Here is a 57,671-nt window from a genome sequence, read left to right as displayed (position 1 = left end):
CGCGACCGTCGCGAAAAGCGGGCTGGATGTCTGGACTGCGTCAGAGGCGGCGATCGTCATGCGACGAGCCTGCCGGATGCCCCGCGGCGGCTGCCGTTCGGATCGCGCCGTCGTTGCGCGACATCCGGCCAAACCCGCTGGGGGTCTCAGCGCCCCGCCAGGAACCCCGCCGCCGCGCGGCCGAGCGCCGCGAGGTCGTCGACGTGCGCGAGCTCGCGAGCCGAGTGCATCGAAAGCAGCGGCACGCCGACGTCGACCGTGCGGATGCCGAGCCGCGTCGCCGAAATGGGCCCGATCGTCGTGCCGCACGGCACCGTGTTGTTCGACACGAACTCCTGCGTGTCGACGCCGGCCCGCTTGCAGACGGCCTGCCACGCGGCCTGCCCGACGGCGTCGGTCGCGTACCGCTGGTTCGCGTTGAGCTTCAACAGCACGCCGCCGCCGAGCACGGGCCGGTTCACCGGGTCGTGCTTCTCGATGAAGTTCGGGTGCACGGCGTGGCCGGCGTCCGACGACACGAGGAGCGAGTCGGCGAACGCCCGCCGACGGTCGTCGGCCGTCGCACCGAGCCCCGACGACACGCGTGCGAGGACGTCCTCGAGGAACGGGCCGGCCGCGCCCGAGCGCGACTCGGAGCCGAGTTCCTCGTGATCGAACGCCGCGAGCACGGAGATGTGCGCGGAAGCGGGCGCGGGCGCCGCAGCCGCATCGAGCAGCCCCACGAGACCCGCGAACACCGAGGAGAGGTTGTCGAGGCGCCCGGCCGCGAACAAGACGTCGTCGCGGCCGAACCGCTCGGGCGGCTGCACGGTGGCCGTGAGCACGTCGAAGCCCGCGATGTCGTCGCGGCCGACGCCCGCGTCGTCGGCGAGCACGCGCAGGATGTCTCCCGCCGCGCCCGCGCCCCAGATCGGCTGCACGTGGCGCTGCTTGTCGAGCGCGAGACCCGAGTTCGCGTCGCGGTCGAGGTGGATGGCCAATTGCGGAATGCGCAGGAGCGCTCCCGTCCGGACGAGGTGCTCGGTACCGTCGAAGGTCGCGATACGGCCCGCGAGCTCGAGTTCGCGGTCGAGCCACGAGTTCAGGAGCGGCCCGCCGTAGACCTCGACGTTCGCCTGCACGAGACCGGCCGCACTCGTCGACGGGTTGGGCTTGAGCTTGAACGCGGGCGAGTCGGTGTGCGCGCCGAGGATGTTGAACGGCGTCGTCGGCGTCGCACCCTCGGGCTGTATCCACGCGATGACGGCGCCGTCGCGCACCACGACACGACGGCCAGGCGTCTCGGGCCACGCGTCGCGCTCGTCGAGCCGCTCGAACCCGGCCGTCTCCAGTCGCCGCGCGACCTCCGCCGCCGCGTGGTACGAGGTGGGCGAAGCCCGCAGGAAGTCGGCGAAGTCGGAAACGTAGTCGTCGGTCGAGGCGTGCGGCATGCAAGCAAGCCTACGGGCGCGCGCCCGAGGCATCCGCCACTCCGCCACTCCGCCGACGAGCCCTACGCGAACCGCACGACCGCCTGCAACCGCGAGCGCACCTCCATGACCTCGGTCCCGCCGAGGTGAGCCGACCCAGGCAGTCCGTCGCGGATGGCGCTCGCGAGCCGCGACCGGCGCACGAGCGCGACGACCGCACCGCGCACGCTCCCGCCGAGCTGCAACGGCTCCGCTGCGTGCTCGTCGGGCACGACGATCAGGAGCGCCGTCGGCTTGACCTTCGCGGCCCGCCCGATCGCCTTCGCACGTGCCGCGAGGGCCTTGATCGGCCGCTCCCCGTCGAGCACCTCGCCCACGAGTTCGCCGCGCTTGAGCGCGACGGGGCCGCCCCAGTCCTCCGACGAGATCGCGAACAGCCCCGTCGGGCCGAGCACGAGGTGGTCGAGCTTCGGCACCGAGCCGGGCCCCGCGGCATCCGTCGCAAGGTCGTGCCAGATCGTGTACGCGATGCCGAGCGTCGAGAGGGACCGCGCGGTCGCCTCTTCGGCGAGGGCATCGGCGAGGATGTGCTTGAGGTCGCGCGGGGCGCTCCGCACGAGGGCGGGATCGTAGGGGTCGTCGAGCGGGACGCCGCGCCCCACCCACTCGCGGATGAGTCCGAGGTACTGCTCGCGCGAGTACCCGCCGGGATGTCCGTGGGAGCGCGCCAGCGGACGTGAGTCGCGCCGAGGCCGCGGCGCCGAGGGCGCCCATGCCTCGCGCGTCTCGGGAGCGCCGCCCAGTCCGCGACCGCGATCGAACGCGGCGCGCGCGTCGGGCGTGCCGACGAGCTGCCACGCGCGCTGCACGGCATCGAACGCCGCGGCGTCGCCGCCCGTGTCGGGGTGCGCCTGCCGAAGTGCCCGCCGATACGCCGCCTTCAAGGCCTGTTCGTCGGCATCGGAAGCGACACCGAGCACCTCGTAGGGTGACGCGGAGAGCGGAGATTCGGGCATGGGCTCGCTTTCAGGCCTGCCGCCGGCGGCACCGGCGCTGCTGAACGAGAATACTCGCGCTCACCTGGACATCGGCCGCCGACGACACCGACATCGCTGAACGCGAACCCTTGCGCTCACCCGGACATCGGCCGCAGCAGGCCGCCGTGCACGAGACCGCGGATCTGCGGCGCGAGTTCGGCCCACAACGCCGCGGCGTCGACCTCGAGGAGGTCGGCGATCGCGTCGGACAGCACGCCGACGGCGATGGTGCCGTCCGAGGCACCCACGAGCGCCGTGAGTGCCGTGCCCGCGTCGATCGCGCGCCCGAACCCGCCGCCCTGTCGGATGAGGATCGCGGTCGGCTGTTCGGCCCCGGGCAGGTGGTGGCGCTCCTCCGTGACATCCGGTGCGGTTTCGAGCTCCAGCGCCCGCAGGTCGTCGTCGCTCAACGCGTCGACGAGGTCGGATGCCTCGAGCACGGCCTCGAAGTGCGCTCCGAGCCCGCCGGGGTTCTCTCCGGCTGCGCCGTGCACGCGTTCCGCGATCCGCAAGCGCGGCGCCCCGCCTCCGTCCGCGGGCTTCCGCAGCAGCACGTACCCGAACCCGACGCCCGCGACGCCGCGCGCCCTGAAGTCGTCGAGCCACGCCGCGTGGAGCGCCTCGAACGCGGGCGTCCCGGGGCGCGTGCCGCCGTCGCGGATCCACGTCTCCGCGTACTCGCTCGGGTCGAGCGTCTCGCGCTCGACGACCCAGTACTCGAGCCCGGCGTCGTCGAGCCACCCCGCGACGCGTTCCAGGCCGGTCTGATCCCCGGCGTCGACACCCGGGCCTCCAGCCGGCACATCCCGCAGTTCCCAGTTGCCGAGGAACTGCGCGATGCCGCCCGGCTCGAGGTGCTCGGCCGCGCCCCGCAGCACGGCCTCGACGAGCGCGTCGCCGACCTGCCCGCCGTCGCGGTACTCGTAGCTCGGCACTCCGTCGGCGCGCGGCGTGATGACGAAGGGCGGGTTCGACACGATCCGGTCGAACCGCTCCCCTGCGACCGGCTCGTACAGGCTCCCGAGCCGGAACTCGATCGTGTCGATGCCGTTGAGCCGCGCCGTGAACCGCGCGAACGCGAGCGCTCGCGCCGAGACGTCCGTCGCGACGACCCGCTCGCTCCACCGCGACGCGTGCAGCGCCTGGATACCGCTGCCCGTCCCGAGGTCGAGCGTGCGCCGCGACGGCCGCTGGAGCAGCAGCCCGCTGAGCGTCGTGGACGCCCCGCCGACGCCGAGCACGTGGTCCTCGGGGAGCGGCCCGCCCATCGCGAGTTCGCCCGGGTCGGACGCGATCCACCAGTGCCCCTCGCCCGCGGCGTCGGCGAAGGCGTACGGTCGCAGGTCGACGATCGGTGCGAGCGCCACTGACATCGATGCGGGGTCGGATGCCACGAGCCCGAGCTCTTCGGCCCCGCCCGCCCGGAGCGCGGGAAGCGCGGCGTCGAGCGCGGCGCGTGTCTGCGGCACCCCGAGGAGGAACGCCCGCACGAGCGTCGCGAGCGCAGAGTCTTCGCCCGCAGCTGCGTCGAGCGCGCGAAGCGCGGGCACCCGATGCCCGCGGCGGAGCGCCGCACCGGGGTGCGAGCCGGCTTCGCCCGCCAGCCGATTCCACAGTGCTTCGACACCCTCGACCGTGTAGTCGGCCGCGGCGAGATCGGTGCGCAGTCGCTCGACGAGCGTCGCCGTCGAGGCATCCGGTTCGTCCTCGCGCCACCTCGCCGGCAGCAGCTCGCGCGGATCCCGGGTCTCGGTCATGCGACCACCTCCGGGCTCCCATTCAACCAGGCGCGCACATTCAACCCGGCACGCACAGTCGCGCCCCACCGACGTTTGGTCATCTCAGCGTCACCGGGGGCCGCGGCGCGTAACCCGCTGGACACACGAGGCGCTTACCTTGGGTAGCATCGACTGACGCGAGAGGGGGGCTCGATGCGAGACGCGACGACGCTCGAACGGCTGCGGCAAGACGCCCGCGACGAGCTTTCGGCGCTCATCGAGCTGCGCTGCCGGCTCGGCGAAGACCCGTGGGAGTTCCTGCCCGACTTGCCGTCGGTCGACGAGCAGGTCGTCGCGACCCTCCGCGAAGAGCGCCTTCACGAAGACCGGTGGCGCGTCGCGCGAGCGCGGGCGCACCACCCGACGGCTCGCCCCGGCGAGCTCGAACGCTTCGAGTACGAGATCCTGCGCGACATCGCGCTCGCGCACCCCGAGCTCTCGAATTCGGTCTGGTCGATGCTCGACCGCGTCGTCTCGCCCTGGTGAGCGCTACCCGCCCGGTGAGGTCCCTGCGCTGAGCTCCGCTTCGCGTGCTCTGCGTTGCACGCGCATCCAGGTCAAGAAGCCGACGAAGGTGAAGACGCCGTAGAACGCGTAGAGCAGCGCCGACGCGTAGTATCCGGCGCTCACGAGGAGCGGCACTCCGACGAGGTCGACGGCGATCCAGATGAGCCAGAACTCGGTCCAGCCCTTCGCCATGCCCCAGGTCGCGAGCAGCGACCCCATGAAGATCCAGGCGTCTGCCCACACGGGTTCGAACGATCCGAGCGCGCGGAAGATCGGAGTGAGGATGAGCGTGCCGCCGATCATGCCGAGCCCGAGGCCGACGCGCGCCTTCCAGCTCGCCCACTTGGGCTGCACGGCGACGTGCTCCTCGTTCTTCGTGCGCGACCACTGCACCCAGCCGTAGATCGAGACGGCGATGAACACAAGTTGACGGCCCGCCTGGCCGAGCAGGTTGACCGGGTTCGGCGTCCCGAACACGGCGCCGAGGAACACCGTGAAGAGCAGTGCGTTGCCGATGATCCCGACGGGCCAGGCCCACACCTTGCGCCGCAGGCCACCGAGCGCGCTTGCGAGGCCGAAGAGGTTGCCGATGATCTCGCGCCACAGGATCTGCTGGTCGCCGATCACGAGCGTCGCGTTGAAGAGCCATTCGAGCGGGTTCATGCGCGGGCGAGTTCCTCGAGTTCGGCGCGGCGGGCGACGGGGAGTGCGCAGACGAACGCTTCGCACCGGTAGGCGAGCGGACCGCCGTCGCGCGAGGTGCGGCCTTCGAAGAGTTCGAAGCCGGCTTCGGCGAAGGCGCGCGCTTGCGCGTCGGTGACGACGACGGCGACGGATGCCTCGTGCCGCCGCGTCACGTCGACGAGCTCCCGCTCGGGGCTCGGCTCATCGTCGCCGTCGCCGTCGGGTACTACTGTCACGACCTGCACGAGTGGCGACGCGAGCTCCGACATGAGCCGGAGGGAGCCGCCGAACGCGATGGGCCGCTGCACCGCGAGCGGTGCGACTTCCTCGAGTGCGGTCGTCGCAGCTTCGAGGTACCGGTCGCCCGCACCGAGCGCGAAGAGCAGCCACGCCGCGCGTGCGGTCGCCGTGAGCCCCGAGGGGGTCGCGCCTTCGGCCGGGTCGGCTGGGAGCGACAGGCCGCGGGCCGCGAGCACGGGATCGGAACCGCCGGGCGCCGCGAAGACCGATGCCGGCGTTGCCTCTGCTCCCGCCGTGAGTGCGGCATCGACGAGATCCCGTGCGGAAGCCGCCCAGCGCACCTCGCCCGTCGCGACCGCAAGCGCGAGCAGTCCTTCCGCGAGCATGCCCGTGTCCTCGAGCGTTGCACGTGCCTCCGAGATGCGCCCGTCGAGCGAAGCCCGCACGAGCGAGCCGTCCGCCCTGACGTGGTGGTCGAGCACGAACGCCCCTGCGCTCCGCGCGGCCTTCAACGCGACCTCGCCGACCGCGCTGCCCGCGACGAGCGCGCCGTACCGCGCAAGCGCGCCGATCGCGAGCCCGTTCCACCCCGTGAGGATCTTCTCGTCGAGCGCGGGAGGAGCGAGCGCGACGCGCCCCGCGGCATCCCGCCGGTAGTAACCGCCCTCATCGCGCCGGCCTTCGATGACGCTCTCGGAGTCCTGCGCGCTCGCGAACCCGCCCGACGGCTGCCGCATCACCGTCGTCAGGAACCTGACGATCCCGTCGGCGATCGCGGTGAGGTCGAACTCACCCGTCGGACTCGACGCTCGTCCGTCGCGCAGCAGGTCGGCGGCGACGTCGAGCAGGAGCGCGTTGTCCGAGAGCATCCGTTCGTAGTGGGGCTCCGACCAGTTCGCCCGCGTCGCGTACCGGAAGAATCCGCCTTCGACGCTGTCCCGCAGCGGGGAGTTCCCCATCCGAAGCAGTGTGCGGCGCGCGAGCCCACGGCCCTCCGCACCGGATTCGGCGAGGAACGCGAGCACGGGCGCGACCGGGAACTTCGGGGCGCCGCCGAATCCGCCGTAGACCTGGTCCTCTTCCGCCGCCAATGCCGAGGCCGCGGTGTCGAGCTGTGCACGATCGGGCAGACGCCCTCCGCCCGCCCCCGCGGCTGCCGCCGCAAGTGCTTCACCGACAGCCGCTGCGGTCTGCTCGAGCTCGTGCCGCCGCTCGTGCCATGCCTCCGACACGGCGGCGAGCACCTCGCGGAAGGCCGGCACTCCCGGCACCGCCTCCGGCGGAAAGTACGTGCCTGCGTAGAACGCCCGACCGCTCGGGTCGGCGAACACGGTCAGCGGCCAGCCGAGCTGACGGGTGAATGCGCTCGCTGCCGCGAGGTAGGTCGCGTCGACGTCGGGATGCTCCTCACGATCGACCTTGATCGAGACGAATCCGTCGTTCATGAGCTGTGCGGTTGCGGGATCGCTGAAGCTCTCACGGGCCATGACGTGGCACCAGTGACACGTCGCGTATCCGATGGAGATGATGACAGGCACGTCGCGCTCGGATGCCTCGGCGAACGCGGCTTCGCCCCACGGATGCCACGCGACGGGGTTGTCCGCGTGTCCGCGGAGGTACGGGCTGATGGCATCTGCGAGCCGGTTCGGCATGCGCCCCAGCCTAGTGAACGCGTTAAACCAAGAAGAGCCGCCCAATGGTTGGGCGGCTCTTCTGGAATGTGTGTCCGGCGGTGTCCTACTCTCCCACAGGGTCGCCCCTGCAGTACCATCGGCGCTGCGAGTCTTAGCTTCCGGGTTCGGAATGTGTCCGGGCGTTTCCCTCGCGCTATGGCCGCCGAAACTCTAGAACCAACACGTCCCACAGGGTGGGGGTTGGTGGTCTCGGTGCACACACCCCCGGTTCTTGTGTTTTGGGGTGTGTGGTTTCTGCTGTGCAGTTGTATGTGTGTTTCCGTCTGAAGGGAACCACAGAGTGGACGCGAGAAATCTTGGCCACCTACACACGCCTTACGAAAACTGTGTGGGTGTAGTGATTGTCAAGTTATCGGCGTATTAGTACCAGTCAGCTGCACACCTTGCGGTGCTTCCACATCTGGCCTATCAACCCAGTCGTCTACTGGGAGCCTTCACCCCGAAGGGATGGAAATCTCATCTTGAGGCCGGCTTCCCGCTTAGATGCTTTCAGCGGTTATCCATTCCGAACGTAGCTAACCAGCGGTGCTCCTGGCGGAACAACTGGCACACCAGAGGTTCGTCCAACCCGGTCCTCTCGTACTAGGGTCAGATCCTCTCAAATTTCCTGCGCGCGCAGAGGATAGGGACCGAACTGTCTCACGACGTTCTAAACCCAGCTCGCGTACCGCTTTAATGGGCGAACAGCCCAACCCTTGGGACCTACTCCAGCCCCAGGATGCGACGAGCCGACATCGAGGTGCCAAACCATGCCGTCGATATGGACTCTTGGGCAAGATCAGCCTGTTATCCCCGAGGTACCTTTTATCCGTTGAGCGACAGCGCTTCCACAAGCCACTGCCGGATCACTAGTCCCGACTTTCGTCCCTGCTCGACCTGTCAGTCTCACAGTCAAGCTCCCTTGTGCACTTACACTCGACACCTGATTGCCAACCAGGTTGAGGGAACCTTTGGGCGCCTCCGTTACTTTTTGGGAGGCAACCGCCCCAGTTAAACTACCCACCAGGCACTGTCCCTGAACCGGATCACGGTTCGAAGTTAGATATCCAGAGTGACCAGAGTGGTATTTCAACAACGACTCCACGAACACTAGCGTGCCCGCTTCAAAGTCTCCCACCTATCCTACACAAGCCACACCGAACACCAATACCAAGCTGTAGTAAAGGTCACGGGGTCTTTCCGTCCTTCTGCGCGTAACGAGCATCTTTACTCGTACTGCAATTTCGCCGAGTTCGCGGTTGAGACAGCTGGGAAGTCGTTACGCCATTCGTGCAGGTCGGAACTTACCCGACAAGGAATTTCGCTACCTTAGGATGGTTATAGTTACCACCGCCGTTTACTGGGGCTTAACTTCTCAGCTTCGCAACCGAAGTCGCTAACCGTTCCGCTTAACCTTCCAGCACCGGGCAGGCGTCAGTCCGTATACATCGTCTTGCGACTTGGCACGGACCTGTGTTTTTAGTAAACAGTCGCTTCCCACTGGTCTCTGCGGCCACCACACCCTTTCCGGAGCACGTCCGTATAAGTGGATGGCCCCCCTTCTCCCGAAGTTACGGGGGCATTTTGCCGAGTTCCTTAACCACGATTCTCTCGATCTCCTCGGTATTCTCTACCTGACCACCTGAGTCGGTTTGGGGTACGGGCGGCTAGAACCTCGCGTCGATGCTTTTCTCGGCAGCATAGGATCACCCACTTTTCATCCGCGTCACGTCTCAGCCTGTATGAGCGACGGATTTGCCTATCGCTCGGCCTACACGCTTGCCCCGGGACAACCATCGCCCGGGCTGGGCTACCTTCCTGCGTCACACCTGTTAATACGCTCACCGCACCAGACCGGGTCCCACGCTCCACCACCCGGCGCCTCCCGAAGGAGACTATGAGTGGTATCGGATGGTTAGCATTACTGGATTGGTGTGGGCGGTTCTTCGCCGGTACGGGAATATCAACCCGTTGTCCATCGACTACGCCTGTCGGCCTCGCCTTAGGTCCCGACTTACCCAGGGCAGATTAGCTTGACCCTGGAACCCTTGGTCTTTCGGAGGACGGGTTTCTCACCCGTCTTTCGCTACTCATGCCTGCATTCTCACTCGTGTACCGTCCACGGCTGGTTTCCACCGCCGCTTCACCCGGCACACGACGCTCTCCTACCCATCCACACGACTGGACCACGAAGGCCTATCGAATTGTGCGAATGCCACGACTTCGGTGGCGTGCTTGAGCCCCGTTACATTGTCGGCGCGGAATCACTTGACCAGTGAGCTATTACGCACTCTTTCAAGGGTGGCTGCTTCTAAGCCAACCTCCTGGTTGTCTGTGCAACTCCACATCCTTTCCCACTTAGCACGCGCTTAGGGACCTTAGTCGGTGGTCTGGGTTGTTTCCCTCTCGACGATGAAGCTTATCCCCCACCGTCTCACTGCTGCGCTCTCACTTACCGGCATTCGGAGTTTGGCTGACGTCAGTAACCTGTTGGGGCCCATCGGCCATCCAGTAGCTCTACCTCCGGCAAGAAACACGCAACGCTGCACCTAAATGCATTTCGGAGAGAACCAGCTATCACGAAGTTTGATTGGCCTTTCACCCCTATCCACAGCTCATCCCCTCCATTTTCAACTGAAGTGGGTTCGGTCCTCCACGACGTCTTACCGTCGCTTCAACCTGGCCATGGATAGATCACTTCGCTTCGGGTCTAGGACCTGCGACTGAATCGCCCTATTCAGACTCGCTTTCGCTACGGCTCCCCCACACGGGTTAACCTCGCCACAGATCACTAACTCGCAGGCTCATTCTTCAAAAGGCACGCTGTCACCAGAATCACACTGGCTCCAACGGTTTGTAAGCAAACGGTTTCAGGTACTATTTCACTCCCCTCCCGGGGTACTTTTCACCTTTCCCTCACGGTACTTGTCCGCTATCGGTCATCTGGGAGTATTTAGGCTTACCAGGTGGTCCTGGCAGATTCACACGGGATTTCTCGGGCCCCGTGCTACTTGGGATCCCTCTCCGGGCCGCACACGATTTCGACTACGGGACTCACACCCACTCCGGTCCGGCTTTCAATCCGGTTCGTCTATCGCATACGCGTCACCGTGACTGCACGGCAGTACAGTCCGAAAGGTCCCACAACCCCGACCATGCAACCCCTGCCGGGTATCACACATGACCGGTTTGGCCTGATCCGCGTTCGCTCGCCACTACTTACGGAATCACGGTTGTTTTCTCTTCCTGTGGGTACTGAGATGTTTCACTTCCCCACGTTCCCTCTACCCGCCCTATACATTCAGGCGGGAGTCACCAGGTCACCCAAAGGGCCTGGCGGGGTTTCCCCATTCGGAAATCCTCGGATCACAGCTCGTTTATCAACTCCCCGAGGCTTATCGCAGATTACGACGTCCTTCTTCGGCTCCAGATGCCAAGGCATCCACCGTTTGCTCTTAGAAACTTGAAATCACATGAGTTCAGAAACCACCAACCCCGAAGGGCCGGCGGTGACCAATGATAAGTCGGACACAACCCCGAAGAGTCGCGTCCTACAAATCTTGTGATCGATGTCCCCGAAGGAACATCAATCTAAGATGCTCGCGTCCACTATGTAGTTCTCAACAGACGGCCAGAACCCCCACCCCCACCAGCATGAAGCCGGCTTTCGTGAAGGCCTGCGAAGTCCAAACCCACCACCCGCAGGAATCTTCATCCCCACCCGGTGGCGGCGCCCGGTCCCTCAGGACCCAACAGCGTGCACGCACCCAACCCGCCGGCCCCCACCGTTCCAACCGGCGAACCGGCGTACTAGACGAAAACCCTTGGCTTGGATGCCTATGTCAATGTTCCACCCATGAGCACCCAGCGAAACACGAACGGTTTCGATCTGGGACTCCTGGAACCAGCAAACCTGGTCCAGTGCTCCTTAGAAAGGAGGTGATCCAGCCGCACCTTCCGGTACGGCTACCTTGTTACGACTTAGTCCTAATCACCGATCCCACCTTCGACGGCTCCCTCCACAAGGGTTAGGCCACCGGCTTCGGGTGTTACCGACTTTCATGACTTGACGGGCGGTGTGTACAAGGCCCGGGAACGTATTCACCGCAGCGTTGCTGATCTGCGATTACTAGCGACTCCGACTTCATGAGGTCGAGTTGCAGACCTCAATCCGAACTGAGACCGGCTTTTTGGGATTCGCTCCGCCTTACGACATCGCAGCCCTTTGTACCGGCCATTGTAGCATGCGTGAAGCCCAAGACATAAGGGGCATGATGATTTGACGTCATCCCCACCTTCCTCCGAGTTGACCCCGGCAGTCTCACATGAGTCCCCACCATAACGTGCTGGCAACATGCGACGAGGGTTGCGCTCGTTGCGGGACTTAACCCAACATCTCACGACACGAGCTGACGACAACCATGCACCACCTGTAACCGAGTGTCCAAAGAGTTGACCATTTCTGGCCCGTTCTCGGTCATGTCAAGCCTTGGTAAGGTTCTTCGCGTTGCATCGAATTAATCCGCATGCTCCGCCGCTTGTGCGGGCCCCCGTCAATTCCTTTGAGTTTTAGCCTTGCGGCCGTACTCCCCAGGCGGGGCGCTTAATGCGTTAGCTACGACACGGAAACCGTGGAAAGGTCCCCACATCTAGCGCCCAACGTTTACGGCGTGGACTACCAGGGTATCTAATCCTGTTCGCTCCCCACGCTTTCGCTCCTCAGCGTCAGTAAGTGCCCAGAGACCTGCCTTCGCCATCGGTGTTCCTCCTGATATCTGCGCATTCCACCGCTACACCAGGAATTCCAGTCTCCCCTACACCACTCAAGTCTGCCCGTACCCACTGCAGGCTAGAGGTTGAGCCTCTAGATTTCACAGCAGACGCGACAAACCGCCTACGAGCTCTTTACGCCCAATAATTCCGGACAACGCTCGGACCCTACGTATTACCGCGGCTGCTGGCACGTAGTTAGCCGGTCCTTTTTCTGCAAGTACCGTCACCCCAAAGGGCTTCTTCCTTACTAAAAGCGGTTTACAACCCGAAGGCCGTCATCCCGCACGCGGCGTTGCTGCATCAGGCTTTCGCCCATTGTGCAATATTCCCCACTGCTGCCTCCCGTAGGAGTCTGGGCCGTGTCTCAGTCCCAGTGTGGCCGGTCACCCTCTCAGGCCGGCTACCCGTCGACGCCTTGGTGAGCCATTACCTCACCAACAAGCTGATAGGCCGCGAGTCCATCCCAAACCGAAAAACTTTCCACCAAGAATCATGCGATCCAAGGTCCTATCCGGTATTAGCTCCGATTTCTCGGGGTTATCCCAGAGTCCAGGGCAGGTTACTCACGTGTTACTCACCCGTTCGCCACTAATCCCCAGGAGCAAGCTCCCAGTTCATCGTTCGACTTGCATGTGTTAAGCACGCCGCCAGCGTTCGTCCTGAGCCAGGATCAAACTCTCCAAAAAAAAAGATTCCCAACCAACCCAAAAAAGCCGGCCGAGGAGTTTGATCTCTGACAGAAAAAACAACTGACTCCAAAGAATCAAAATTGTCCATCAATCAAAGGAATCCCACCCGGCAAAACCGGGTCGGGGTTCAAAAAATTGGCATTGAACATAGTGCACGCTGTTGAGTTCTCAAGAAACGGACGCACCGGGGTTTCAATCTCTCGACCTGCCCCAGGGCAACCTGTCTACCATACCACCTCAGGGCCGATGTCGGGAACCGAAGTTCCGACTTCAAAGCCGACTCGCAGTTATTCCGAGAAGCGAATCATCGACTCTCGACTGGAGGAGGTGGGGTATTCATCTTAGGCTTGAAATCACCGAGTCGCAAATGCGCCTTCGAGGTTATTTGGCTAAGACTTTCACCGTTCGGCCCGGTTCAGCTTCTCGCTTTCTTCCGGCCCGCCGCGGCTACATGGAATAACTTACGCAGCACTCCCCCGCTTCGCCAAATCGAGCGTGCAGCCTCGGCGTGTCGCGCGGCGCGCGCGGCCTCGGCCGGCACGCGGACGCCCAGGTCAGCGGCCGATTCGCACCTGACACGCCCGGGGGCGGCGTCGGTCGCTCGGCGCGCACCCCGAGGCATCCGACCACGGCAACGCCGGGTGACCGCAGTCGCTCAATCGAACGAATCGGGGTGGGTGCTCACGCGACCCTCGCGCTCGAGATCGGTGATCGCCTGCATCTCCGCCTCGTCGAGCGTGAAGTCGAAGACGTCGAAGTTCTCGGCCATGCGCTCGCGGCGGTTGGACTTCGGGAAGACGATGTGCCCGCGCTGGAGGTGCCAGCGGATGACGACCTGCGCCGGGGTCTTGTCGTGCGCGGCAGCCGGTGCCGCGATCTCGGGCAAGTCGAAGAGCGGGTACTTGCCCTGCCCGAGCGGCCCCCACGCCTCGATGCGGATGCCGTGCTCTGCAGCGAAGGCCGCGGTCGCAGGCTGCTGGTGGGCGGGGTGCAACTCGATCTGGTCGACGGCAGGCACGACATCGGTCTCGTCGATCACGCGCTGCAAGTGGTGGGCGAGGAAGTTCGAGACGCCGATCGAGCGCACGCGCCCGCTGTCGCGGAGCTGCTCGAACGCGCGCCATGTCTCGACGTACCGGTCTTGCGCGGGTGCCGGCCAGTGGATCAGGTAGAGGTCGAGGTAGTCGAGCCCGAGCCGATCGAGACTGCGTTCGAACGCGTCGAACACCGAGTCGGTGCCCTGATCGTCGTTCCAGAGCTTCGTCGTGACGAAGAGCTCTTCGCGCCGGACTCCCGAGTCGGCGAGCGCCTTCCCGACTCCAGCCTCGTTGCCGTAGATGCGCGCCGTGTCGATGTGGCGGTAGCCGACCTCGAGCGCGTCGGTCACGATCCGCTCGGTCTCCTTCGGGTCGACCTTGAAGACTCCGAACCCGAGCTGGGGGATCGAGTGTCCGTCGTTCAATTGGATGCGGGGCACCGGAGAATCCGTCATGCGTCCATCCCAGCACCACCCCGAGGCATCCGATAGCCCGTTCGCCGTGCGCGGACGCGCGCCGTCATACGATAGAGGGCTATGTCTCCGACGGTCCCCGTGATCACCTACCCGCCCGAACTGCCGGTCTCCGCGCAGCGGGACGAGATCGCGCGCGCCCTGCGCGACCACCAGGTCGTCATCGTCGCGGGCGCGACCGGATCGGGCAAGACGACGCAGTTGCCCAAGATCTGCCTCGAACTCGGGCGCACGTCGATCGCGCACACGCAGCCCCGGCGCATCGCGGCGCGCACGATCGCCGAGCGCATCTCGGAAGAGCTGCACGTCGAACTCGGCGATCTCGTCGGCTACCAGGTGCGCTTCACCGACCAGGTGAGCGACAAGACGCAGATCAAGGTCATGACCGACGGCATCCTGCTGAACGAGATCCACCGCGACCGCGAGTTGCGCAAGTACGACACGATCATCATCGACGAGGCACACGAGCGCAGCCTCAACATCGACTTCCTGCTCGGGTACCTGAAGCGCCTCCTCCCCCGACGCCCAGATCTCAAAGTCGTCGTCACGAGCGCGACGATCGACCCCGAGAGCTTCGCCAAGCATTTCGCGGATGCCTCCGGGGAGCCAGCTCCCGTCATCGAGGTCTCCGGTCGCACCTACCCCGTCGAGGTGCGGTACCGGCCCCTCGTCGCCGAGAACGGCGCAGGCTCGGGCGGCGCAGGCGAAGACAGCGACGACGACGACGCCGCGGCCGACGACAAGGACGTGCAGCGGGGCATCCTCGCCGCGCTCGACGAACTCGAGCGCGAGTCATCCGGCGACGTCCTCGTCTTCCTCTCGGGCGAGGGCGAGATCCGCGACGCCGAGCAGGCGGTGCGCGCGCATACGACGAAGCGCGGTGCGGCGGGCATCACCGAGGTGCTGCCGCTGTACGGCCGGCTTTCGGCAGCCGACCAGCACAAAGTGTTCGAGCCGTCGAAGGTCGCCGGCCTCAAGCGGCGCATCGTGCTCGCGACGAACGTCGCCGAGACGAGCCTCACGGTGCCCGGCATCCGGTACGTCGTCGACGCGGGCACAGCACGCATCAGCCGCTACTCGGTGCGTTCGAAGGTGCAGCGGCTGCCCATCGAGGCGATCTCGCAGGCGTCGGCGAACCAGCGCTCGGGGCGCTCTGGTCGCACGAGCGACGGCATCGCGATCCGCCTCTACTCCGAAGAGGACTTCGAGCGCCGGCCAGAGTTCACCGACCCCGAGATCCTGCGCACGAACCTCGCGGCCGTCATCCTGCAGATGGCGTCGCTCGGGCTCGGGCAGATCGAGGAGTTCCCCTTCTTGACACCGCCCGATTCGCGCGGCATCCGCGACGGACTCGACCTGCTGCGCGAACTCGGCGCGCTCGAGGCATCCGACGACGACGGCCGCGGGCCGCGACTCACGCAGGTGGGGCGACAGCTCTCGCGGCTGCCGATCGAGCCGCGCTTCGCGCGTATGGTGCTCGAGTCGAAGGCACAGGGCGTGAGCCGCGACGTGCTCGCGATCGTCGCGGGGCTCACGGTGCAAGACCCGCGTGAGCGTCCCCTCGAACGGCGCGAGCAGGCGGATGCCTCGCATGCGCGCTTCACCGACCCGACCAGCGACTTCCTGACCCTTCTGAACCTCTGGAACCACCTCGAGGCCCAGCAGCGCGAGCTGTCGGGGAGCGCGTTCCGACGGCTCTGCAAGAGCGAGTACCTCAACTACTTGCGCGTCCGGGAGTGGCAAGACCTCTACCGCCAGCTCGTGCGGCTCGCGAAGCCGCTCGGGCTCCACGTCGCCAAAGAGCCCGGCGCGCCGAACCCCGACGGCATCCACCGCGCGCTGCTCGCCGGGCTGTTGTCGCACATCGGCCTGCGCGACGACGCGAAGACCGGCTCGGGGCGCGGTGGGGCAGGCAACGCGCGCGAGGCCGAGCGCAAGGGCCGCCGCCAGGCCGCCGAGTTCCTCGGCGCGCGCGGCACGCGATTCGTCGTGTTCCCCGGATCGGCGCTCGCGAAGAAGCCGCCGCAGGCGATCATGAGCGCCGAACTCGTCGAGACGAGCCGGCTGTTCGCGCGCATGAATGCGGCGATCGACCCCGCGTGGGCCGAGCCGCTCGCCGGATCGCTCGCGAAGCGCACGTGGTCGGAGCCGCGGTGGGAGCGCCGGCAGGGCGCGGCCGTCGCCGACGAGAAGGTCACCCTGTTCGGCGTGCCGATCGTGCCGAAGCGGCGCATCCAGCTCGCGCGCATCGACCGCGCGCTCGCGCGTGAGTTCTTCGTGCGGCACGCGCTCGTCGAAGAGGACTGGGACTGGGGTCGCCTCGACAAGCGCGTCTACGGATTCGTGCGGAAGAACCGCGAACTCCGCCGGTCGCTCGGCGAGCTCGAGGAGCGCACGCGTCGGCGTGACATCCTGTCTGGCGACGAAGCCGTCTTCGCGTTCTACGACGCGCGCGTGGATGCCGCAGCGACCGATTCGCGCGCGTTCGAGCGCTGGTGGCGCGGGGCGTTCCGCGAGGCGCCCGACCTGCTCACTATGGTGCGCGCCGACCTCGTCGACGATGACGGCGACGGCCGCGGTGACGGCTTCCCCGACCGCTGGAAGCAGGGCGATCAGACGCTCAAGCTCGCCTACCGGTTCGAGCCCGGTACCGACGACGACGGCGTGACCGTCATCGTTCCACTCGTGCTGCTGCCCCGGCTCGACGCCACGGGCTTCGACTGGCAGGTGCCGGGACTCCGCGACGAACTCGTGACCGCGATGCTGCGGACGCTGCCGAAGGTGCTGCGCCGCCAGGTCGTGCCCGCCGCCGACTGGGCCGCGAAGATCTCCGACGAACTGCCCGCCGGGCCCGAGTCGGGCGCGACGCGCGACCCGTTCGCGGCCGTCGTCGGGCGGACCATCCGAAAGCTCACCTTCGCGCCCGTCGACCCGAGCGACTTCGACCTCGAGCGCGTGCCGCCGCACCTGCGCGTCACGTTCCGCGCGGTCGACGAGCGCGGGCGCGCGGTCGGCAGCGACAAGAGCCTCGCGGCGCTGCAGGCGCGGCTCGCCGAGCGCGCGGGGCAGGCGGTCGCGCGCACGTTCGGCGGGGCGGATGCCTCGAGTGCGCGCCGTGGGAGCGCCACTGCGACGACAGGCCCGACCGATGTCGCCGCGGCGAGCGCGAGCGTGCCGGCCGGTCCCGCACTCGCGGAGAAGACGGGGATCACAACGTGGGAGTGGGACCGGCTGCCTGCGCACGTCGACACTCGGCAGGCCGGCAACGTCATCCGCGCGTACCCGGCGCTCGTCGACGACGGCGGCACGCCAGGGTCGGTGTCGCTCAGGCTGCTCGCCACGGCGGAGGAGCGCGATCGGGCGTCGCGCCGAGGCATCCGTCGTCTGCTCGTGCTCGCGACGCCGTCGCCCGTCGCCTACGTGCAGGAGCACCTCTCGAACGACGAGAAGCTGCGGCTCGCGCAGAGTGCCTACTCGGGCCCGCGTGCGCTCCTCGACGACTGCCTCGCGGCGATCGTCGACGCAGAGCTGCGGGCGAGGCATCCCGACGGTCTCATCTGGACGCGCGCGGAGTTCGACGCCGTCCGCGACGCCGTCGGCGCGGCCGTCATGGACCGCATGTTCGACACCGTCGCGCTCGTCGCCCGCATCTTGAAAGCCGCCCGCGAAGCCGACCAGGCGATCTCGAAGGCCGCGAGCCTCACGCTCATGTCGCCGCTCGCCGATGCGCGCGCCCAACTCGAGGCACTTGTGCCCGCGGGATTCGTGTCGGCGACGGGCCTCGAACGCCTCCGGCACTTGCCGCGCTACCTCGAGGGCATCACGATGCGCGTGAAGAAGCTGCAGGCCGATCCCGGCCGCGACCGGCGGTTCATGACCGAGTACGAAGACGCGGCGAAGGTCTTCGAGGCCGAGGGCGGGCGCATCCCGCTGCCGGCGGGCACGGACCCGGTCGCCGACGAACGCCTCGTGCGCGTGCGGTGGATGCTCGAAGAGCTGCGCATCGCGCTCTTCGCGCAAGAGCTGCGCGCGGCCGAGTCGGTGTCGGTGCAGCGCATCCGCAAGGCACTCGCGGGCTGAGGAGCGACGCTGCGCGTCAGGCTTCGGATGTCTCGGGGCCTGCGCCGACCGCCGCGAAGCGCGCGGCGTAGCCGGGCTCGAGCTCGGCGAACCGGCGGCCGAACCGCTCGCGGTCCTTGGCTGCGCCCGGATCGGCGAGATGCCACGCGAGGCTTTCGAGGTAGGTGTGCCAGCCGGGACCGTAGTCGAGTCGCGTGACGTGCTCGTGCCGGAGGCTGAGGCGCGTGCCGGCGCCATAGGGTTCGAGCGTCACCGTCAGGAGTGTCGGCTGCTCGCCGACGACCTGCCACGTCGTCGTGAAGGTGCGCGGCGCATCGCACGCCGTGACCTCGCCGTCGCAGTAGAGCTCGCCGTCGACCGTGAGCGCCTGCCAGCGCCCGCCGAGGCGGAGGTCGCCGCGGTAGGTCGCCATGAATCGGGCGAGCCGCTCGGGCGTCGTGATCGCGTGCCACAGGTCGGCGGGGTCGGTCGCGTAGACCTCGTCGAGTTCGAGGAGGAAGCCGAGGCCGCCGTCGGCGCTCGGGGTGATGGTGCTCGAGACGGTCATGGGGTGCTCCTGTCGTTCTCGCCGCGACGCATGCGGCGGCCGCGGGCGACTTCGGTGTGCAAGGCGGCGAGCGCGCCCGTCCACCGGGCGCGGTAGCGGTCGAGCAGGTCGGATGCCTCGTCGACGCCCGTGGGATCGAGCGCGTACAGGCGCCTGGCGCCGTCGGGCCGGACGGTCGCGAACCCCGTCTCGCGGAGGATTCGGAGTTGCCGCGAGACGGCGGGCTGCGTGATGCCGAACTCGCCGCCGACGATGTCGACGACGTCGCCCGCCGAAGCCTCGCCGCTCGCGAGGATCTCGAGGATGCGGCGGCGGACGGGGTCTCCGAGGACGTCGAACGCGTGCACGGAGACATCCTATAACTTTGCGATTATATATGTCGAGAACTATGGGCCTGCAGGACCTTGCGTGCACGCTCGTTCACCGTGCAGAAAGGTCGCGCTCGATAGGCTTGCCGAGTGGGGAGCTACTCGGAACTGCTGAAGGTGCCCGGAGTCGCGCGCATCATCGTGGCCCAGCTCACCGCGCGATTCCCGTCGGGCATGCTCTCGCTCGCGTTCCTCCTGCACGTCGAACGGCAGACCGGGTCGTTCGGGATCGCGGGACTCGTGCTCGCCGCGACCTCGCTCGGCCAGGCGATCGCCGGGCCGCTCACGAGCCGGCTCATGGGCCGATTCGGCATGCGGCCCGTGCTCATCACGACCCTCGGCGTGTGCGCGAGCGCCGTCGTCGCGATCGCGCTCATCCCGCCAGTGCTCCCGCTCTACCTCGTGCTCGGCCTCGTCGCGGGCCTCGCGACCCCGCCCGTGCAGCCCGCCGTGCGCACGATCTACCCGAAGATGGTGAACTCGCGGCAGCTCACCCCGCTGTTCTCGCTCGACGCGTCGGCGCAGGAGATCATCTGGGTCGTCGGCCCCGTCGTCACGACCTTCATCTCGACGCAGATCGGCACCGTGTGGGGCATCCTCTTCGCCGCCGTCATGATGGTCGCGGGCGGGGCCTGGTTCATCTCCTCCCCCGAGCTCGGGCGCGTGCGCATCCCGCGCTCGAAGCGCAAGTTCGGCGTCGTGCTCACGCGACCCGCCGTGCTGCTCGCGACCGTCGTGGGATTCCTCCTCATCGGCGCGTGCGCCGCGATCGAGGCCGGCGTCGTCGCCGTCTTCGGGCACGGCGGCCCGCAGGCCGGCATCGTGCTCGCGATCTTCTCGGTCGGGAGCCTCGCGGGCGGCCTCTTCCTCGGGCACACGCCCATCGGGCCGTGGTCGACCGCGCGGCGCATGTTCATCGTGTTCTTCGGCACGGCGCTCGCCGCGTTCGCGATGGACTTCTGGTGGCTCGCCGTCACGCTCTTCATCGCGGGCATCGGCATCGCGCCCGCGCTCGCAGTGCTGTTCGCGATCGTGTCGGCGAGCGTCAAGTTCTCGGACACGGCCGAGGCGTACGGGTGGGTCGGCACCGGGCAGCTCATCGGAGCAGCCCTCGGATCGGCCCTCGCCGGATTCCTCATCGACGGCAACGGCGCGGTCGGGGCGTTCTGGGCTGCGGGCGTGCTCGCGGCGCTCGGCGTCGCCGCCGCCGCGATCGGCAAGCCGTGGCATCCCGACCTCCGCGGGCGTGACGCGAGCCCCATCCCCGACACCGAACCCGTCGCCGTCACGCCGAGCTGACTTCAGGAGTCCCCATGCACCCCGCGCCCCTCCTCTCCCTCTCCGACGGCAACGCCATCCCGCAACTCGGCTACGGCCTCTACAAGGTGCCCGCCGAAGACGCTCGCCGACTCTCGCTCGACGCCATCGACGCGGGCTACCGCCACCTCGACACGGCCGCGTTCTACGAGAACGAGCGCGAGGTCGGCGAGGCCGTGCGCGACGCGCCCGTGCCGCGCGACGAGCTCTTCATCACGAGCAAGGTGTGGAAGGACGACAACGGGTACGACTCGGCGCTCCGCGCGTTCGACCGGTCGATGTCGAAGCTCGGGCTCGACGTCGTCGACCTCTACCTCATCCACTGGCCGGTGCCCTCGACCGACCTCTACGTCGACACGTGGCGGGCCCTCATCCGGGCGCAACAAGAAGGGCGGGCACGGTCGATCGGCGTCTCGAACTTCCACCCGCACCACATCGACCGGCTCATCGCCGAGACGGGCGTCGCGCCAGTCGTCGACCAGGTCGAGCTCCACCCGTGGCTGCCGCAGCGCGAGCTGCGCGAGTACGGTGCGGCACGGGACATCCGGATCGAAGCCTGGTCGCCGCTCGCGCGCGGCCGTGTGCTCGGCGACGCGACGCTCGACCGCCTCGCCGCGAAGCACGAGCGGACGCCCGCGCAGATCGTGCTGCGCTGGCACATCCAGCTCGGCAACGTCGTGATCCCGAAGGCGTCGTCGCGGGCACGCATCGAGGAGAACCTCGACGTGTTCGGGTTCGCGCTCGACGCCGACGACCTCGCCGCGATCGCGGCCCTCGAGACGGGCGAGCGCACGGGGCGCGACCCCGACTTCGACTGAGGCGGTCGGCGCCCACACGCGAGTCCGAACGCGTGGCTCGCGCGGTTCGTTGGGGCCGTTCGGCGACTCTCAGCGAGCTGCAATCCGATCGTGACCCGACTCCCAGTCGGCGCCCAGACATGGGGTTCGACCGCGCCAATACGCTGACGCCATGTCCAGTCGAACGCCTCGCTCCATCGCCGCGGCGGGCCTGCTCGCCGCCGTCCTCCTGCTCGCCGGATGCTCGGCATCGGGCGGCAGCACCGCCTCCTACGACGTTCCGGCGCAGCCGGCGCCCGGCCAGGGCGAGTCGTTCGCCGAAGACGGCTCGACTCCCGGCGGCGCCGCCGACTCCGCAGGCGGTTCGGGCAATGCCTCGTCGAGCGTGCGCGAGCGCAGCGTCGTCACGACGGGCTGGGTGCGGCTGACGGTCGAGAACCCGGTGGATGCCTCGGCCGAGACCGTGCGGATCGTCGACCGCGTCGGCGGGCGCGTCGACCACCGTGAGGAGACGCCCGGCACCGACTTCCAGTCGGCGCGCGCGTCGCTCACCCTGCGCATTCCCTCCGACGACCTCGACGGCGTCATCGAGCAGCTCCGCGAGCTGGGCCGGGTCGACTCGATCCAGCAGGACGCGACGGACGTCACGGCGCAGCGCACCGATCTCGACGCCCGCGTCGAGGCGCTCGCGAAATCGGTCAACCGGCTCGAAGCCCTGCTCGCGGGCGCGACGTCGACCGAAGACCTCATCACGATCGAGTCCGAGATCACGACGCGTCAGGCCGAGCTCGACAGCCTCACGCAGCAGCGCGACCTCCTCGTCGACCAGGTCGACTTCTCCACCCTCTCGGTCGAGTTCGTCACCGAGGAGGCCGCGCCCGAGCCGAAGCCCGCCGACTTCTGGAGCGGACTCACGTCGGGATGGAACGCCCTCATGACCTTCTTCGCGGGGCTCGCCGTCGTGCTCGGCGTGCTCCTGCCGTGGATCGGGCTCCTCGCCGTCGTCGGGGCGATCGTGCTCGCGATCGTGTTGGGGGTGCGGAGTGCGGGTCGGCGGCGGGCGACGGAGTCGGATGCCTCGGGGTCGGACGTGCCCCGGGCGTAGGCTGGCGCCGTGGGAACCGAGACGACGACGCTGTTGGACGACGACCTCCTCGAACGCATCCGCGCGCGTGCCGCGAGGTACGACGAACGCAACGAGTTCTTCGCCGAAGACCTCGAAGACCTGAAGGCGGCGGGGTACCTCACGGCGCTCGTGCCGACCGAGTTCGGCGGTCTCGGGTGGTCACTCGACGACGCCGTGCGGTCGCAGATCAGGCTTGCGGGCGCGGCGCCCGCGACGGCGCTCGCCGTCAACATGCACCTCGTGTGGACGGGCGTCGCCAAGGTGCTGCGCGACCGCGGCGACGACACGCTCGAATTCCTGCAGCGCGAGGCCGGGGCCGGCGAGGTGTTCGGCTTCGGCATCAGCGAGGCCGGCAACGACCTCATGCTGTTCGGGTCGCGCACGGTCGCCGACCCGCAGGACGGCGGCGGCTACCGGTACACGGGCCGCAAGATCTTCACGTCGCTCTCGCCCGCGTGGACGCGCCTCGGCACGATGGGCCTCGACACGGCGTCTGCCGACGCCCCGAAGATCGTCTACGGGTTCGTGGATCGCGAGGACCCCGACATCCGGATCCTCGACGACTGGGACACGCTCGGCATGCGCGCGAGCCAGAGCCGCACGACCATCCTCGACGGCGCGTTCGCGCCCGCCGACCGCATCGTGCGCCGCCTCGACCCCGGCCCCAACGCCGACCCCTTCATCTTCGGCATCTTCGCGTGCTTCGAGCTCTTCTTGGCGGCGGTGTACACCGGAATCGGCGAGCGCGCGCTCGAACTCGCGGTCGCCGCCGCGAAGCGGCGCACGTCGCTCAAGAACGACGGCAAGCCGCTTTCGGATGACCCGGACATCCGCTGGCGGATCGCCGACGCCGCGCTCGCCCACGACGCGATCGAGCCGCAGCTCGTCGCGCTCGCGCGCGACGTCGACACCCTCGCCGATCACGGCCGCTTCTGGTTCGCCAAGCTCTCGGGCGCGAAAGTGCGCGCGACCGAGACCGCGAAGCACGTCGTCGACCAGGCCGTGCGCGTCGCGGGCGGATCGAGCTACTTCGCGGGCAACGAGCTCGGGCGGCTCTATCGCGACGTGCTCGCGGGTGTCTTCCACCCCTCCGACGACGAGTCGGCGCACTCGACCATCGCGAACGCGTGGATCGGGCCGGTTTCGGGGTGACCGGTCCCGGATAGACTGGCGTCACCGCACCGACGCGCCCCACTTGGAGGATCAGCTCTCATGAACGGCATCATCTTCATCGTCACGATGGCGATCTTCCTGTTCGGCATGTGGCTCATGGGCACCGCGCCGGGCGTCGCAGGCGCCGAGCCGTTCCTCTTCTTCGGCGGCATCCTGTGCATCGCGATCGCGGTCGCGATCCCCGTGAACGTGCTCGGCCGCGGCCAGAGCGCCTGACCCGGTGGCGCTTCCCAGCGTCGGCACGCGCGTCACCTACCCGGCCGGCGACCTCATCGCGCGTGCGCGCGTGCTGCATGTCGAGCCCGTCGCGACCGACGACGGCGAACGACTCGCCGTGCTCCTCGACACGACGAGCATCCATCCGGTCGACGCCGGCTGGCCCGATCAGCCCGCCGACGCGGGCGTGATCACGGTCATCGACGGCGCCGCACTGACAGTGCTCGACGCGATCGTCGCCGCGACCGACGGCGAGACCCTGCACCTCGGCCGAGACATCCCGGTGCGCAAGGGCACCGAGGGGTGGGCGTTCGTCGTCGCGCACCTCGTCGACGCGGGCTCGGCGATCGCAGAAGGCGACGAAGTCGAAACGAGAGCGGATGCCTTGCTGCGCGCATCCCTCTCGCGCGGCCACACGGCCTGCCACCTCGCCTCCCTCGCGCTCAACCGTGCGCTCGCGGATCGCTGGACGAAAGACCCCAGACGCGACCCGCTCGGCTCCCCCGACTTCGACGCCGCCGCGATCGCGTCGTCTCGCATCGAGCCGAACGGCTCGGTCGACCGGTACCGCCTCAACAAGTCGCTGCGGCGGGCCGGGTTCGACGCGACGGTCTTCACCGGAGAATACGGCGCCGACGAGCTGCGTGCCGCCGAGGCATCCATCGACGACACCCTCGCGACCTGGATCGCCGGAGGCGGAGACATCCGCATCGAACGCGACGGCGACCTCCTGACCGACCGGCGGCAGTGGGCCGCCGACCTCGAAGGCGGCACCGCGCGCCTCTTCTGCGGCGGCACCCACGCGACCTCGCTCGCCGACCTCGGCGACGTGCGAGTGCGCCTCGAACTCGTCGACGACGACGGCACGCCGACCCTCGTCATGACGACGCGCGCCCACGCTCCGAGCTGAACGGGCAGTGAACCCGCCCAACGGGGTTAGCATGTCGGGCGTGGGAATTCGCATCGAGAAGGTCGATCTGCCCGGGATCGGCATTCGTCACGACCTGGTCACCGAGGCCGGCCGACGCATCAGCGTCGTGTCGCACCGCGACGGCGAGCGCGACCTCGGAGTCTTCGACGCCGACGATCCCGACGCCTGCCGCGACACCATCCAACTGAACGACGACGAAGCAGCCGCGCTCGCAGACGTGCTCGGCGCCTCTGTCATGCTCTCGCGCCTCACGAGTCTCTCCGACGAGACCGCGGGCCTCTACACCGAGCAGATCGCGCTGCCGACCGACTCGCCGTTTCTCAACCGCACCCTCGGCGACACCAAGGCTCGCACGCGCACGCACGCGTCGATCGTCGCCATCGTCCGCGACGGGGTGGTCATCCCGTCCCCGACACCCGCAGAAGCCCTGCGTGCCGGAGACCTCATCGTCGTGGTCGGCACCCGGGAAGGACTCGACGGAGTCTCACGGCTCCTCGCCAACGGTCCCGATTGATCGGGGCCGCGCATGCACGAGACCACGCTGCTCCTCATCGAAGCCGGCGCGCTGCTCCTCGGCATGGGTCTTCTGGGGCGCCTCGCGAACGTCATCGGCATCTCGCCGGTGCCGTTCTACCTCGTGCTCGGACTCGCCTTCGGCAAGGGCGGGATCTTCCCGCTCGACGCGAGTGAGGAGTTCTTCCAGACGGGCTCCGAGATCGGCGTCATCCTGCTGCTCGCGCTCCTCGGACTCGAGTACACGGCGACCGAGCTGTTCGAGAGCCTCCGCACGTCTCGGAAGTCGGGCATCGTCGACGCCCTCCTGAACGCCATACCGGGTGCCGCCCTCGCACTGTTGCTCGGCTGGGGGCCGGTCGCGGCGCTCGCCCTCGCGGGCGTCACGTGGGTGTCGTCGTCGGGAGTCATCGCGAAGCTCCTCCGCGACCTCGGGCGTCTGTCGAACCGTGAGACGCCGGGCATCCTGGCCGTGCTCGTCATCGAGGACCTCGCGATGGCGTTCTATCTGCCGATCCTCTCGGCCGTCGTCGTGGGCGTGAGCCTCGTGCAGGGGCCGTCTCGGTCGCCGTGGCCGTCGCGGTCGTCACGATCATCCTCTTCGTCGCGCTGCGATACGGGCACTTCGTGTCGAAGCTCTTCCCGGCCGAGCAGTACGAGCCGCTGCTGCTCGGAGTGCTCGGTCTCACGATGCTCGTCGCGGGCATCGCCGCGCAGGTCGGCGTCTCGGCGGCCGTCGGCGCCTTCCTCGTCGGCATCGCCCTCTCAGGCCGCGTCGCCGAGAACGCGAGCCAGGTCCTCACGCCCCTCCGCGACCTGTTCGCGGCGATCTTCTTCGTGTTCTTCGGCCTCACGACCGATTCGAACGCGCTGTGGTCGATGCTGCTGCCCGCCATCGGCCTCGCGATCGTGACGATCGGCACGAAGCTTCTGACGGGCATCTACACGGCGCGGCGCGCGGGCGTCGGCACGCTCGGCCAGTGGCGCGCCGGTCTCGCGCTCACGCCGCGCGGCGAGTTCTCGATCGTCATCGCAGGTCTCGCCGTCACGGCGGGCGTCACGCGCGACCTCGCGTCGCTCGCGACGGCGTACGTGCTCCTCACGATCGTCGCGGGCACCCTGCTCGTGCGCGTGCCCGATCAGAAATGGTTCCGCGAAGCGGTCAAGCGTCGGCGGGCGAAGACGGCGGGGTAGCCAGCAGCTCGCGAACTCGCGGGACGACCTCGGTGCCGTACCGCTCGATCGTCTCGAGCATGACCTCGTGCGGGAGCGTGCCGTTCGAATACTTGAGGTCGAAGCGCGTCGCGCCGAGCGCCTGCATCGTCGCCGCGATCTTCTGCGCGACCGTCTCGGGCGACCCTGCGTAGAGCGCGCCCTGCGCGGCTTCGGCCTCGAAGTGGTCGCGCGAGGTCGGACCCCACCCGCGCTCACGCCCGATGCGGTCGATCATCGCCTGGTAGTGCGGCCACAGCCGGTCGAGGGCCTCGTCGTCGGTCGCCGCGACGATGCCGGGCGAGTGGACCGCGATGGGCTGCTCGTCGAACCCGAACTGCTCGAGCGCGCGCCGATAGAGGTCGGCGAGCGGGCGGAATCGCGCCGAACTGCCGCCGATGATCGCGAGCACGAGCGGAAGCCCGTAGCGCGCCGCGCGCACGACCGACTCGGGGCTGCCGCCGACGCCCACCCACGTCGTCAGGCGCCCGTGCTCGACGGGCGGGAAGACGAGCTGGTCGGTGAGCGGCGGGCGGAGCGCGCCCGCCCACGTGACCGGCTCCTGCGGCAGCAGCGCCGCGAAGAGTTCGAGCTTCTCCTCGAAGAGCTCCTGGTACTGGCTGAGGTCGAACCCGAAGAGCGGGAACGACTCGATGAACGACCCGCGCCCGAGAATGACCTCGGCACGCCCGTTCGAGAGCCCGTCGAGCGTCGCGAAGCGCTCGAAGACGCGCACGGGGTCGTCGGAGCTCAGCACTGTCACGGCCGAGCCGAGATGGATGCGCTCGGTACGGCTCGCGATCGCCGCGAGCACGACCTCGGGGGCCGAGACGGCGAAGTCGACGCGGTGGTGCTCGCCGACGCCGAAGAAGTCGAGACCCAGCCGATCGGCGAGCACCGCCTGGTCGACGAGGTTGCGCAGCACCTCGGCGTGCGGGAGCGGGTCGCCGCCCGGCCCTCTCGTGATGTCGCCGAAGGTGTCGAGTCCGAACTCGTAGCCGGTCATGCGTTCGAGCCTATTCCCAGCGCGCATACCGCGGCCAGTGAGAGCATGGTCGCGGGGAATGCGTCCGAGGAAGCGGATGTTTCCCATGAACGTGCATGGAATGATGAGCGGCATCGCCGGTCGAGACCCGGGAAGCGAGGCGGAGATGACGGAGCGCGCAGTCGTCGGCATCTTCGGCGCCGGCAAGGTCGGCACCGCGCTCGCGCGACTCCTCCTCGCAGCCGGGCACGAGGTGCTCATCGCGGGTTCGCCCCGCCAGACCGCGCTCGACCTGCTCGTGGGCGTCGTCGCGCCCGGCGCCCGTGTGGTGACGGCAGACGAGCTCGTCGAGGCATCCGACGTCGTCTTCGTCGCCGTGCCGTTCGGCAAGGCCGGAAGCATCCCGTGGAACGCCCTCTCGGGCCGCGTCGTCGTCGACGCCATGAACTACTGGCCGCCCGTCGACGGCAACATCGCCGAGGTCGACGCCGACCCGCGCTCGACGAGCGAGCAGAACGCCGCACGCAACCCCGACGTGCGGCTCGTGAAGAGCTTCAACCACGTCGGCTATCACGAGATGGAAGACGACAGCCTGCCCGCGGGCGATCCGCTCCGCAGCTCGATGGCCGTCGTCGGCGACGACGAGGAGGCGCGCGCGATCGTCGCCCGGCTCATCGACGCGATCGGCTTCGACCCCGTCGACGGCGGCGCGCTCGCGCACGGCCGTGTGCTCGAGCCCGGACATCCGGCCTTCGGTCGCGAGCTCAGCGCAGCCGAGCTCGGCGCACTGCTCACGCCGGCCGCGGCGGTCGCCGCCTGAGCGAGCTGGTGCATTTTGCAACACCGATGCCTTTAGGCTGGTCGCATGAGCCAGCCCGTCGACGTGCGCCCCGGAATCGATGAACGACTCGCGCGGATGATCCGCCTCGAGACCGTCTCCGCAGAACTCGAAACGCGCGGGCTCGCTCCGTTCCACGCGTTCCGCGACCTCGTCTTCGAGCTCTACCCGCACGTCGCCGCCGAACTCGAGTTCGAGCAGATCGGCGACCTCGGCCTGCTGTACCGCTGGCGTGGACGCAGCGACAGCCGGCCGCTGATCCTCATGGCGCACTACGACGTCGTGCCCGCCTACGAGGGCGAGGGGTGGAGCGCCCCGCCGTTCGAAGGCCGCATCGAAGGGGGCATCGTGCGCGGGCGCGGGGCGCTCGACGACAAGGGCTCCCTGCTGATCGTGCTGGAAGCCGTCGAGAACCTGCTCGCGTCGGGGTACACGCCCACGCGTGACATCTACCTCGCCTTCGGCGGCGACGAAGAGAGCCACGGCAAGGCCGGCCGGGCCGTCTCCGACACGCTGCGCGAACGCGGCGTGAAGCCGTGGATGGTCCTCGACGAGGGCGGCGCCGTCGTCGACGCGCCGATGCCGTTCCTCAAGGTGCAGTCGGCCATGGTCGGCCTCGGGGAGAAGGGCGTGGTGACGCTCAAGCTCACGGCCGACAGCGTCGGCGGGCACGCCTCCGCACCGACGGGGCTCACGGCCGCCGCGCGGATCGCGCGCGCCGTCGATCGGCTCGACCCGAACCCGTTCCCGAAGAAGCTGCCGAAGTCGCTCCGCGCGATGCTGCGCGCGTTCGCCCCACGGGCGACGGGCGGCGCGAAGTTCGCGATCAAACTCCTCAGCGCGGCGCCGTGGCTCACGGCGCGCGTGTTCGCCAAGATCCCGGGAGAGCCCGCGGCCCTCATCCACACCACCGTGGCGCCGACGATGCTCGCAGGCGGCACCGCGCACAACGTGCTGCCGGCCGAGGCATCCGCGATCATCAACCTGCGCATCGCGTTCGGCGAGACCGTCGACTCGACCGTGCGTCGAGTGAAGAAGGCGATCAAAGACCCGGCGGTGAGGGTCTCGATCGTCGAAGGCAACGACCCGTCGCCCGAGTCGCCCCTCGACGAACGCTTCGACGCGATCGCGCGCGCCGTCTCGGTCGCGTACCCCGGCACCTTGACCGCGCCGTACCTGCAACTCGGGGCGACCGACTCGCGGTGGTACCACCTGTGGACCGACGGCGTGTACCGCTTCTCGCCGATCACGATGACGGCCGCGCAGCGCGCGTCGATCCACGGACTCGACGAGTGGGTGGAGACCGAATCGCTCCTCGCCGGCGAGCGCTTCCATCGTGAGTTCATCACGGGATTGCCGGAGTGAGACTCGCGGGCAGTAGTGTGTTCGCACCCGATCGGCGCTGACCCGAGCGCCGCCCCCTCCCCAGGAGCACCCCCATGCCACGCACTGACGCGTCCCGCACCGCGGCGACCCGACCCACGGCCTCCCTCCGCCCGATCGCCGCGATCGTCGGATTCCTCGCCTTCGTCGAACTCACGAGCGGCATCCTGCAGGGCTACTACACGCCGATCCTGACCGATATCGCGCGCCACCTCGGCATCCACGACGCCGACGTCAACTGGCTCGAGGGGGCGCAGCTCGCGCTGTCGGCGCTCGTCGTGCCCGCGTTCGCGAAGCTCGGCGACATGATCGGCCACAAGCGGATGCTCCTCGTCTCCACCGCCATCACGGCCGTCGCGGCGCTCATCCTGCCGTTCACGGACTCGTTCGCGCTCTTCCTCGCCGCGTGGGCGCTCATGGGCTTCTACGTCGTGTGGCTACCGCTCGAGATCGCCCTCATCTGGTCGCGGTCGCGCGGTGCCGGGCATGGCGCGGCGACGACGGCGAAGGCCGCGGGCCTCCTCGTCGCGGCGCTCGAGATCGGCGCCATCTCGGGCGCGCTCGCGGGCGGCGCACTCATCGACGCGCTCCCGCTGCAGATCGTGCTCCTCGTGCCTGCGATCGCGGTCGTCGTGTGCTTCTTCGTCATCTGGCTGGGCGTCAAGGAGTCGCCAGAGCTCGCGGGCGGCCGTCTCGACACGATCGGCCTCGTGCTCATCTCGCTCGCGCTCCTCGCGCTCACGGGCGGCCTCAGCTTCCTGCGTCTGAACGGCCCCGCCGACCTCTTGAGCTGGGGCCTCGTCGCGCTCGGCATCCTGCTCGTCGTGCCGTTCGTCAGGTGGGAACTGCGTCACGACGACCCGCTCATCGACGTGCGACTCTTCCGCTCCCCCGCGCTCTGGCCCGTCTTCGTCACGGCCGGCCTCTTCGGCGTGAGCGTGCTCGGCGCGCAGGCGCCGCTCTCGACCTTCGCCCGCACCGACCCCGAGGTCTACGGCTACGGCCTCGGCACGACGGGCTTCACGGCGTCGCTCCTCATCGGCGTCTACCTCATCGCCATGATCACGGGCGCGCTGCTCTACCCGACGATCGCCCGGCTCATCACCCCCCGACTCACGCTCGTGGGAGCGGCGGGACTCGTCTCCCTCGGGTACCTCCTGACCCTGCCGTTCCACAGCTCCTTCTCGCAGGTCATCACGAACATGGTGATCGCCGGCATCGGATCGGGTGCGCTCGTCGCGGCCCTCCCCGCGGCAGCCGCCGCCGCGGCCCCCGCCTCGCAGACGGGCGTCGCGACCGGACTCACGAACTCGGTCAAGACCCTCGGCGGTGCGATCGCCTCGTGCGTGTTCGGCATCGCGCTCCTCAGCCACGCCGCGGGTCAGACCGCGGGCGCCCAAGAGTCGACGGCGGGTTCGCTGGAGGGCTACATGACCGTGTGGATCGTGTGCGGCGTCACCGCGGCGGTCGCGGCCGTGCTCCTCGTGTTCGTGCCCAAGCAGGCGTTCACGGATGCCCCGGTCGCGGCCCCTGCGGTCGCGGACGACGTGCTCGCCTGAGCCGGGGCATCCGGCCGCGCGGAGCGCGCTGCCCTCACCCGAGCGCGCGCCGCGCCTCGCGCTTGCGCGCGCCGAGGTCGGCGACCGCGACCGTGAACGCGATCGCGACGAGCACGGCGACCGCGAGCATGCCGATCGCGTAGGCGTCGTGGTACACCGCGAGCGTGGGCCGATCGGACGTCTCGCGGTAGATCGAGGCGTAGAACAGCGACAGTACGATCGCCGTGCCGATGGCCGTGCCGATGCGCTGGCCGAGCTGGCCGACCGATCCCGCCAGCCCGCCCTGCTTGACGGGGATGTCGGCGAGCGTGAGCGTCTGGTTCGGCGAGACGACGAGACCGCCGCCCGCGCCCGCGATCACGAGCGCGCCCGCCATCGCCCACGGAGTCACGGCGGCGGGCGTCATGAGCGCCGCGAGCACGAGGAGGCCGATGCCGACGAGCATGCCCGTGAGGCCCCACACGACGAGCGACCGGCCGAACCGGTTGACGAGGTTGCCGCCGATCCACGACGACACCGCCGAGAGCAGCGCGAAGCCGATGCTCACGGTGCCCGCGAAGACGGGTTCGAGTCCGAGCCCGTGCTGGAGGAAGAGCGTCGTCACGAGGAACATCGACGGCAGCGCCGCGAAGTAGACGGCGGCGAGGATCGTGCCGTTGCGGTACGACGAGACGGCGAAGAGCGAGAGCGGCACGAGCGGATGCTTCCCGGTGCCCGCATACCGGCGCTCCCACGCGACGAACGCCGAGATCGCGAGCACGAACACGACGAGGAACCACCACCGCTTGGGATCGTCGGTCGGCGCGCCCGTCGTGAAGAGGAACGGCCACATGAGGGCCACGACCGCGATCGCGAAGAGGAGGATGCCGAACGGGTCGAGCGAGAGCGGACGATCCGACGGATGCCTCGTGTCGGGCAGGACCCAGATCGCCCCCGCGATCGCGGCGAGCGCGAGGGGGATGTTCATCCAGAAGATCCAGCGCCACCCGTCGGTCGGCCCGCCGAGCGCGATCGCGAGCCCGCCGAGCGTCGGCCCGAACGCCGTCGCGAGCCCGATCGTCGCGCCGAAGATGCCGAACGCGCGTCCGCGCTCGGCTCCCTGGAAGAGTTCCTGCACGAGTCCCAGCACCTGTGGCATCTGGATGCCCGCCGCGACGCCCTGCACGAGCCGCGCGACGAGGAGCACGATTCCCGACGGCGCGAGCGCGCACACGAGGCTCGCGAGCGTGAAGATGCTGAGGCCGACGACGAAGAGCATCCGCCGCGAACGCTGGTCGCCGATGCGCCCGGCGGGCACGAGCGTGAGGCCGAACGTGAGCACGTACCCCGAGACGATGAGCTGCAACTCGGTCGACGTCGCCCCGAACGCCGTCTCGATCGACGGGAGGGCGACGTTCACCTTCGAGAGGTCGAGGATCGTGATGGCGGCGACCGCCACGCACACCCAGTACGCACGCCAGCGCTTGGCCGAGGTGACCGGGATCGAACGCGTCTGCAGTGCATCCGTCATCGGCACCACCCTACGCGCGGCCGCAGCCCGAGACATCCGCCGATCGTCACTCGACGCGCTCGAGGGGCACCTCTTCGCCGGGCTGCTCCTCGGGCAGGGGCGGCGCCCAGAACCGGAAGTAGAGGTAGATGAGCACGCTCACGAGCGCGAACCCGCTCACGGTCGCGACCCACAGCCAGACGGCGCCGCCGAGCTCTCGCCAGTTGCCCTCCCACGACGCCACCGTCACGATGAACAGCACCGTCGTGACGAGGTAGAACGCCGCCCACAGCCACCGCGACTTCTCCCACAGCCGTTCGCCCTCCAGCAGTTTGAACGGCAGCAGGTCGACGAGGAGGAGCACGATGCCCTCCGCGGCGATCGCGACGAGCGTCTCGACCCAGAGCGCACCCCAGAAGTCGTGCGGCTCGCCGTGCACCGTCATGATGCTGTACCCGATCCACGCCGCAAGGCCCGCGCCGATGATGAGCGACGAACGGATCGCCACCGCTCGCCACGCGAACTCGTGGATCGCGGTCGTCGAGATCGAGAGGCCGAGCACGAGGCCGATGAGGAACCCCGGTGAGAAGTCGAGGAAGCGCGACGCGATGACGCCGAGCACGGTGAGGATGATGCCGAGCGGCCGCACGCTGATCGTCGCGGCGACCGACCATCGGGTCTTCAGGATGAGCGCCGTGATCCAGTTCGTCACGAACGCGACGTAGAACAGGGCGATCGCGAGCGCGATGATCAGGCGCAGCGAATGCTCGTTGAAGCCGAAGTGCGGGTCGGCGAAGCCGAGGAGCATCGCCGTCACGGCGACGAGGACGATCGCGCCGACCGAGGTGCGGCTGCCGAGCCACGCGACCAGACGGTCGTACCAGCGCGGGCGACGGACGTTCGCGAACCGCCCGCCGAACCGCTGATACTGCTCGGCGATCGTCGCGTTGAGGAGGTGCGCCGGCACCATCGCGAGGATGATGAGGACGAGCCCGATGGCGAACGACGACGCGACCGCCTGCGGGTTCGTGAACACGACGGTGATCGGTTCGAGGGCGTCCGTCAGGATGTTCGGCTCGAGCTCTCCCTCGAGTCCGTGCGGCTCGGGAGGCTCGGCCTCGTGCTCCGCTTCGGCGACGTGCTCGACGGGCTCCTCACGCTCCGTCGGGGGCGCCGCCGCAGGTGCAGCGGCCAGCGGCGGCACGAAGCTCGGCGTCAGCCCGGTGCCGGTCGACGCCGCGACGAGTGCCTGGGCCGCAGCCGCCACGGGCACCGCCGCCACCGTGACCTGCACCTCCTTCGAGGTCGGTTCGATCCCTTGCCCCGAGAGCGTCACGACGACGCGGTGCACGCCGGGCTCGGTGCCGACGGGAACCGTCGCGCGGGCGGCGAACGCCCCGTCGCCGCCGACGGCGGTCGTCGCGAGCGTCACGGGGTCGGAGTGGAGCACGACGGAGACGTCGAGCCCCGGCGGCAGGTGCGAGCCCGAGATCGAGAACGCGTCGCCCGGATGGATGCTCGACAGGTCGATGCCCGCGATCGAGAACGCCCATGCGGGATCGACCACGATCCTCGGCGCGACGGGCGCCGCAGTCGTCTGCACCGGCCCGCTCACCGCCGAGAGCCCGCCGGGAACCCTGCAGAACCCGCTCCAGCATCCGCTGTGGGCGTCTTCCTCGACTGCGACGAGCGAGGCACCTGCCGTGAACGGGCCGCCCGCCGCGCACACCCACGCCCCGGCACCGTCGACGGTCGCGTCGCACACGAGCGACCACGAGGCATCCAGCACGTGGACCGCATCGCCCGCCGAACCGCCGCTGCCGGACACCGCGAGCGACCCGTCTGCCGCGACGACCGCCGAGCCGATCATGGGCGTCGCCGGGATCGTCACGACGGCCTCCGCCGTGAAGGGCGAGAGGCCTTCCGAATGCCAACGCCAGCTCCACGCCCACCAGCCGCCCCACGGCGCGTCGGAATGGGACTCCCACCGCCAGTGCAGCTTCCACCAGCCGAAGTCCTGCCCGCCGCGCACGAGCCACTCGCCCGTGTCGAGCCCCGTGAATGCGCACGAGACGACCGGGTCGTTCCAGCTCGCATCGCCGCCGCACTGCTGCGCCGGGGCGCCGCCGACGCGCGAGATCGACGCCCCCGCGATGTGGGAGCCCTTGCCGGGATCGACCGCGACGTCGACCTCGGCCGGCGCGAAGTCGTACGAGACCGCCGGCCCGGGGTCGAAGCGTCGCTCGCCGGGCGCCGGGTCGTGCGGCGCGTCGTCGGGCGAAGGCGCGCCGTCGGGCGCCGGCACATCGATGACGGATGTCCCGTCGTCGCTGTCTGCCGCCGAGACCGCGGCCGGGAGCAGGGCACCGCCGAGCGCGAGGCCGAGGGCGATCGCCGCCGCGGAGAATCGGCGCATCGTCGGCGTCCGCTTCGGCCGTCCTTGCTTCGGCTTGCTGTGCTTCGGGATCATCGGGCTTCCTTGATGTCCGAACCGTGATGGAACCGGATGGAGCGGAAGGGCGCCCTGTACGCCGTGCGGGCCCACGGCGGGATATCTCGCTAGCGCTCAGAGTAGCGATGCGCACGAAAAAAGACGAGAAGTTCTCAGAATCGTAACGCACCGCGCGAACGCGAAAGGCCCCGCCGAAGCGGGGCCTTTCTGACTCGGATGAGACCTATGTCGCGACTCATCACACGGGTGGACCCAGGGGGATTCGAACCCCCGACCTTCTCATTGCGAACGAGACGCGCTACCAACTGCGCCATGGGCCCGAGCCGTGAACGACTCTATCACCCCTCGCAGGGTGGTTTTGACCACTTGGCCCGAACGGCGATCACGCCGACTGGCGACGACGACGCAGCACGGCGTCGAGGCTGTCGAAGCCGGGCGCGGTGTCGCCGACGACGCCCATGGCGGCGTAGCGGTCGGCCTCGACGGGCATGGACGCAGCCGGGTCGGCCGACGCGACCGGCTCGTCGACCGGCTTCGGCGCGATCCGAGGGACAGGCGGTGCGATGCGCGCGGCGCGTTCGGCGAGTTCGGCCTCGACGGCGGCCCGGCGAAGCTGCTCGGCCGCCTCGACCGACGCCATCGCCGCGGCCGCGATCGTGCCCCGCGAGAGATGCAGCGGCTTCGGCAACGGCTGCGGCGTCCACCCGTGCTCGGACGCCTCGGCGGCTTCGGCCTCGACCTCGACCGGCTCGAATGCCTCGACGTCGACGTCGGGCCGTGCGACGACCGTCGGCGCGCCCGCAGCGGCCGGCATGCGACGAGCGAGCACGACGAGCGCCGTGAACGCCGCGACCACGCCGACACCGCCCGCAGCGGCGACGAGCGGACTCCAACCGGATGCGAGCCCGATGACCCCTGCCACGGCGAGGACGAACGACACGAGGAGCACGAACGAGCACAAGACCCGACGACGCCGCACCGACCGGCGCGCGGTACGCGCGGCAGCACCGGATGCCTCGAACGCCGGCGCCGGGGCATCCGCCACGACCGTGATCGGCTGGGTCGCGAGCGCCTGCGCCTGCGCCGCGCGTGCGCGCGCCGCGGCCGCCGCCTCTTCTGCCGCGATCCGCTCGGCGATCGCGAGCTGCTCGGCCGTCTCGGCCGCGAGCCGGGCCGTCTCCTCGCGCTCCGCGAGGATGCGCTGCTGCGCGGCGACCTCGCGCGCCGTCGCAGCCACGCGCACCGTCTCGGGCGTCTCGGCCGTCTCGGCGAGGATGCGGAGCGTCTGCTGGAGCCGCACGGCGTTGCGCTCGGTGTCGAGGTACTGCCGCCGGCGGAGCCAGGTCGGCAGGAGGTACGCGATCCAGAGTGCTGCGGCCACCGCCACGAGCACGCCCCCACCGATCGCGTCCATGCGACCACGCTAGGTCACGAGCGCGTCACGACCCCAATCGTGTGTCGGCATGTCAGCGATCGGGAGTCGATCCGCGCTGTCGTCAGCGCTCGAGCGGACGCAGCGGATGCGCCGACGCCGCCCGGTCGTCGGGCGAGACGTGCGCGACGCGTTCGTCGACGCGGCCCGAACGCCACCGCTCGAGCACGCCCTGCGGCACCTCCTCGGCGACGAGGGCGAACGAGAAGTGGTCGCGCCAGTCGCCGTCGATGTGGATGAACCGGCGCCGGAGCCCCTCGTAGCGGAACCCGAGCTTCTCGACCACCCGCAGCGAGGGCCCGTTCTCGGGGCGGATGCAGATCTCGATGCGGTGCAGCCGCAGCACCCGGAAGCAGTAGTCGGTCGCGAGCGCGACTGCCGTCGGCGTGATACCGCGCCCCGCGACCTCCTGCGAGACCCAATACCCGATCGACGCCGACGACAGCGAGCCGTACGTGATCGACGAGACGTTCAGCTGCCCCACGAGCCGCCCGCCCGACTCGACGACGAACGGCAGGCCGTGCCCGTCGCGCGCGTGCGCGAGAAGGCTGCGGATGCTCGCGCGCGTGTCGATGATCGACCCGCTGCCCGGATACGTCGCCTCCCACGGACGGAGCCACCCGCGGTTGTCGAGGAGCGACCGCTCGAGCGGCTTCGCGTCTTTCGCCCGGATGGGCCGCAGCACGACGTCTCCGTCGGCGAGGGTCGGCAGGGCTGCGGCGGGCATGGTGAGAGGGTACCGGGCGGACGGGCGTTCTCGGGAGCACTCGGCTCAGCGCGAGTCGGCGCCGCGCGCCACGAACCCGCCCAGCCACTCGCGCAAGTCGGGCCCGAGGTCGTCGCGGTCGGCTGCGATCTGCACGACGGCTTTGATGTAGTCGAGCTTGTCGCCCGTGTCGTAACGTCGGCCGCGGAATACGACGCCGTACACGCCGCCCGTGCCCTCGACGTCTTCTGCCATCTCCATGAGCGCGTCGGTCAACTGGATCTCGCCGCCCTTGCCGGGCTCGGTGTGCTCGAGGATGTCGAAGACCTCGGGCTTCAGCACGTACCGGCCGATGACCGCGTAGTTCGACGGGGCGACCTCGCGCGCCGGCTTCTCGACGAGACCCGTCACCCGCACGACGTCGGGGTCGTCGGTCGGCTCGACCGCGGCGGCGCCGTAGAGGTGGATCTGCTCGGGGTCGACCTCGAGGAGGGCGATGACCGTGGCATCCCGCTTCTCGTGCTCTTCGAGCATGCGCGTGAGCAGCACGTCGCGGGAGTCGATGAGGTCGTCGCCGAGGAGCACGGCGAACGACTGGTCGCCCACGTGCTTGCGTGCCCGCAGCACCGCGTGCCCGAGCCCCTTGGGGTCGCCCTGCCGCACGAAGTGCACGTCGGCGAGGGCGCTCGACTCCTTGACGCGCTCGAGCTTGCCCGCGTCGCCCTTGCTCTCGAGGGTCTGCTCGAGCTCGGTGACACGGTCGAAGTGGTTCGCGAGGGCGTTCTTGTTGCGCCCGATGATCATGAGGACGTCGTCGAGGCCCGCTGCGACCGCTTCTTCGACGACGTACTGGATGGCCGGCTTGTCGACGACGGGCAGCATCTCCTTCGGCATGGCCTTGGTCGCGGGGAGGAACCGCGTTCCGAGTCCGGCGGCGGGAATGACGGCTTTCGTGATCCGAGAGGTCATGCGCTCGATCGTAGCGGGGCGCGTCGGCCGGGTGCGCCCCTAGGATGAGTGCCATGCCCGACGACCCGAGCATCAGGAAGCGCATCCTCCGCGCCGAGTTGCGCGAGCGTCGACAGAACATGCCCGGCCATGAACGCGAACTCGCGACCGAGGGCATCACCGCGCGTCTCGAAGAGCTCGTCGGCTCGACGGGCGCCGAGTCGCTCTCGGCGTACCTCTCCACCCCGACCGAGCCCAACACACGCCCGTTCGTGAACTGGGCCGAGGCCCGAGGCATCCGCGTGCTCTTCCCCATCTCGCGCGACGACGGCCTCCTCGACTGGACCGTCGGCGAGGAGCAGACCGAGCGACTCGGGCCGACGGGGGTCCCCGAGGCCGAGGGGGAACTGCTCGGCCCCATGGCGATCAACGACGTCGACCTCATCCTCGTGCCGGCTGCCGCGATCGACGCGACGGGCATGCGCCTCGGCTGGGGACGGGGCTATTTCGACAAGACCCTCGGTTCGATGGGAAAATGTCCTCCGGTGTACGCCGTCGTCTTCGACCACGAGGTCCTCGACTCAGTGCCCCGCGAGGTGCACGACCAGCCGGTGAACGGCGTCGTCACCCCGACGCGCATCATCGCGTTCTGACTTCAGCCCGCCGCAGGGCGCCCGACCGGGAGATCCCATGCCCACCTACTCGTACCGCTGCACCGAGTGCGGCAACGCCTTCGACATCCACCAGGCCTTCAGCGACGACGCGCTCACGACGTGCGAGGTGTGCGGCGGCAAGCTGCGCAAGCTCTTCAATACCATCGGCGTGACGTTCAACGGGTCGGGCTTCTACCGCACCGACTCGCGGTCGGGCGGGTCGAAGGGCGGGTCGGATGCCTCGGGCTCGGGCTCGAAGGGCGGGTCGGATGCCTCGGGGTCGTCGTCGTCGGGTTCGTCGTCCACAAACGGAAGCGGCTCCTCTTCGACGGGGTCGTCGTCCGCTAACGTGGCTTAGTCATTTCCCAACCACAGCAGAAATTCGGGGGGACCTACGTGTTCAAGGGGTTCAAGGAGTTCATCCTTCGGGGCAACGTCATCGAACTGGCCGTCGCGGTCGTCATCGGTGCGGCGTTCACCGCGGTGGTGAACTCGATCGTCACCAATCTGATCAACCCGCTCATCGGCGCGATCTTCCGGGCCGACAGCCTCGACACGGCCTTCATCGTGGCCATCCCGACCGTCGACGGCGGCGAGTCGAAGCTCGCGTTCGGCGCGATCATCGGTGCGATCATCAGCTTCCTCGTCGTCGCGCTCGTCGTGTACTTCGTGTTCGTCCTCCCGATGAACACGCTCAAGGAGCGCACCGAAGCCAAGCGCAAGGCCGGCGAGCCCGCCACGGCCGAAGAGCCCGAAGATGAGCTCGCGCTCCTCGCGCAGATCCGCGACCTCCTCGCGGCGAACAACACCGCATCGGGCAAGCACTCCGAGTAACGCGCCCGCACGATTCGAGGGTCCCGCGCCGATCGGCGCGGGACCCTTTCGCGTGCGCACGAGCGAGTGCGGAATGAGCCGAGGCTGCGGGTGGGCTACCAGTGCGGCGGGCGCTCGCGCGTGATGCGGTCGTCGTCGGCGGATGTCCCCCGCACGCGTTTCGCAGGGGCGTCGGGCTCGTGCGCTCCCGGCACTGCCGCCTCGGGCGACGGGTCGGTTCCGGGTGCGGGAGTCAGGCGCGCGCGGCGCGAGCCGCCGGAGGCGCGCTCGACGCGCTGGCGCGGACGGGCGGCGGAGCCGCCGGCGGGCGCGTCGGACGGCGTCGGCGACGAGGCATCCGGCGCGCCCGAATCAGCCGCCGAGCTCGAGACATCCGGTGCGTCGGAAGCGCCGCCCTCGCGACCGTCGCTCATGAGGCGGCTGCGCGCTCCGCCTCGGACTTGCCGAGGAGCGCGGCGACGCGCGCGGCGACGGCGTCGGGGTTGCCGAACAGCTCGAAGCTGTGCACGCGCAGGTAGTGCCAGCCGAGGCGGCGCAGCACGTCGGGTCGGAGGCGCAGCGACTCGCGCAGGCTCTCACCGTGGAGGGAGTCGTCGGTCTCGACGACGACGGCCTTGCCGGCGAACGCGGCGGCGAGCGCGAGACGTCCGCGGTAGCCGAGCTGCACGCGGATGCCCTGGCGTTCGAGTCGCCTCGCGAGGTCGGCGAGCATCGCGTCATGCCCGTCGGTCGCCGCCTCTGCGGCCTGCCGCTCCTCGGTCTGGGAGAGCACCTGGGCGAGGGCGAGCACACCGTGCGCCTGTCGCTCGGCGTCGATGTGCTCGGGGCGGAACGCCGAGACGACGTCCATCGAGCGGCGCGCACGCGTCATGCCGACGGCGAGCAATCGGTCGCCGCCGGGCTCGCCGAGCGGGCCGAAGTTCGTGAGCAGGCGCCCGTGGGGCGTGCGGCCGAAGCCGACCGAGAACACGACGCGGTCGCGGCTCTGCGCGACGGCCTGCTCGAGGGTGAGCACCGTGAACGGCTCGGCCCGGTCTTTCAGGATGAAGTCGGACAGGTCGGTGCGCTTGCCGAACGCCGCGAGCACGGCCTGGTGCACACGCGCCGCGTGCCGGGCGCTCGCGGTCACGACCATGAGCGACTCGCGCGGCCGCTTGACGGCGTGCTCCATGACGAGCTCGACGACCTTCGCGACCTCGGCGTCGAGGCTCTCGACCGAGCCCGTCACGGGATCGGGCAGGCCGTTGCCGTCGACGTAGTGCAGGCGCAGGCTGCCGTGCCCGAGGAACGACCCGGCCCACGGCAGCGAGTCGATGCGGCCGCCGTAGAAGCGGCGATTCACGAGTTCGGCGAGGTCTTCGCCGCCCGCGCGGTAGCTGTGCGTGAGCGTCATGGTCGGCAGGAGCTCGCCGAGGCGCGCGAGCGCCGAGTCGGCGTGCAGTGCGTCGACGCTGCGCGGGGCGGGCGTGCCGGGCAGGTCGGGGTCGTCGATGCCCGTCTCGAAGAGGGTCGGCGTCTGCGTCACGGGGTCGCCGAAGGCGACGACCTGCTTCGCGCGGCGGATGGCGCCGAGGTTCTCGGCGATCGTCGTCGCGCCCGCGTCGACGAGGATCACGGTGTCGAACCGGATGTCGTCGTCGAGCTCGGCGACCTCGTAGGGCGAGGCGAGCCACACGGGAGCGAGCAGTCGGAAGAGTCGCGGCGCGCCACGGTGCAGGTCGCCCGGCCGCACGCGCTCGCCACGGAGCATCCGCTTCAACTCGGCGGCCTCTTCGGGGTGGTCGACGATCGCGACCTTCCAGTCCTCCGCGAGCTTCCACGCGAGGAGCGGCCCGCCCGCAGACGCGTGCGCATCGTCGACGAGGCGGAAGTCGGCCTCGAGACGGTCGAGCACCTGCGTGTTCGCGCCGAGGAGCGCCTTGTCGGCCACGAGCACGCCCTCGAGCATCGACTGCCACCACGCGAGCTCGAGCTCGTCGGCGACGCGATGCTCGGGCACGTGGCGCCTCGTGAGGTCGGCGAGGAGCGGGTCGAGGCCGAGGTCGCGCAGACGCGAGAGGAGCGCTGTGCGCTCCTGCAGGTTCTGCAGCACCTCGGAGTCGGCGGCGAGGCCGCCGAGCATCGCCGCGAGTTCGCGGATGGGACGCACCGCGAGCCGCTGCGGAGAGCCCGTGAGCCCGAGCGGGCCGTCGAGCGCGTCGAGGTCGGCCGCGACCGTGCGGAACGCGACGTGCACGTCGTCGAGGCCGACGGGCACGCCGGGCGTCGCACCGGCGTCGCTATAGCGCTGCCACAGCGTGCGCTGCTGCTGGATGCCCCTGAGTGCGGCGTTGAGGTCGGACACGTGCACCCCGGGGCGCACGTACTCGAGCGCGAGCTTCCGCAGACGCCTGCGGTTCGGCCCCGACATGCCGGGCGAGTCGCGGCGCGCGCTCGTCGCCGAGATGAGCTCGCCGAGCGGGCGGTCGTAGACCGACGGGCGGAACCGGTCGAGGGTGTCGCGCACGTCGAGGAGGAGCCGCAGGAACACGCCGAGCTCGGCGATCGACTCGAACTGGCGGAGCCGGGTCTGCCCGATGAGCGTGCGGCCGCGCTCGACGAGCCGCGGGACATCCGTCTCGTGCAAGCGCTTCGCGAGCGCGTGCGCCGCCTCGGACTGCTCGGCCGTGTCGAAGTGGGCGCCGTACCAGGGCGAGTCCCCCGGCCCGTACTTGAACTCGCCCAGCGCGGCGGCGCGCACGAGGTCGCGTGCGACGGCGGGCCGGTCGGCGGCGATCTGGACGAGGCACGCGTGGTCGAGGCGCGCGGTGGTCTGCGGAGCGGGCTGCACGAGGGCGAGCCGCGACAGCTCGCCGAGTGCGTCGAGCACGGATGCCCCGAGGTCGGCGTCGCGGCGCGTGAGCGACGTGCGGTAGTCGAGAAGGACCTTGCGGAGCCGGACGAGGGCGTCGTCGACATCGGCGACCCGCGGACGCTCGACGCGCTCGTTGCGCGTGATCGACTTCACGAGGTCGCGGCGGAGGTTCGCCCCCGTCACCGCGGCGCCCGCGAGCCCCACCTGGGTCAGCCGGTGGGCGATGCCGTCGAGGCTCGCGCGGCGCGCGCCCACGACGAGCACGCGCTTGTCGTGCTGCACGAGCGCGCCGACGGCGTTCACGATCGTCTGGGTGCCGCCGGTCCCCGGCAGGGTCTTCACGACGAGGGATGCCCCGGCCGCGACCTCTGCGACCACGCGCTCTTGCTCGGGGTCGGCGTCGAGGAGCAGCCGGTCGCCCTGCGGCGGCCGCTCGTCGGGCGGCACGATCGCCGCGGGTTCGGCGTGCGCGCGCACGCGCGCCTGCGACGTGGGGTTGCCCGCGATGGCGTCGATGACGGGATGGTCGAGCCCCGTGGCATCCGCCACCATCGCCGGGCCGACCTCGGCGAAGCTCGACACGACGAGGCGCGGCGCGACGCGGAACCACGGCAGATGCGTGGTCAACCCGCGCAGCCGGTCGATGACGGGTTGCGGCTTGAACACGCCGTTCGAGATCGCGAGCGACACGAACGCGTCGGCGTCGAGCGTGATCTGGAACTGCTCCCGCAACTCGCGTGCGAGCGCGGGGTTCAGGAACGGCTGGCCCTTGAGCTTCAGCTCGAAGTCGCGGCCGTAGCGGCGGATCGCGAGCGGACGGAGGAGCACGGGCGCGAGGAACTCGTCGCCGTCGTTCCGCCACGACGCGAGCCCGATCGCGAGGTGCACCGAGTCGATCCCGCGGACCCCGCGGAGCTCGATGCCCTTCTGCGTGATCTCGCTCGCCGCGAGCTTCGCGTTGCGGAGCGCGAGGTCGTCGCGGATGAGGTTGGAGAGGAGGGTCGCCTTGCCCGTGATGAACTGCGGCAGGCCGCCCGGATGCGTCGTCGAGAGCTCGATGCGCGTGCGAGGCGTGTCGACGAACCGCACGAGGGGCGACCGGCCGCCCACGTCGGCGAGCTCCGCGAGCCAGCGGCGGTGGGCGGGATCTGCGACGTTGCCGGTCGTGACCGAAGGGTCGGCGACGCTCAGGCCGTGGGGACTCGTGAGGTGCTCGTTCATGCTGTGCGGGGTGATCTCGTCGGCGGCGGCATCGCGCTCGGGAGGAAGGATTTCCTCCTCGTCAGGGGTACGATCCAGCCGCGGCACACCCAGAGGATACGTTGCCCCTCGTCCGAAGCCGCGCAATTGCGCCGCGATGCGGCGTTTCCGTCGTTTCTGTCGCACGCGCGGTTCGCGTAGCCTCGAAGGGATCCCCCTGGAGGCATCCGTGAATTCCATCACCCCCGAAGCCGTGCACGCCGTCGACGACGCCTACATCCTCGACGTGCGCGAGCCCGCCGAAGTCGTCGAGGCCCGCGTCGAGGGCGCCGCCCACATCCCCCTCGGCGACCTCGTCGAGCGGGTCGGCGAAGTGCCCGACGACCGCACGGTCTACGTGCTGTGCCGGTCGGGCGCGCGCAGCGGCCGGGCGACCGAGTTCCTCGCCGCGCAGGGCGTCGATGCGGTCAACATCGAGGGCGGCATCATCGAGTGGTACCAGCGCGGGCTGCCGATCGTCTCGGGCGAGTAGCCCGACCTTCGCAAGGCGTCGCGAGCTTCGGTGCCTCAGAGCGTCGCGAACTCGAGTCCGTGCGCCTTTGCGACGCCGTCGTTCGTGAGCCGTCCGGCATGCGCGTTGAGCCCCTTCGCGAGTGCCGCGTCTGCGGCGAGCGCCGCCTGCCACCCGAGGTCGGCGATCCGGATCGCGTACGGCAGCGTCGCGTTCGTGAGCGCGGGCGTCGAGGTCGCGGGCACGGCGCCCGGCATGTTCGCGACGCAGTAGAACACGGCGTCGTGCACGCGGAACGTCGGCTCGGTGTGCGTCGTCGGACGCGAGCCCTCGAAGCATCCGCCCTGGTCGATCGCGATGTCGACGAGCACCGCGCCGGGCTTCATGGTCGCGACCATCTCGTCGGTGACGACCTTCGGCGCGGCAGCGCCCGGCACGAGCACGGCGCCCACGACGAGGTCGGCGTCCTTCACCTGCCGCGCGATCTCGTACGGCGACGACGCGAGCGTCTTGATGCGGTGCCCGTACCGCTCGTCGAGTTCGCGGAGCTTCGGGAGCGAGATGTCGAGCACCGTGACGTCGGCGCCGAGGCCGAGTGCGGTCTGGGCGGCCTGCTCCCCCGCGACGCCGCCGCCGATGACGACGACCTTCGCGGGCGACGTGCCCGGCACACCGCCGAGGAGCACGCCGCGCCCGCCCTGCGAGGCGAGGACCGAGAAGGCGCCGACCTGCGGCGCGAGCCGGCCCGCGACCTCGCTCATGGGCGTGAGGAGCGGCAGCGACCGGTCGGCGAGTTGCACGGTCTCGTAGGCGATCGCCGTGACGCCCGAGTCGAGGATCGCGCGCGTGAGCGGCAGGTCGGCCGCGAGGTGCAGGTAGGTGAAGAGGGTGAGGTCGCTGCGGAGGAACCCGTACTCGCTCGCGACGGGCTCTTTGACCTTGAGCACGAGTTCGGCGCTCCACGCCTCGTCGGCGGTCTGCACGATCGACGCGCCGGCGGCCTCGTACTCGGCGTCGGGGTAGCCCGCGCCGAGGCCCGCGCGCGCCTGGAGGTCGACGCGGTGGCCGCGCTGGGTGAGCGCGTGCGCGCCCGCGGGCGTCATCGCGACGCGGTACTCGTGGTCTTTGATCTCGGCGGGTACCCCGATGTGCATGGCCTTCTCCGAACGTCGTGGGTCGTCAGCGGGTCAATGTTGCGCGCTTGTTCGCAGTTCCGAAAGGTCTTCCGTACAGAATTCGGTAGAGTGCTCACATTGAGTTCGAATATTCGATTGGATGCCTCGAGATGACGGATGCACCGCACGCAGACGCCGCTTCGCCCCGGCCGGCCCAGCTCGGGCAGCCCGAGGCATCCGCCCCGCCCGTCGTCCTCGACGACGTCGACCGCACCCTCATCGCCCTCCTGCACGAGAACGCGCGCATCCCGAACGTCGACCTCGCGCGGGCCGCGGGCATCTCGCCCTCGACGTGCCTCGCGCGCGTCCGCTCGCTCCGCGAGCGCGGCGTCATCGTGCGCTACACCGCCGAGATCGACCCCGCAGCCCTCGGCTACACGCTGCAGGCGCTCGTGAGCGTGCGCATCCGCCCCGGCGCACGGCACCTCATGGAGCAGATCTCCGACGAGCTCCGCCGCGAGCCCGAGGTCGCACAGCTCTTCTTCCTCGGCGGCACCGAGGACTTCTTGATCCACGTGCGCGTGCGCGACAGCGCGCACGTGCGGCAGTTCGTGCTGAAGAACCTGTCGGCGAACCCCGCCGTCGCCCTCACCGAGACGAACCTCGTGTTCGAGCACCACACGGCGCACACGGCGGGGCTGCGGGCGGTGCTGTAAGGAGTCGCCCCGCCGTAATTCAGGAAGAACCGCGGATCGCGCGGCGCGTCGAGGGGCGCCGCCCGGCGTGTCTCGGGATTCTTCCTGAATCGCCGGGACGGGGAACAGGGAGAGGAAGAGAGACTACCGCCCCCGGATCGGCAGGATCTCGGCGAGCTCGAACGGCTCGGCCTCGTCGAGTTGCGCGTAGGTGCAGCTCGCGGGGTCGCGGTCGGGCCGCCAGCGGCGGAACCGCGCAGTGTGCCGGAACCGGTCGCCCTCGAGGTGCTCGTACGCGACCTCCACGACGAGCTCGGGCCGCAGCGGCACGAACGAGAGGTCTTTCCCCGCGCTCCACCGGCTGACAGCGCCCGGCATCCGGGTCTCGGCGTGCGCCTCGGGGAACGCCCATTCGCCCCACGGGTGCTCCGAGGCATCCGTCGCGACATACGGCGCGAGTTCATCGACGAGCTCGCGCCGCCGCGCCATCGTGAACGACGCCGCGACGCCCACGTGATGGAGCCGCCCCTCGCCGTCGTACAGGCCGAGCAGCAGCGACCCCACGACATCCCCCGTCTTGTACCAGCGGTAGCCCGCGACGACGCAATCGGCCGTGCGCTCGTGCTTGATCTTGAACATCGTGCGCTTGTCGGGCTGGTAGGTGCCGTCGAGGGGTTTCGCGACGACGCCGTCGAGGCCCGCGCCCTCGAAGCGCTCGAACCAGTCGCGGGCGACCGCGAGGTCGGCCGTCGCGGGGGTGATGAAGACGGGGTCGGATGCCTCGGCGAGCGCCTGTTCGAGCAGTCTCCGCCGCTCGACGAACGGACGTCCCGTGAGGTCGTCGTCGCCGAGGGCGAGGAGGTCGAACGCGATGAACGACGCCGGCGTCTGCTCGGAAAGGAGCTTCACGCGACTCGCCGCAGGGTGGATGCGCTGCTGGAGCGCGTCGAAGTCGAGGCGTCCGCCGCGTTCGAGCACGATCTCGCCGTCGACGACGATGCGGGGCGGGAGGTTGCGCTTGAGCTCTTCGACGAGTTCGGGGAAGTACCTCGTCATGGGCTTCTCGTTGCGGCTGCCGAGTTCGACCTCGTCGCCGTCGCGGAAGACGATCGTGCGGAAGCCGTCCCACTTCGGCTCGACGTGCCCCGTGTCGGGGATCTCCTTGACGGCCTTCGACAGCATGGGCGCGACGGGCGGCATGACGGGGAGGTCCATGCGCCTTGAGTAGCATCCGGCGGACGAAAGGGCAATCCCCGAGCGGATGTCGGTGGCGGCGCCTAGCTTCGAAGATGCGTCCGACCGAACCGGGCGCCGTGCGAATCGCGCGAGCGAGCGAAGGAGCCCTGCCATGACCGTCGTCGACCCGCCGATCCGCGAACGCCGGACCCAGGTCGGCGCCCTGCCGCCGATCGGAGTCTGGTGGCCGATGCTCGAGCGCACACTCCAGTTCGAGATCCTCGAGGCGCCAGACGCGCCGTTGCGCGTCAACGTCGTGCGCCGCATCAGGGAACTCTGCGAACTCGACGGATCGACCCCCATGCGAGGCGTCCGACTGAACGAGAACGAGCGCGCCTATCTCGCCGGGTGGACGCACTCGGTCGACTGGGCCTGAGCCGGCGGTCTTCCGTTCCACCGGGCCCGCGCGCCACACTCGGAGGGTGAGCGATCAGCCGTCGAGCACCTACCCCCGCGACAGCGTCGAGTTCGCGCGCGCGTTCACGTTCTTCGACGCCGTCTACGCATTCGCCCTGACCCTGCTCGTCGTGAACCTCGACCCGCCCGAGGCGGCAGCGTGGAAGAGTCTCGACGCGTGGTTCGACGGCATCGGGTGGCAGCTCTTCGGCTTCGCCGTGAGCTTCATCGTCATCGCCGTGTTCTGGCGCACGAACCACCGCATCGGCTCGGGATTCACGGGCATGAGCCCCGGCACGATCGGCGCCAACATCGTCGCGCTCGCGTTCGTGGTGCTCATCCCGTTCTCGACGCAGGGCATCAGCGACCCCGGGTCGTCCGAAGAGCCGCTCGCGGTCGCCGTCTACTCGATCAACATCACGCTCGCGGTGCTGACCCAGTCGGCGGTCTTCACGGTGGCGCGGCGCGCGGGGCTCGTCGCCGACCCGCTGCCGCGGGCCGCAAACCGGGCGATCTTCGTCGACACGCTCTCGACGCCCGCCGTCTTCCTCGCGTCGATCCCCGTCGCGTACCTCGTGAGCGTGCCGGCGGCTCGGTGGGTGTGGTTGTCGCTCGCGGTCGTCGGGCCGATCAGCGGGCAGATCGCGGTGCGGCGCGTGAAGCGCATCGTCGCGGAGCAGAAGGGGACGGATGTCTCGGGGGCGGCGGATGCCTCGGGGGCGCCGGATGTCTCGGGCGGCTCCGACCCCTCGGGCGGCGACCCCGGGGCATCCTGACCCTCGAACGCCGCATCCCTCAGGAAGTCGGCACGGCCTCGAGGACGACCGCCCGGTACTTCGCGCGCGAGAGCGCGACGTAGAGGAGGTCGTCCCAGTCGAGGTCGTGCTCCTCGACCCAGGCGCGCGCGTCGGGGCCGACATCGGCGACGACGACGGCGTCGACCTCGATGCCCTTGAGCTTCGAGATGGAGCCGAAGCGCACGCGCCCCTGCGCGTCGCCGAGGTTCGCCCGCAGCCAGCGGAGGTCGTTCGCGTGCGCGCGGTCGTCGACCTCGCCCGCGACGATGCGCGAGGCGGTCGACCGCGACCCCGACGGGCTCACGACGACGACGCCGTCGCTGCCGTACTCCTGCACGAGGAGTCTCAGCACGCCCGCGAGCATGGGAACCTCGTTGCCGGGCGTGACGTTGACGCGCTCGGCGCCGCCCGCGGTGCCCGTCGGAAGGCGGTGCCCGGTGAACCCGAGCGGACGCCCGACGATCGACTCGATCTTCGTGACGAGTTGCGGCGCCTGCCGGCAGTTCCGCCGGATGCGCACGTGCACGAGGTCGGGGATGCGGGCCTTCGCGACCTCGAACGGGTCGACGCGCTGCGCGCGCGCCCGCATGATCTGCTGCCGCTCGTCGCCCGCGAACCGGAGCCGGACGCCGTCGGCGGCGAGCGCGAGCAGCACGTCGAGGAGGAGCGGATTGCCCGCGATGTCCTGGAACTCGTCGACGATGACGTGGCGATAGCCGCCGCGTTCGGGATGCCCAGCGAGCGCGGCGAGGGCGAGTCGCGGCAGTTCGTCCTGGTACCACGCGTTGTCGGCCCCCGCCGGGTGGGCGTCGAGACCCGCGACCCGCAGCATGACCGCGCCGAGGTCCGCGACCCACAGCGGACCCCGGAGCTGCTTCGCCTCGGCGGCGAGCCGCTCGGCCATGACGACGTTCCAGCACGTCAGCAAGGTCTTCTCGCCGCGCTTCACGGCCGCTTGCGCCGCTTGCGCGACGAGGTGGCTCTTGCCCGTGCCGGCGGGTCCGTCGAAGTACACCGCCCGGTTCGCCTCGACGAGCTCGAGCGCGAAGCGCTGCTCGGCGAGCACCTCCGCTTCGCGCTGCTCGGTCTCGCGCTTGGCGTCGCGACGGTCGGCCGCGACGTCGAAGTCGCGCGTGAGCGCGGCCGCGATCCGTTCGACCTTCTCGACTGTGACGCCCTCGGGACGGTGGTCGACGTGCGCCGACTCGGCGTGCCACGCGAGGTGCTCGTCGATCGCCTTCTCGATCGTCGCCGCGGGATGGGCGAGGTCGTCGGCCCACGCGAGCTCCCACTCGAAGAACGTGAGGTCGCTCGGCGCGCGACCGCCGAAGTGGTGGCGCCCGATCGAGGTGAACCACACGAGGCGGGCGAAGGGCTCGTCGCCGTCGATGACGCCTTCGCGACGGAGATACGAGCGGATGCTCCGTGCCGCGCCGTCGATCTGCTCGAGCGGGCTCTTGTGCGGACTCGGGACACCGTCGAGCGTCCACACGCCGTCGCGGTACGACACGGCGCTCGGCGCCTTCGCCTCGACGACGACGAGCCCCTTGCCTGGCACCGCGACGACGAAATCCGCCTCGCCCATGAGCTTGTCGAGGTGCTGCCGTACGACGAGCGAGTGGAAGACGACCCAGTCCGAGCGGTCGGTGATCCCACCGAGCGCGGAGTAGAGCCGTCGTTCCGACGCGTTCGCGCCGAACCTGGACGCGGAGGGGATCATGCGGGGCACGAACGTCATCGTATTGACGCGGATGTCTCTGAGACCCACCCCAGTACGCGGGCGACGACGTAGGCCGCGGTCAGGCCCTCGCCGCCTGCACGTAGTAGCCCGCGCCCGAGAACACCTGCGTGATGTCGAGCCCGAGCTTGATCGCGAACGGCAGCTCGTAGGTCGTGTCGTTGATCCACTGCGCCGCGAACGGCGCGAACATGCGCGGAATCAGTTCGAGCACGGTGGTCACGACCTCGATGATGAAGTCCGCTTCGCCGAGCTTGCCTGCCGCGTGCTTCTGCACGGAGAGGTGAATGCCGAGCCCCATCGTCGCGCCGAAGGCGAGCAGGCTCACGCACGGCAGCCACCACAGGTAGGGCTTCGTCCACTGGATCGCGCCCGTCGGCGCCGCCGGCACCTGGTTCGAGTTGCCGATCCTGAGCGCCGCGAGCGCGGTGCCGAGCAGCGGACCGATCGCCGAGACGACCCAGTGCACGAACGCGAGGCCGTCCGGCCCCCAGTACGCCGTCGGGACCGTCGCGAACGGCCGGGCGGCCGTGCCGTCGGTGCGAGCCGCACCGGGCCACGTGACCGTCAGGAGGGTGAGGCTCAGCACGGAGTCCACGAGGGCGGTCATCCGGTAGGGCTTGAGGTTGGTTCCTGTGTCGCTGTGCACCTTGAAGTCACTGAGGATGTCGACGAACGCGTGGAGGAAGCGCACCGAACCGTGCAGGTAGAGCTGCAGCTCGGCCCAGTGCTCGTAGGTGTCGTCGTGGTAGCCGTCGCCCTCGAGGAGTCCGCCCGTCGTCGGCACCGTGATGTCGCCCGAGAGCGGGGGGACCGGCAGCGGGCCTCCCCCGACGATCCGCTGCACGAGGACGGTCGGGAACGAGACCATCATGAAGACGATCCGGCCCGTCGACAGGTCGACGGGGTGGCCGAGCTTCGAGAGCACCTCGGTGAGCAGCGGGAGTTCGAGGATCGGCTGGTCGAGCAGGTCGCCGAGGAAGCCGGCGAGGGCGTTCAGAAGGTCGGCGAGTGTCTTGACGGCATCGTCGGCGAGTCGCAACGCGTCGGCGACGAGCGTGCCGATCGCGTCGAGAAGCTTCTGCACGGCCATGCCGCGCGCGCCGGAGGGCGTCGCGACGGCCTTGACGGCATCCCACACGGCCACCCCGAGGTCTTCCGCGAGGGTCTCGATGTCGCCGAGATCGGTCATGAGCTGGGCCATCAGGCCGTCGGTGTCGTCCCAGAACCCGTCGGCGTCGTCGCCGAAGAGCGTGTCGAACTCGTGCTGGATCTTCTCGAAGAGCCAGTTGTGCGTGACGTCGTGGAGGAACCCCGAGCCGTCGAACCCCGAATCGCCGAGCACCGGCGGAGATCCCGTCGGCGGGGCCACGGCATCGGGATCGGGCGGGGCGCCCGTGAGCGAGCCCGCCGTCGATCCGGCGCTCTGCGTGCCGGCGTCGGCGAGGGCCGACGTCACCTGGTCGCTGAGACCCGTGAAGTATCCGTCGCCGAGGCCCTTCAGCTGCGTCGCAGCCGTCTGCAGGCCGCCGACGAGACTGTTGCGCACGAGGTCGTCGAGCACCCCCGCCATCGACACGGTGTCGCCGATGAGGTCGTCGACGAGCATCCGGATCCACTCGATCGCCTTCTCGACGGCCGCGCCGATGGCGCTCAGGATGCCGTGGATCGCCGTGATGGCGGAACGCAGGCCGTTGACGGCGAACTGCACGACCTGCCCGACGTCGAGCGCGAGGTTGATGACCCAGCCGATCGCCTCGCCCGCGTACTTCGTCACGACCGTCGTGACCTTCGTGACGGCCTTGCGGATCGCGTGCTCGATCGCGTGCAGGTCTTTCATGAGGTCGCCGAAGAACCCGCCCGTCGGGTTCGACGGGAGCAGGTGGTCGAACGCCGTCGAAGTCGCCGACTCGGCGTATGTGGGGGTGCCCTGGGAGAAGTCGATCGAGAACGCAGCCGTCTGCGTCGTGTCGATCGTGCCTTTTCCGGCCTGAATGCAGCTCGACACGGCACTCGCGGCGGCGTTCGCCGTCGCGGCGTCGAGATTCGGCGCAAGGGGCTGCCCCGAGGCATCCGTCGCGCTCTGCAGCGCTGCCCCCGTGAACGCGGGCTTCCCCGTGAGGGACCCTTTGCCTGCGAGGTAGGCGTGCACGTCGCCGTCGGGGGCGACGTCGAAGTCGTAGGTCGTGACGCCGTCCTTGTCGGTGATCGTGACGACGAGGCTCGGCGCGTCGAGTTCGACGGTCGGGAGGGCGACCGTCAGGCGGCCGTACTGGTCGGTGGATGTCTCCCAGCCCGCCGCGTGGGTCACGAGCTGACTGCCCGTCGTCTGCCAGAACAGGACGTCGCGGTCGGGTGTGACCGTGACGGGCGTGTTCGCGACGGGGATGCCGTTCGCGTCGAGCACCGTCAACTGCGTGCGCCACGTGGTGACGTCGTACGCCGTCGCGGCATTCTGTCGGACGGGGATGCGCGTCCAGATTCCGAGGGTCTGATCCTGCGAGAGGACGCTCAAGAACCCCGTGCCGTCCTCCACGAGGAAGAACGTGCCGTTCGTCGCCGTCGTCGTGAGGCCGTAGAGCCTCCCGACCTCCTCCTCGACCGTCACGACCGGGCCGAAGCCCGAGGGCACGCCGTTCTCTTCGAACGTCGACATGACCTCGATGTCGGTGCCGTTCCGCACGATGATCGCCGGGTTCGCCTCGTCGCCGAACGTGTAGAACTCGTCGATCCCGCCGAAGTCGCCGTACGTCGTGGCACCCTGTCCGAAGTCGATGAAGCGCATCATGACGCTGCCCGACATCGAGTAGATGTCGGGGCCGACGCCGTTGCCCGCGTGCGGGCGGATGCCGACGAGCCCGTCGACGTCGTCGACGCCCGCGTCGTCGCTCTGGACGTAGTCGGGCGAGGCGCCCGACCCGAACTGCTGGAACCAGACGACGCCCGGATTGCCGAACGGGTCGATGCCGTGGGCCGCGATGCCGCAGAAGATGAGAGGCTTGTCGAACGACGAGGTCTGTGAGCCCGACCAGATGATCTGCGGCTCGGTCGCGCCGGTGCCCGTGAGGGTGTCGATCACGAGCGGCGTGCGCCACGCCATCGACTCGGGCGCCCACAGCGTCAGGGTGCCGTCGGCCGCCCAGCTCGTGAAGTAGACCTGCCCGTCGGTCGCGCGCTGCGCCTGCAGGTTGTCGATCGAGCCGTCGGTGAGCTTCAGCGGCTGGATCTGGGACGTGAAGGCCCCCGTCGAGTCCCACTGGAGCGGAAGCATCCAGGAGCCCTTCGAGGTGCCGCTCTGGGCCCCGTGCCGAGGAACAGCAGCCCATAGATGTTCCCGTCGGCCCCGCGTCCGGCGGCGACGAGCGACGCGGGCGGGTAGTAGCTGTCGCCGTCGTCGCTGTCGAGGCTCAGCGACGTCGTGAGCGACCACCCGGTCGGCGCCGTCGCGTCGCGCTGCAGGATCGAGATGTTGCCGCTGTTCACGACGATCGCCGCGATGCTGCCGTCGGCGTGCTCGAACGGCGCGACGAGGGATGCCTCCGTGTCGAGCACGACGTCGTCTGTGAGGAAGTAGTCCTGGCTCATCGCCGAGCTCGCGTTGAGGGTGTACGGACCGGTCGTGGTCGAGCCGTCCCACATCGGGTCGGGGGTGGCGGTCGCGGCCGGTCCGAACGCGGCTCCGGGGAGTGCGAGTCGCTCGGCTTCGGCGGCCGACAGCCCTCGCTCGGCGAGGATGGCGGCGAAGACCGTGGCGAGATTGGCCTGCAGGAACCCACGGCGACTCAGATCCGGCATCCGTCACTCCTTCTCGCTTCGCGCTGCGCTCGCGGAACCTTCGCCGTTCGCGTCGGCGGTGGCCGCGCGGCGCCGGCGGCCGACTGCGAACAAGGTCGCGCCCGCAGCGAGGAGCGCGATTCCGACGACGACGAGCCCGCCGATCTCGGTTCCCGTGAGCCCCAGGAACCCGCCTCCGCTCGCCGCCCCGCTGCTCGTGCCGCCCGAGCCCGGCGTGCCCGTGCCGCCGTCGTCGCCCGACCCGTCGCCTGGACCGCCGGGGCCGCCGTCCTCCGCCGGAACCGCGGTCAGGAGCGTCTCACCCGTGATCGTCGGCTGCGCAGCCGCCGCGGCCGCGGCCGGGGCCGGGCCGGCCGCCCGCACGACCGACGCGAGCACGACGCCCGGACCGGTCCCGCTCGCGCCCGTCACGTTCGCACCGCCCGCCGCCTCGGGCCCCGACAGCGCCGACAGGAGCGCCGAGACGACGTGGACTCCGACCTCGGTGGGCGTGCACGTGAGGCCGTCGCACGGCGCGCCGTCGAGAGTGAGCGTCGCCGACGCCGATCCCAGGTCGTTGCCGAAGGCGTCCGCCCCGGACACCGTGAACGTCTGCGGGGCGCCGACGGTGACGGTCGCGTCGGCGGGGCTCAGCGCGAGCCGCACGAGCGGACCCCGCTCGACGAGGACGGCGACCGAGTCCGCGCCGGCGTCGACCGCGGTGATGTCGGCGCCGGCGAGCGCCGCGACCGGCTCGGGGGTCGGGCGGTCTTGCTTCGTGCCGTCGCCGAGCTGGCCGAAGTCGTTCTCCCCCCACGTCCACAGGCGTCCGTCCTTCGTGAGGGCGAGCGAGGAACCGCCGCCCGCGCTCACCGCGACGACGTCCGAGAGGTCGACGGTCACCGGTGCCGTCGTGCTCGACGCGGGGCCTTCGAGCCGGGATGCGTCGGGCGCGATGCCGAGCTGCCCGTGCTCGTCGCTCCCCCACGCGAGGACCTTCCCCGAGCGGGTGAGGGCGAGCAGATGCGACCCGCCTGCGGCGATCTCGATGACGCCCGTGGCCTGGGCGACGTCCGCCGCGACCGGCATCGCGACACCCCCGGTCATCCGGCCGTCCCCCCACACGAGGACCGTCCCGTTCGAGCGGAGCGCCGCGCCGAACGCGTCGCCCGCCGCGACGGCGATCACTCCCGACCCCGCGGGCATCGCGACCGCGGGCTGCGTCCGGCCCTCGAGCACGCCGATCCCGAGCTGGCCGACGGCGTTGTCGCCCCACGCGAGCACCGTGCCGTCGTCGAGGAGCGCGATGCTGTGGTCTCGACCCGCCGCGATCGCGGTCGCTCGTCCGGGGATCGCGACCGCCGTCGGCGACGAGCGGTCGGTCGTGTCGGTCACGCCGAGCTGTCCGCGGTGGTTCAGGCCCCAAGCCCACACGCCGCCGGCGTCGTCGAGCGCGAGCACATGGTCGCCCGTCACGTCGACGTCGACGACCCGCACGCCGTCGGGAAACGCGACGGCGACCGGGCGGAGCCGATCGACGGTCGTCCCGTCGCCGAGACCTCCCCGGTCGTTCGCCCCCCACGCGTAGACCTCGCCCCGCTCTGTCACCGCGTAGGCGGAGGTGGCACCGGCCGCGACCTCCACCGTCCCCGTCGGGAGTTCGACCGGCACCGGGGCGAGCGCATGGGCGACGGTGCCTGTGCCCAGCGCCCCCGCGGAGCCCGCGCCCCAGGCGAAGCCCGAGCTGGGCGCATCGGCGGACGCGGAGACCGCTCCCGCAGCGGAGGTGGCGAGGGAGCCGGCGGCGACGAGCACGCACGCCAGCAGCGCACGGGTGAGTCGGGGGGCACTACTCTGCATCGGACTCCCAGCACCGAGTTCGAGTGAGCGGGTGGGGTGATCGTCGTACCCGGACCCTAGCAGGAGCGCTCGCGGAACGGGAGGGCAGGCGCCGAGATTCCTAGACCCATCCCAGTCCGCGGGCGACGAGGTACGCCGCAGTGACGAGGCACACGACGATGCCGAGCACGCGCCCGCGCTTCGAGACGAACGCGTTGACCCGTCCGAGTCCGCGCGACGCGGCGTTCGGGTCGACGAGCACCCACGCGAGCGGCAGCACGATCGGGAGCAGTGCTCCGACGACGAGCAGGAGGTAGCCGACCGCTGCGGCGAGCGCCGGGGCATCCGCCGACGCCACCTCGCGCGCGCCCGCGAGCACGAGGACGAGCGAGGAGACATCCGTCACCGTCATGACGACGCCGAGCGCCGCGACGCCCGGGACCGCCCACTTCGACGTACGCAGTCGCGCGAAGCGCGAGTCGCCGCCCGCGCCGCCCGCGGTGCCGGCGCCCTGGGCGGCCTTCCTCGGCCGCCGGAGCGCGAGCACGCCCGCGATGACCACGAGCAGCCCCGCGAGCACGAGCGAGAACACGTCGTCGACGACCTTCGCCCCCGTCGGCGCGGCCCGACGCGGCAGCGCCGTCGCGAGCACGATGACGGCCGCCACGACGACCGCCGCGCCGGTGAGGTAGGCCAAGAGGAGCCGCTTGCCGCGCTTCGGGAAGCCCGCGAGGATCTCGAGGCTCGCGCCGAGGAGCGCCGGGCTCACCGCCGCGCCCGCCGCGAGCGGCAGCACGTGCAGCAGCATGGGGGCGGCCGACTCGGCGGACATGGGGTCAGCGTAGCGGTGCGCCGCGGCTGCGCGCTGGCGCCGGATGCCTCGACCGCACGAGACTGTCGGTATGACGATGCCCCCGTTCGAGAAGTACGTCGGCGTGCCGATGCTGCGCCTGCACGACAAGATCTACCGCGGCACGAACGGGCGGATCGGCCATCACTTCCCGGGCGGGCCGAAGACGCTCATCCTCCACACGGTCGGCGCGAAGACGGGCGCGCAGCGTTCGAACTCGCTCGCGTACACGCGCGACGGCGACGATTACATCGTCGTGGCCTCGAAGGGCGGCGCCCCGGCGTCGCCCGGCTGGTACTTCAATCTCAAGGCCCACCCCCAGGTCGAGGTCAACGTCGGCCCGCGCCGATTCCGCGCGACCGCGCGCGGCGTCACGCCCGACGACGCCGACTACGCGCGCCTCTGGAAGGTCGCGAACGACATGCCGGGCAACCGGAACCGCTACAACGGGTATCAGCAGCGCACGACTCGGGCGATCCCGGTCGTCGTGCTCACGCCCGCACGAGTCGGCGCCTAAGGCACCCGACCCGCGCGACCCGCCCGCTCCGACGCGCCGCCGTTCACCACTCGTTCAGCCCCCGGTTCACGCCGCGTATGCACGGGATCGTTAGCTTTCGGTTCCATGCGACCTCACACCTCCCGGACCATCGCCGGTCTGGCCGCGACCGCCGTCGTCGGCGCGCTCGCCGTCTCGCTGCCCATCGCGGCCCACGCCGACTCCACGTCAGGCGTCACCATCACCGAATGGATGTACAACCCTTCCGCCGGCAAGGGCGAGTTCATCGAGCTCACGAACCTCGGCACCGC

The 57,671-nt window shown here is 69.7% G+C and carries 46 protein-coding genes, 1 tRNA gene, 3 rRNA genes and 1 pseudogene (2 of these 51 only partly in view); 23 read left to right on the top strand and 28 right to left on the bottom strand.

Features of this window, described 5'->3' with window-relative positions; all coding sequences use genetic code 11:
- The 4 genes from ET445_RS08485 to ET445_RS08470 form a co-directional block, all read right to left on the bottom strand.
- A protein-coding gene (locus tag ET445_RS08485; protein WP_129190563.1) for a rhodanese-like domain-containing protein crosses the window boundary here: on the bottom strand, positions 1 to 60 show its 5' end (the start). It extends 462 nt beyond the left edge of the window; the window shows 60 of its 522 coding nt (coding positions 1-60); the start codon lies at positions 58 to 60; its stop codon lies beyond the left edge, outside the window.
- 86 nt (positions 61 to 146) lie between these two features.
- Complete coding sequence (locus tag ET445_RS08480) at positions 147 to 1,430, bottom strand: M18 family aminopeptidase (protein ID WP_129190561.1); 1,284 nt, start codon at positions 1,428 to 1,430, stop codon at positions 147 to 149.
- Between the two features lie 62 nt (positions 1,431 to 1,492).
- Entirely contained in the window at positions 1,493 to 2,425 is a 933-nt protein-coding gene (locus ET445_RS08475; RefSeq protein WP_129190559.1) for a J domain-containing protein, read from the bottom strand.
- A 116-nt stretch (positions 2,426 to 2,541) separates the two neighbouring features.
- Positions 2,542 to 4,203: a DUF7059 domain-containing protein gene (locus tag ET445_RS08470; RefSeq protein WP_129190557.1), complete on the bottom strand. Its 1,662-nt coding sequence runs from the start codon at positions 4,201 to 4,203 to the stop codon at positions 2,542 to 2,544.
- 174 nt (positions 4,204 to 4,377) lie between these two features.
- On the opposite strand from ET445_RS08470, the gene ET445_RS08465 reads away from it, so the two are divergent.
- Positions 4,378 to 4,710 (top strand): hypothetical protein, encoded by a 333-nt coding sequence (locus tag ET445_RS08465; RefSeq protein WP_129190555.1) that lies wholly within the window; start codon positions 4,378 to 4,380, stop codon positions 4,708 to 4,710.
- Positions 4,711 to 4,713: 3 nt separating this feature from the next.
- Here the strand turns inward: ET445_RS08465 and pnuC are convergent, their stop codons facing one another.
- The 6 genes from pnuC to ET445_RS08435 all read right to left on the bottom strand — a co-directional run bounded on the left by pnuC (position 4,714) and on the right by ET445_RS08435 (position 14,282).
- The gene (gene pnuC, locus ET445_RS08460) at positions 4,714 to 5,394 is read right to left on the bottom strand and encodes a nicotinamide riboside transporter PnuC (RefSeq protein WP_129190553.1); all 681 of its coding nucleotides are present in this window, start codon (positions 5,392 to 5,394) and stop codon (positions 4,714 to 4,716) included.
- On the bottom strand, positions 5,391 to 7,307 hold the full coding sequence (locus ET445_RS08455) for a thioredoxin domain-containing protein (protein ID WP_129190551.1): 1,917 nt from the start codon (positions 7,305 to 7,307) through the stop codon (positions 5,391 to 5,393). The genes pnuC and ET445_RS08455 overlap by 4 nt, the downstream gene beginning before the upstream one ends.
- A gap of 72 nt (positions 7,308 to 7,379) precedes the next feature.
- A 5S ribosomal RNA gene (rrf, locus tag ET445_RS08450) occupies positions 7,380 to 7,496 on the bottom strand.
- Between the two features lie 193 nt (positions 7,497 to 7,689).
- Positions 7,690 to 10,797 (bottom strand): 23S ribosomal RNA (locus ET445_RS08445).
- 463 nt (positions 10,798 to 11,260) lie between these two features.
- Positions 11,261 to 12,787 (bottom strand): 16S ribosomal RNA (locus tag ET445_RS08440).
- Together the 16S, 23S and 5S rRNA genes form the textbook arrangement of a ribosomal RNA operon.
- 658 nt (positions 12,788 to 13,445) lie before the next feature.
- Complete coding sequence (locus tag ET445_RS08435) at positions 13,446 to 14,282, bottom strand: aldo/keto reductase (protein ID WP_129190549.1); 837 nt, start codon at positions 14,280 to 14,282, stop codon at positions 13,446 to 13,448.
- Between the two features lie 81 nt (positions 14,283 to 14,363).
- On the opposite strand from ET445_RS08435, the gene hrpA reads away from it, so the two are divergent.
- Entirely contained in the window at positions 14,364 to 18,380 is a 4,017-nt protein-coding gene (gene hrpA / locus ET445_RS08430; protein ID WP_129190546.1) for an ATP-dependent RNA helicase HrpA, read from the top strand.
- 16 nt (positions 18,381 to 18,396) lie between these two features.
- Here hrpA and ET445_RS08425 read toward each other — a convergent pair whose 3' ends face one another.
- Both ET445_RS08425 and ET445_RS08420 read right to left on the bottom strand, forming a co-directional pair.
- On the bottom strand, positions 18,397 to 18,927 hold the full coding sequence (locus tag ET445_RS08425; RefSeq protein ID WP_129190544.1) for an SRPBCC domain-containing protein: 531 nt from the start codon (positions 18,925 to 18,927) through the stop codon (positions 18,397 to 18,399).
- Complete coding sequence (locus ET445_RS08420) at positions 18,924 to 19,274, bottom strand: ArsR/SmtB family transcription factor (RefSeq protein WP_129190542.1); 351 nt, start codon at positions 19,272 to 19,274, stop codon at positions 18,924 to 18,926. The genes ET445_RS08425 and ET445_RS08420 overlap by 4 nt, the downstream gene beginning before the upstream one ends.
- A gap of 111 nt (positions 19,275 to 19,385) precedes the next feature.
- Here ET445_RS08420 and ET445_RS08415 point away from each other — a divergent pair, with 111 nt between their 5' ends.
- The 9 genes and pseudogenes from ET445_RS08415 (at position 19,386) to ET445_RS18265 (ending at position 26,562) form a co-directional block, all read left to right on the top strand.
- Complete coding sequence (locus tag ET445_RS08415) at positions 19,386 to 20,594, top strand: MFS transporter (protein ID WP_129190540.1); 1,209 nt, start codon at positions 19,386 to 19,388, stop codon at positions 20,592 to 20,594.
- Between the two features lie 14 nt (positions 20,595 to 20,608).
- Entirely contained in the window at positions 20,609 to 21,430 is an 822-nt protein-coding gene (locus ET445_RS08410; RefSeq protein ID WP_129190538.1) for an aldo/keto reductase, read from the top strand.
- 151 nt (positions 21,431 to 21,581) lie between these two features.
- Positions 21,582 to 22,514: a DUF4349 domain-containing protein gene (locus tag ET445_RS08405; protein WP_129190536.1), complete on the top strand. Its 933-nt coding sequence runs from the start codon at positions 21,582 to 21,584 to the stop codon at positions 22,512 to 22,514.
- Between the two features lie 9 nt (positions 22,515 to 22,523).
- The gene (locus ET445_RS08400) at positions 22,524 to 23,687 is read left to right on the top strand and encodes an acyl-CoA dehydrogenase family protein (protein WP_129190534.1); all 1,164 of its coding nucleotides are present in this window, start codon (positions 22,524 to 22,526) and stop codon (positions 23,685 to 23,687) included.
- Positions 23,688 to 23,747: 60 nt separating this feature from the next.
- Entirely contained in the window at positions 23,748 to 23,924 is a 177-nt protein-coding gene (locus ET445_RS17215) for a hypothetical protein (protein ID WP_165314342.1), read from the top strand.
- A gap of 4 nt (positions 23,925 to 23,928) precedes the next feature.
- Entirely contained in the window at positions 23,929 to 24,834 is a 906-nt protein-coding gene (locus ET445_RS08395; RefSeq protein ID WP_129190532.1) for an alanyl-tRNA editing protein, read from the top strand.
- A gap of 40 nt (positions 24,835 to 24,874) precedes the next feature.
- Positions 24,875 to 25,369, top strand: a complete 495-nt coding sequence (locus ET445_RS08390) for a cation:proton antiporter regulatory subunit (RefSeq protein ID WP_129190530.1) — start codon at positions 24,875 to 24,877, stop codon at positions 25,367 to 25,369.
- Positions 25,370 to 25,381: 12 nt separating this feature from the next.
- Positions 25,382 to 25,840: pseudogene (locus ET445_RS18270) on the top strand (cation:proton antiporter domain-containing protein); the annotation flags it as partial.
- A gap of 98 nt (positions 25,841 to 25,938) precedes the next feature.
- Complete coding sequence (locus ET445_RS18265; RefSeq protein ID WP_279433499.1) at positions 25,939 to 26,562, top strand: cation:proton antiporter; 624 nt, start codon at positions 25,939 to 25,941, stop codon at positions 26,560 to 26,562.
- On the opposite strand, the gene ET445_RS08380 is transcribed toward ET445_RS18265, so the two are convergent.
- A complete protein-coding gene (locus tag ET445_RS08380) occupies positions 26,531 to 27,586 on the bottom strand; it encodes an LLM class flavin-dependent oxidoreductase (RefSeq protein WP_129190528.1) in 1,056 nt (351 codons plus the stop codon). The genes ET445_RS18265 and ET445_RS08380 overlap by 32 nt on opposite strands.
- Positions 27,587 to 27,731: 145 nt before the next feature.
- Here ET445_RS08380 and ET445_RS08375 point away from each other — a divergent pair, with 145 nt between their 5' ends.
- From ET445_RS08375 to ET445_RS08365, 3 genes are all read left to right on the top strand, one after another.
- Positions 27,732 to 28,385, top strand: a complete 654-nt coding sequence (locus tag ET445_RS08375) for an NADPH-dependent F420 reductase (RefSeq protein WP_129190526.1) — start codon at positions 27,732 to 27,734, stop codon at positions 28,383 to 28,385.
- A 45-nt stretch (positions 28,386 to 28,430) separates the two neighbouring features.
- Complete coding sequence (locus ET445_RS08370) at positions 28,431 to 29,768, top strand: M20/M25/M40 family metallo-hydrolase (protein ID WP_129190524.1); 1,338 nt, start codon at positions 28,431 to 28,433, stop codon at positions 29,766 to 29,768.
- A gap of 74 nt (positions 29,769 to 29,842) precedes the next feature.
- The gene (locus ET445_RS08365; RefSeq protein ID WP_129190522.1) at positions 29,843 to 31,345 is read left to right on the top strand and encodes an MFS transporter; all 1,503 of its coding nucleotides are present in this window, start codon (positions 29,843 to 29,845) and stop codon (positions 31,343 to 31,345) included.
- A gap of 34 nt (positions 31,346 to 31,379) precedes the next feature.
- Here ET445_RS08365 and ET445_RS08360 read toward each other — a convergent pair whose 3' ends face one another.
- The 6 genes from ET445_RS08360 to galU all read right to left on the bottom strand — a co-directional run bounded on the left by ET445_RS08360 (position 31,380) and on the right by galU (position 38,393).
- A complete protein-coding gene (locus tag ET445_RS08360; protein ID WP_129190520.1) occupies positions 31,380 to 32,855 on the bottom strand; it encodes an MFS transporter in 1,476 nt (491 codons plus the stop codon).
- A 46-nt stretch (positions 32,856 to 32,901) separates the two neighbouring features.
- Positions 32,902 to 35,250, bottom strand: a complete 2,349-nt coding sequence (locus ET445_RS08355; protein WP_129190518.1) for a hypothetical protein — start codon at positions 35,248 to 35,250, stop codon at positions 32,902 to 32,904.
- A gap of 283 nt (positions 35,251 to 35,533) precedes the next feature.
- Positions 35,534 to 35,606, bottom strand: a tRNA-Ala gene (locus tag ET445_RS08350).
- Positions 35,607 to 35,668: 62 nt separating this feature from the next.
- The gene (locus ET445_RS08345) at positions 35,669 to 36,700 is read right to left on the bottom strand and encodes a hypothetical protein (protein WP_129190516.1); all 1,032 of its coding nucleotides are present in this window, start codon (positions 36,698 to 36,700) and stop codon (positions 35,669 to 35,671) included.
- A gap of 82 nt (positions 36,701 to 36,782) precedes the next feature.
- Positions 36,783 to 37,445, bottom strand: coding sequence for a GNAT family N-acetyltransferase (locus tag ET445_RS08340; protein ID WP_129190514.1), 663 nt, complete (start codon positions 37,443 to 37,445; stop codon positions 36,783 to 36,785).
- Positions 37,446 to 37,490: 45 nt separating this feature from the next.
- Positions 37,491 to 38,393: a UTP--glucose-1-phosphate uridylyltransferase GalU gene (galU, locus tag ET445_RS08335; RefSeq protein ID WP_129190512.1), complete on the bottom strand. Its 903-nt coding sequence runs from the start codon at positions 38,391 to 38,393 to the stop codon at positions 37,491 to 37,493.
- 53 nt (positions 38,394 to 38,446) lie between these two features.
- Between galU and ET445_RS08330 the strand changes: the two genes are divergently transcribed.
- The 3 genes from ET445_RS08330 to mscL are packed head-to-tail and all read left to right on the top strand — an operon-like array spanning position 38,447 to position 39,859.
- Positions 38,447 to 39,025, top strand: coding sequence for a 5-formyltetrahydrofolate cyclo-ligase (locus ET445_RS08330; protein WP_129190510.1), 579 nt, complete (start codon positions 38,447 to 38,449; stop codon positions 39,023 to 39,025).
- A gap of 37 nt (positions 39,026 to 39,062) precedes the next feature.
- Complete coding sequence (locus ET445_RS08325) at positions 39,063 to 39,383, top strand: FmdB family zinc ribbon protein (protein ID WP_129190508.1); 321 nt, start codon at positions 39,063 to 39,065, stop codon at positions 39,381 to 39,383.
- Between the two features lie 38 nt (positions 39,384 to 39,421).
- Positions 39,422 to 39,859, top strand: coding sequence for a large conductance mechanosensitive channel protein MscL (gene mscL / locus ET445_RS08320; protein WP_129190506.1), 438 nt, complete (start codon positions 39,422 to 39,424; stop codon positions 39,857 to 39,859).
- Positions 39,860 to 39,954: 95 nt separating this feature from the next.
- On the opposite strand, the gene ET445_RS17960 is transcribed toward mscL, so the two are convergent.
- A complete protein-coding gene (locus ET445_RS17960; protein ID WP_243695376.1) occupies positions 39,955 to 40,272 on the bottom strand; it encodes a hypothetical protein in 318 nt (105 codons plus the stop codon).
- Complete coding sequence (locus tag ET445_RS08310; RefSeq protein ID WP_165314341.1) at positions 40,269 to 43,934, bottom strand: AAA family ATPase; 3,666 nt, start codon at positions 43,932 to 43,934, stop codon at positions 40,269 to 40,271. Before ET445_RS08310 ends, ET445_RS17960 begins: the two co-directional genes overlap by 4 nt.
- Positions 43,935 to 44,142: 208 nt before the next feature.
- On the opposite strand from ET445_RS08310, the gene ET445_RS08305 reads away from it, so the two are divergent.
- A complete protein-coding gene (locus ET445_RS08305; protein WP_243695375.1) occupies positions 44,143 to 44,445 on the top strand; it encodes a rhodanese-like domain-containing protein in 303 nt (100 codons plus the stop codon).
- Between the two features lie 35 nt (positions 44,446 to 44,480).
- Here the strand turns inward: ET445_RS08305 and ald are convergent, their stop codons facing one another.
- On the bottom strand, positions 44,481 to 45,578 hold the full coding sequence (gene ald / locus ET445_RS08300) for an alanine dehydrogenase (protein ID WP_129190502.1): 1,098 nt from the start codon (positions 45,576 to 45,578) through the stop codon (positions 44,481 to 44,483).
- A gap of 131 nt (positions 45,579 to 45,709) precedes the next feature.
- On the opposite strand from ald, the gene ET445_RS08295 reads away from it, so the two are divergent.
- On the top strand, positions 45,710 to 46,255 hold the full coding sequence (locus tag ET445_RS08295) for an Lrp/AsnC family transcriptional regulator (RefSeq protein ID WP_129190500.1): 546 nt from the start codon (positions 45,710 to 45,712) through the stop codon (positions 46,253 to 46,255).
- Positions 46,256 to 46,378: 123 nt separating this feature from the next.
- Here ET445_RS08295 and ET445_RS08290 read toward each other — a convergent pair whose 3' ends face one another.
- On the bottom strand, positions 46,379 to 47,449 hold the full coding sequence (locus ET445_RS08290) for an ATP-dependent DNA ligase (protein ID WP_129190498.1): 1,071 nt from the start codon (positions 47,447 to 47,449) through the stop codon (positions 46,379 to 46,381).
- Between the two features lie 133 nt (positions 47,450 to 47,582).
- On the opposite strand from ET445_RS08290, the gene ET445_RS08285 reads away from it, so the two are divergent.
- Positions 47,583 to 47,846, top strand: a complete 264-nt coding sequence (locus ET445_RS08285; protein WP_129190496.1) for a hypothetical protein — start codon at positions 47,583 to 47,585, stop codon at positions 47,844 to 47,846.
- A gap of 46 nt (positions 47,847 to 47,892) precedes the next feature.
- Positions 47,893 to 48,642 carry a TMEM175 family protein gene (locus ET445_RS08280; protein WP_129190494.1) on the top strand — a complete coding sequence of 250 codons (750 nt, stop codon included), beginning with the start codon at positions 47,893 to 47,895 and terminating at the stop codon, positions 48,640 to 48,642.
- Positions 48,643 to 48,661: 19 nt separating this feature from the next.
- On the opposite strand, the gene ET445_RS08275 is transcribed toward ET445_RS08280, so the two are convergent.
- From ET445_RS08275 to ET445_RS08255, 5 genes are all read right to left on the bottom strand, one after another.
- Complete coding sequence (locus ET445_RS08275) at positions 48,662 to 50,383, bottom strand: nuclease-related domain-containing protein (protein ID WP_243695390.1); 1,722 nt, start codon at positions 50,381 to 50,383, stop codon at positions 48,662 to 48,664.
- 79 nt (positions 50,384 to 50,462) lie between these two features.
- Positions 50,463 to 53,672 (bottom strand): hypothetical protein, encoded by a 3,210-nt coding sequence (locus ET445_RS08270; RefSeq protein WP_129190490.1) that lies wholly within the window; start codon positions 53,670 to 53,672, stop codon positions 50,463 to 50,465.
- The gene (locus tag ET445_RS08265) at positions 53,615 to 54,196 is read right to left on the bottom strand and encodes a hypothetical protein (protein WP_129190488.1); all 582 of its coding nucleotides are present in this window, start codon (positions 54,194 to 54,196) and stop codon (positions 53,615 to 53,617) included. Before ET445_RS08265 ends, ET445_RS08270 begins: the two co-directional genes overlap by 58 nt.
- Before the next feature lie 3 nt (positions 54,197 to 54,199).
- On the bottom strand, positions 54,200 to 56,035 hold the full coding sequence (locus ET445_RS08260) for an RCC1 domain-containing protein (protein WP_129190486.1): 1,836 nt from the start codon (positions 56,033 to 56,035) through the stop codon (positions 54,200 to 54,202).
- Positions 56,036 to 56,135: 100 nt separating this feature from the next.
- Positions 56,136 to 56,846, bottom strand: coding sequence for a GAP family protein (locus ET445_RS08255; protein WP_129190484.1), 711 nt, complete (start codon positions 56,844 to 56,846; stop codon positions 56,136 to 56,138).
- Positions 56,847 to 56,916: 70 nt separating this feature from the next.
- On the opposite strand from ET445_RS08255, the gene ET445_RS08250 reads away from it, so the two are divergent.
- Together ET445_RS08250 and ET445_RS08245 are read left to right on the top strand one after the other, a co-directional pair.
- On the top strand, positions 56,917 to 57,381 hold the full coding sequence (locus ET445_RS08250) for a nitroreductase family deazaflavin-dependent oxidoreductase (protein WP_166462038.1): 465 nt from the start codon (positions 56,917 to 56,919) through the stop codon (positions 57,379 to 57,381).
- Positions 57,382 to 57,486: 105 nt separating this feature from the next.
- Positions 57,487 to 57,671, top strand: the 5' end (the start) of a protein-coding gene (locus ET445_RS08245; protein WP_129190482.1) for a lamin tail domain-containing protein. Its footprint extends 2,527 nt past the window's final position; the window shows 185 of its 2,712 coding nt (coding positions 1-185); the start codon lies at positions 57,487 to 57,489; its stop codon lies beyond the right edge, outside the window.

It is taken from the genome of Agromyces protaetiae (genome assembly GCF_004135405.1).
GTDB classification, from domain to species: domain Bacteria; phylum Actinomycetota; class Actinomycetes; order Actinomycetales; family Microbacteriaceae; genus Agromyces; species Agromyces protaetiae.
The sequence above is the reverse complement of the archived record's forward strand: the minus strand, read 5'-3'. Positions and strand labels throughout refer to the sequence as shown.

What these genes read in the sequence shown, in the direction of transcription:
- ET445_RS08480 (WP_129190561.1), bottom strand. Translation starts at nt 1,430, where the DNA reads ATGCCGCACGCCTCGACCGACGACTACGTTTCCGACTTCGCCGACTTC.
- ET445_RS08475 (WP_129190559.1), bottom strand. Translation starts at nt 2,425, where the DNA reads ATGCCCGAATCTCCGCTCTCCGCGTCACCCTACGAGGTGCTCGGTGTC.
- ET445_RS08470 (WP_129190557.1), bottom strand. Translation starts at nt 4,203, where the DNA reads ATGACCGAGACCCGGGATCCGCGCGAGCTGCTGCCGGCGAGGTGGCGC.
- ET445_RS08465 (WP_129190555.1), top strand. Translation starts at nt 4,378, where the DNA reads ATGCGAGACGCGACGACGCTCGAACGGCTGCGGCAAGACGCCCGCGAC.
- pnuC (WP_129190553.1), bottom strand. Translation starts at nt 5,394, where the DNA reads ATGAACCCGCTCGAATGGCTCTTCAACGCGACGCTCGTGATCGGCGAC.
- ET445_RS08455 (WP_129190551.1), bottom strand. Translation starts at nt 7,307, where the DNA reads ATGCCGAACCGGCTCGCAGATGCCATCAGCCCGTACCTCCGCGGACAC.
- ET445_RS08435 (WP_129190549.1), bottom strand. Translation starts at nt 14,282, where the DNA reads ATGACGGATTCTCCGGTGCCCCGCATCCAATTGAACGACGGACACTCG.
- hrpA (WP_129190546.1), top strand. Translation starts at nt 14,364, where the DNA reads ATGTCTCCGACGGTCCCCGTGATCACCTACCCGCCCGAACTGCCGGTC.
- ET445_RS08425 (WP_129190544.1), bottom strand. Translation starts at nt 18,927, where the DNA reads ATGACCGTCTCGAGCACCATCACCCCGAGCGCCGACGGCGGCCTCGGC.
- ET445_RS08410 (WP_129190538.1), top strand. Translation starts at nt 20,609, where the DNA reads ATGCACCCCGCGCCCCTCCTCTCCCTCTCCGACGGCAACGCCATCCCG.
- ET445_RS08405 (WP_129190536.1), top strand. Translation starts at nt 21,582, where the DNA reads ATGTCCAGTCGAACGCCTCGCTCCATCGCCGCGGCGGGCCTGCTCGCC.
- ET445_RS17215 (WP_165314342.1), top strand. Translation starts at nt 23,748, where the DNA reads ATGAACGGCATCATCTTCATCGTCACGATGGCGATCTTCCTGTTCGGC.
- ET445_RS08380 (WP_129190528.1), bottom strand. Translation starts at nt 27,586, where the DNA reads ATGACCGGCTACGAGTTCGGACTCGACACCTTCGGCGACATCACGAGA.
- ET445_RS08375 (WP_129190526.1), top strand. Translation starts at nt 27,732, where the DNA reads ATGACGGAGCGCGCAGTCGTCGGCATCTTCGGCGCCGGCAAGGTCGGC.
- ET445_RS08370 (WP_129190524.1), top strand. Translation starts at nt 28,431, where the DNA reads ATGAGCCAGCCCGTCGACGTGCGCCCCGGAATCGATGAACGACTCGCG.
- ET445_RS08365 (WP_129190522.1), top strand. Translation starts at nt 29,843, where the DNA reads ATGCCACGCACTGACGCGTCCCGCACCGCGGCGACCCGACCCACGGCC.
- ET445_RS08360 (WP_129190520.1), bottom strand. Translation starts at nt 32,855, where the DNA reads ATGACGGATGCACTGCAGACGCGTTCGATCCCGGTCACCTCGGCCAAG.
- ET445_RS08355 (WP_129190518.1), bottom strand. Translation starts at nt 35,250, where the DNA reads ATGCGCCGATTCTCCGCGGCGGCGATCGCCCTCGGCCTCGCGCTCGGC.
- ET445_RS08345 (WP_129190516.1), bottom strand. Translation starts at nt 36,700, where the DNA reads ATGGACGCGATCGGTGGGGGCGTGCTCGTGGCGGTGGCCGCAGCACTC.
- ET445_RS08340 (WP_129190514.1), bottom strand. Translation starts at nt 37,445, where the DNA reads ATGCCCGCCGCAGCCCTGCCGACCCTCGCCGACGGAGACGTCGTGCTG.
- galU (WP_129190512.1), bottom strand. Translation starts at nt 38,393, where the DNA reads ATGACCTCTCGGATCACGAAAGCCGTCATTCCCGCCGCCGGACTCGGA.
- ET445_RS08330 (WP_129190510.1), top strand. Translation starts at nt 38,447, where the DNA reads ATGCCCGACGACCCGAGCATCAGGAAGCGCATCCTCCGCGCCGAGTTG.
- ET445_RS08325 (WP_129190508.1), top strand. Translation starts at nt 39,063, where the DNA reads ATGCCCACCTACTCGTACCGCTGCACCGAGTGCGGCAACGCCTTCGAC.
- ET445_RS17960 (WP_243695376.1), bottom strand. Translation starts at nt 40,272, where the DNA reads ATGAGCGACGGTCGCGAGGGCGGCGCTTCCGACGCACCGGATGTCTCG.
- ET445_RS08310 (WP_165314341.1), bottom strand. Translation starts at nt 43,934, where the DNA reads ATGAACGAGCACCTCACGAGTCCCCACGGCCTGAGCGTCGCCGACCCT.
- ald (WP_129190502.1), bottom strand. Translation starts at nt 45,578, where the DNA reads ATGCACATCGGGGTACCCGCCGAGATCAAAGACCACGAGTACCGCGTC.
- ET445_RS08295 (WP_129190500.1), top strand. Translation starts at nt 45,710, where the DNA reads ATGACGGATGCACCGCACGCAGACGCCGCTTCGCCCCGGCCGGCCCAG.
- ET445_RS08290 (WP_129190498.1), bottom strand. Translation starts at nt 47,449, where the DNA reads ATGGACCTCCCCGTCATGCCGCCCGTCGCGCCCATGCTGTCGAAGGCC.
- ET445_RS08285 (WP_129190496.1), top strand. Translation starts at nt 47,583, where the DNA reads ATGACCGTCGTCGACCCGCCGATCCGCGAACGCCGGACCCAGGTCGGC.
- ET445_RS08275 (WP_243695390.1), bottom strand. Translation starts at nt 50,383, where the DNA reads ATGATCCCCTCCGCGTCCAGGTTCGGCGCGAACGCGTCGGAACGACGG.
- ET445_RS08270 (WP_129190490.1), bottom strand. Translation starts at nt 53,672, where the DNA reads ATGCTTCCGCTCCAGTGGGACTCGACGGGGGCCTTCACGTCCCAGATC.
- ET445_RS08265 (WP_129190488.1), bottom strand. Translation starts at nt 54,196, where the DNA reads ATGCCGGATCTGAGTCGCCGTGGGTTCCTGCAGGCCAATCTCGCCACG.
- ET445_RS08260 (WP_129190486.1), bottom strand. Translation starts at nt 56,035, where the DNA reads ATGCAGAGTAGTGCCCCCCGACTCACCCGTGCGCTGCTGGCGTGCGTG.
- ET445_RS08255 (WP_129190484.1), bottom strand. Translation starts at nt 56,846, where the DNA reads ATGTCCGCCGAGTCGGCCGCCCCCATGCTGCTGCACGTGCTGCCGCTC.
- ET445_RS08250 (WP_166462038.1), top strand. Translation starts at nt 56,917, where the DNA reads ATGACGATGCCCCCGTTCGAGAAGTACGTCGGCGTGCCGATGCTGCGC.